This window comes from Shewanella sp. MMG014, assembly GCF_018100775.1.
Classification (GTDB): domain Bacteria; phylum Pseudomonadota; class Gammaproteobacteria; order Enterobacterales; family Shewanellaceae; genus Shewanella; species Shewanella japonica.
Window position 1 is genome coordinate 1 of sequence record NZ_JAGJDZ010000005.1, and the last position, 57,671, is coordinate 57,671.

The 57,671-nt window shown below is 41.5% G+C and carries 49 protein-coding genes (1 of these 49 running past the window's edge); 13 read left to right on the forward strand and 36 right to left on the reverse strand.

The window, feature by feature from the left end; translation table 11 throughout:
• Window positions 1–252: 252 nt before the first annotated feature.
• Both secA and J8L86_RS09235 read right to left on the reverse strand, forming a co-directional pair.
• Complete coding sequence (gene secA / locus J8L86_RS09230; protein ID WP_065110082.1) at window positions 253–2,973, reverse strand: preprotein translocase subunit SecA; 2,721 nt, start codon at window positions 2,971–2,973, stop codon at window positions 253–255.
• A gap of 58 nt (window positions 2,974–3,031) precedes the next feature.
• On the reverse strand, window positions 3,032–3,931 hold the full coding sequence (locus J8L86_RS09235; RefSeq protein ID WP_211029988.1) for a M23 family metallopeptidase: 900 nt from the start codon (window positions 3,929–3,931) through the stop codon (window positions 3,032–3,034).
• Window positions 3,932–3,958: 27 nt separating this feature from the next.
• On the opposite strand from J8L86_RS09235, the gene J8L86_RS09240 reads away from it, so the two are divergent.
• Complete coding sequence (locus tag J8L86_RS09240) at window positions 3,959–4,411, forward strand: DciA family protein (protein WP_055025294.1); 453 nt, start codon at window positions 3,959–3,961, stop codon at window positions 4,409–4,411.
• A 4-nt stretch (window positions 4,412–4,415) separates the two neighbouring features.
• Here J8L86_RS09240 and lpxC read toward each other — a convergent pair whose 3' ends face one another.
• The 15 genes from lpxC to mraZ all read right to left on the reverse strand — a co-directional run bounded on the left by lpxC (window position 4,416) and on the right by mraZ (window position 21,525).
• The gene (lpxC, locus tag J8L86_RS09245; protein ID WP_055025201.1) at window positions 4,416–5,336 is read right to left on the reverse strand and encodes a UDP-3-O-acyl-N-acetylglucosamine deacetylase; all 921 of its coding nucleotides are present in this window, start codon (window positions 5,334–5,336) and stop codon (window positions 4,416–4,418) included.
• Window positions 5,337–5,542: 206 nt separating this feature from the next.
• Window positions 5,543–6,724 (reverse strand): cell division protein FtsZ, encoded by a 1,182-nt coding sequence (gene ftsZ / locus J8L86_RS09250; RefSeq protein WP_055025202.1) that lies wholly within the window; start codon window positions 6,722–6,724, stop codon window positions 5,543–5,545.
• 26 nt (window positions 6,725–6,750) lie between these two features.
• Window positions 6,751–7,986: a cell division protein FtsA gene (ftsA, locus tag J8L86_RS09255; protein WP_055025203.1), complete on the reverse strand. Its 1,236-nt coding sequence runs from the start codon at window positions 7,984–7,986 to the stop codon at window positions 6,751–6,753.
• A complete protein-coding gene (locus tag J8L86_RS09260; RefSeq protein WP_055025295.1) occupies window positions 7,987–8,715 on the reverse strand; it encodes a cell division protein FtsQ/DivIB in 729 nt (242 codons plus the stop codon). It abuts the gene before it with no gap.
• Window positions 8,716–8,866: 151 nt separating this feature from the next.
• Complete coding sequence (murC, locus tag J8L86_RS09265) at window positions 8,867–10,330, reverse strand: UDP-N-acetylmuramate--L-alanine ligase (RefSeq protein WP_065110083.1); 1,464 nt, start codon at window positions 10,328–10,330, stop codon at window positions 8,867–8,869.
• Between the two features lies 1 nt (window position 10,331).
• Window positions 10,332–11,420 (reverse strand): undecaprenyldiphospho-muramoylpentapeptide beta-N-acetylglucosaminyltransferase, encoded by a 1,089-nt coding sequence (gene murG / locus J8L86_RS09270; RefSeq protein WP_055025296.1) that lies wholly within the window; start codon window positions 11,418–11,420, stop codon window positions 10,332–10,334.
• A gap of 8 nt (window positions 11,421–11,428) precedes the next feature.
• Entirely contained in the window at window positions 11,429–12,643 is a 1,215-nt protein-coding gene (ftsW, locus tag J8L86_RS09275) for a cell division protein FtsW (RefSeq protein ID WP_055025205.1), read from the reverse strand.
• Complete coding sequence (gene murD / locus J8L86_RS09280; RefSeq protein WP_119968218.1) at window positions 12,630–13,955, reverse strand: UDP-N-acetylmuramoyl-L-alanine--D-glutamate ligase; 1,326 nt, start codon at window positions 13,953–13,955, stop codon at window positions 12,630–12,632. The genes ftsW and murD overlap by 14 nt, the downstream gene beginning before the upstream one ends.
• Before the next feature lie 6 nt (window positions 13,956–13,961).
• Window positions 13,962–15,044 (reverse strand): phospho-N-acetylmuramoyl-pentapeptide-transferase, encoded by a 1,083-nt coding sequence (gene mraY / locus J8L86_RS09285; protein ID WP_055025207.1) that lies wholly within the window; start codon window positions 15,042–15,044, stop codon window positions 13,962–13,964.
• Complete coding sequence (gene murF, locus J8L86_RS09290) at window positions 15,045–16,418, reverse strand: UDP-N-acetylmuramoyl-tripeptide--D-alanyl-D-alanine ligase (protein WP_065110085.1); 1,374 nt, start codon at window positions 16,416–16,418, stop codon at window positions 15,045–15,047.
• Window positions 16,415–17,992 carry a UDP-N-acetylmuramoyl-L-alanyl-D-glutamate--2,6-diaminopimelate ligase gene (murE, locus tag J8L86_RS09295; RefSeq protein WP_211030268.1) on the reverse strand — a complete coding sequence of 526 codons (1,578 nt, stop codon included), beginning with the start codon at window positions 17,990–17,992 and terminating at the stop codon, window positions 16,415–16,417. The genes murF and murE overlap by 4 nt, the downstream gene beginning before the upstream one ends.
• Window positions 17,989–19,725 carry a penicillin-binding transpeptidase domain-containing protein gene (locus tag J8L86_RS09300; protein ID WP_055025210.1) on the reverse strand — a complete coding sequence of 579 codons (1,737 nt, stop codon included), beginning with the start codon at window positions 19,723–19,725 and terminating at the stop codon, window positions 17,989–17,991. The genes murE and J8L86_RS09300 overlap by 4 nt, the downstream gene beginning before the upstream one ends.
• 27 nt (window positions 19,726–19,752) lie before the next feature.
• Window positions 19,753–20,067 (reverse strand): cell division protein FtsL, encoded by a 315-nt coding sequence (gene ftsL, locus J8L86_RS09305; RefSeq protein WP_055025211.1) that lies wholly within the window; start codon window positions 20,065–20,067, stop codon window positions 19,753–19,755.
• Window positions 20,068–20,101: 34 nt separating this feature from the next.
• Window positions 20,102–21,043 (reverse strand): 16S rRNA (cytosine(1402)-N(4))-methyltransferase RsmH, encoded by a 942-nt coding sequence (rsmH, locus tag J8L86_RS09310; RefSeq protein WP_055025212.1) that lies wholly within the window; start codon window positions 21,041–21,043, stop codon window positions 20,102–20,104.
• Between the two features lie 23 nt (window positions 21,044–21,066).
• The gene (gene mraZ, locus J8L86_RS09315) at window positions 21,067–21,525 is read right to left on the reverse strand and encodes a division/cell wall cluster transcriptional repressor MraZ (protein WP_055025297.1); all 459 of its coding nucleotides are present in this window, start codon (window positions 21,523–21,525) and stop codon (window positions 21,067–21,069) included.
• A 583-nt stretch (window positions 21,526–22,108) separates the two neighbouring features.
• On the opposite strand from mraZ, the gene J8L86_RS09320 reads away from it, so the two are divergent.
• The gene (locus J8L86_RS09320; protein ID WP_055025213.1) at window positions 22,109–22,351 is read left to right on the forward strand and encodes a hypothetical protein; all 243 of its coding nucleotides are present in this window, start codon (window positions 22,109–22,111) and stop codon (window positions 22,349–22,351) included.
• Between the two features lie 9 nt (window positions 22,352–22,360).
• On the opposite strand, the gene glpK is transcribed toward J8L86_RS09320, so the two are convergent.
• From glpK to recQ, 7 genes are all read right to left on the reverse strand, one after another.
• Entirely contained in the window at window positions 22,361–23,839 is a 1,479-nt protein-coding gene (gene glpK, locus J8L86_RS09325; protein WP_211029991.1) for a glycerol kinase GlpK, read from the reverse strand.
• A gap of 219 nt (window positions 23,840–24,058) precedes the next feature.
• Window positions 24,059–25,417: an outer membrane protein transport protein gene (locus J8L86_RS09330; RefSeq protein ID WP_211029993.1), complete on the reverse strand. Its 1,359-nt coding sequence runs from the start codon at window positions 25,415–25,417 to the stop codon at window positions 24,059–24,061.
• A 570-nt stretch (window positions 25,418–25,987) separates the two neighbouring features.
• The gene (leuD, locus tag J8L86_RS09335) at window positions 25,988–26,593 is read right to left on the reverse strand and encodes a 3-isopropylmalate dehydratase small subunit (RefSeq protein ID WP_211029995.1); all 606 of its coding nucleotides are present in this window, start codon (window positions 26,591–26,593) and stop codon (window positions 25,988–25,990) included.
• A 27-nt stretch (window positions 26,594–26,620) separates the two neighbouring features.
• Window positions 26,621–28,039: a 3-isopropylmalate dehydratase large subunit gene (gene leuC, locus J8L86_RS09340; RefSeq protein WP_065110090.1), complete on the reverse strand. Its 1,419-nt coding sequence runs from the start codon at window positions 28,037–28,039 to the stop codon at window positions 26,621–26,623.
• Window positions 28,039–29,133, reverse strand: a complete 1,095-nt coding sequence (gene leuB, locus J8L86_RS09345) for a 3-isopropylmalate dehydrogenase (protein WP_211029997.1) — start codon at window positions 29,131–29,133, stop codon at window positions 28,039–28,041. Before leuB ends, leuC begins: the two co-directional genes overlap by 1 nt.
• Window positions 29,130–30,698, reverse strand: a complete 1,569-nt coding sequence (gene leuA / locus J8L86_RS09350; RefSeq protein WP_055025219.1) for a 2-isopropylmalate synthase — start codon at window positions 30,696–30,698, stop codon at window positions 29,130–29,132. Before leuA ends, leuB begins: the two co-directional genes overlap by 4 nt.
• Before the next feature lie 892 nt (window positions 30,699–31,590).
• The gene (gene recQ, locus J8L86_RS09355; protein WP_082972455.1) at window positions 31,591–33,459 is read right to left on the reverse strand and encodes a DNA helicase RecQ; all 1,869 of its coding nucleotides are present in this window, start codon (window positions 33,457–33,459) and stop codon (window positions 31,591–31,593) included.
• Between the two features lie 190 nt (window positions 33,460–33,649).
• Here recQ and J8L86_RS09360 point away from each other — a divergent pair, with 190 nt between their 5' ends.
• Both J8L86_RS09360 and rarD read left to right on the forward strand, forming a co-directional pair.
• On the forward strand, window positions 33,650–34,114 hold the full coding sequence (locus J8L86_RS09360; protein WP_211029999.1) for a thioesterase family protein: 465 nt from the start codon (window positions 33,650–33,652) through the stop codon (window positions 34,112–34,114).
• A 170-nt stretch (window positions 34,115–34,284) separates the two neighbouring features.
• A complete protein-coding gene (gene rarD, locus J8L86_RS09365; protein WP_211030001.1) occupies window positions 34,285–35,181 on the forward strand; it encodes an EamA family transporter RarD in 897 nt (298 codons plus the stop codon).
• A 12-nt stretch (window positions 35,182–35,193) separates the two neighbouring features.
• Here rarD and J8L86_RS09370 read toward each other — a convergent pair whose 3' ends face one another.
• The 5 genes from J8L86_RS09370 to radC all read right to left on the reverse strand — a co-directional run bounded on the left by J8L86_RS09370 (window position 35,194) and on the right by radC (window position 38,903).
• Window positions 35,194–35,715: a PH domain-containing protein gene (locus tag J8L86_RS09370; protein WP_065110093.1), complete on the reverse strand. Its 522-nt coding sequence runs from the start codon at window positions 35,713–35,715 to the stop codon at window positions 35,194–35,196.
• A 190-nt stretch (window positions 35,716–35,905) separates the two neighbouring features.
• Window positions 35,906–37,231: an amino-acid N-acetyltransferase gene (gene argA / locus J8L86_RS09375; RefSeq protein WP_065110094.1), complete on the reverse strand. Its 1,326-nt coding sequence runs from the start codon at window positions 37,229–37,231 to the stop codon at window positions 35,906–35,908.
• A gap of 455 nt (window positions 37,232–37,686) precedes the next feature.
• The gene (gene rpmG / locus J8L86_RS09380) at window positions 37,687–37,860 is read right to left on the reverse strand and encodes a 50S ribosomal protein L33 (protein ID WP_055025224.1); all 174 of its coding nucleotides are present in this window, start codon (window positions 37,858–37,860) and stop codon (window positions 37,687–37,689) included.
• 6 nt (window positions 37,861–37,866) lie between these two features.
• A complete protein-coding gene (gene rpmB / locus J8L86_RS09385; RefSeq protein WP_055025225.1) occupies window positions 37,867–38,103 on the reverse strand; it encodes a 50S ribosomal protein L28 in 237 nt (78 codons plus the stop codon).
• Between the two features lie 122 nt (window positions 38,104–38,225).
• Window positions 38,226–38,903: a DNA repair protein RadC gene (radC, locus tag J8L86_RS09390; RefSeq protein WP_055025226.1), complete on the reverse strand. Its 678-nt coding sequence runs from the start codon at window positions 38,901–38,903 to the stop codon at window positions 38,226–38,228.
• A 174-nt stretch (window positions 38,904–39,077) separates the two neighbouring features.
• On the opposite strand from radC, the gene coaBC reads away from it, so the two are divergent.
• From coaBC to folE, 4 genes are all read left to right on the forward strand, one after another.
• A complete protein-coding gene (gene coaBC / locus J8L86_RS09395; protein ID WP_211030003.1) occupies window positions 39,078–40,271 on the forward strand; it encodes a bifunctional phosphopantothenoylcysteine decarboxylase/phosphopantothenate--cysteine ligase CoaBC in 1,194 nt (397 codons plus the stop codon).
• The gene (gene dut / locus J8L86_RS09400; protein ID WP_055025228.1) at window positions 40,268–40,726 is read left to right on the forward strand and encodes a dUTP diphosphatase; all 459 of its coding nucleotides are present in this window, start codon (window positions 40,268–40,270) and stop codon (window positions 40,724–40,726) included. The genes coaBC and dut overlap by 4 nt, the downstream gene beginning before the upstream one ends.
• Window positions 40,727–40,760: 34 nt before the next feature.
• Complete coding sequence (slmA, locus tag J8L86_RS09405; RefSeq protein ID WP_055025229.1) at window positions 40,761–41,354, forward strand: nucleoid occlusion factor SlmA; 594 nt, start codon at window positions 40,761–40,763, stop codon at window positions 41,352–41,354.
• Window positions 41,355–41,629: 275 nt separating this feature from the next.
• Window positions 41,630–42,283, forward strand: a complete 654-nt coding sequence (gene folE, locus J8L86_RS09410) for a GTP cyclohydrolase I FolE (RefSeq protein ID WP_055025231.1) — start codon at window positions 41,630–41,632, stop codon at window positions 42,281–42,283.
• An 85-nt stretch (window positions 42,284–42,368) separates the two neighbouring features.
• On the opposite strand, the gene pyrE is transcribed toward folE, so the two are convergent.
• The gene (pyrE, locus tag J8L86_RS09415; protein ID WP_211030005.1) at window positions 42,369–43,010 is read right to left on the reverse strand and encodes an orotate phosphoribosyltransferase; all 642 of its coding nucleotides are present in this window, start codon (window positions 43,008–43,010) and stop codon (window positions 42,369–42,371) included.
• A gap of 106 nt (window positions 43,011–43,116) precedes the next feature.
• On the reverse strand, window positions 43,117–43,830 hold the full coding sequence (gene rph / locus J8L86_RS09420; protein ID WP_055025233.1) for a ribonuclease PH: 714 nt from the start codon (window positions 43,828–43,830) through the stop codon (window positions 43,117–43,119).
• Between the two features lie 225 nt (window positions 43,831–44,055).
• Between rph and J8L86_RS09425 the strand changes: the two genes are divergently transcribed.
• Entirely contained in the window at window positions 44,056–45,078 is a 1,023-nt protein-coding gene (locus tag J8L86_RS09425; RefSeq protein WP_211030007.1) for a 2-dehydropantoate 2-reductase, read from the forward strand.
• Between the two features lie 87 nt (window positions 45,079–45,165).
• Here the strand turns inward: J8L86_RS09425 and lgt are convergent, their stop codons facing one another.
• Entirely contained in the window at window positions 45,166–45,948 is a 783-nt protein-coding gene (gene lgt / locus J8L86_RS09430; RefSeq protein ID WP_211030009.1) for a prolipoprotein diacylglyceryl transferase, read from the reverse strand.
• A 305-nt stretch (window positions 45,949–46,253) separates the two neighbouring features.
• Between lgt and J8L86_RS09435 the strand changes: the two genes are divergently transcribed.
• The gene (locus tag J8L86_RS09435; protein WP_211030011.1) at window positions 46,254–47,117 is read left to right on the forward strand and encodes a YicC/YloC family endoribonuclease; all 864 of its coding nucleotides are present in this window, start codon (window positions 46,254–46,256) and stop codon (window positions 47,115–47,117) included.
• Between the two features lie 142 nt (window positions 47,118–47,259).
• Here the strand turns inward: J8L86_RS09435 and J8L86_RS09440 are convergent, their stop codons facing one another.
• The 4 genes from J8L86_RS09440 to J8L86_RS09455 all read right to left on the reverse strand — a co-directional run bounded on the left by J8L86_RS09440 (window position 47,260) and on the right by J8L86_RS09455 (window position 54,210).
• On the reverse strand, window positions 47,260–47,571 hold the full coding sequence (locus J8L86_RS09440; protein WP_211030013.1) for a hypothetical protein: 312 nt from the start codon (window positions 47,569–47,571) through the stop codon (window positions 47,260–47,262).
• Window positions 47,572–47,579: 8 nt separating this feature from the next.
• A complete protein-coding gene (locus J8L86_RS09445) occupies window positions 47,580–48,269 on the reverse strand; it encodes a hypothetical protein (RefSeq protein WP_211030015.1) in 690 nt (229 codons plus the stop codon).
• A 24-nt stretch (window positions 48,270–48,293) separates the two neighbouring features.
• Window positions 48,294–50,873 (reverse strand): hypothetical protein, encoded by a 2,580-nt coding sequence (locus J8L86_RS09450; RefSeq protein WP_211030017.1) that lies wholly within the window; start codon window positions 50,871–50,873, stop codon window positions 48,294–48,296.
• A 67-nt stretch (window positions 50,874–50,940) separates the two neighbouring features.
• Window positions 50,941–54,210, reverse strand: coding sequence for a hypothetical protein (locus tag J8L86_RS09455; protein ID WP_211030019.1), 3,270 nt, complete (start codon window positions 54,208–54,210; stop codon window positions 50,941–50,943).
• A gap of 199 nt (window positions 54,211–54,409) precedes the next feature.
• On the opposite strand from J8L86_RS09455, the gene dndB reads away from it, so the two are divergent.
• The 3 genes in view from dndB to dndD are tightly spaced (at most 4 nt apart) and all read left to right on the forward strand, a layout consistent with a single transcriptional unit that may run on beyond the window.
• Entirely contained in the window at window positions 54,410–55,492 is a 1,083-nt protein-coding gene (dndB, locus tag J8L86_RS09460; RefSeq protein WP_211030021.1) for a DNA sulfur modification protein DndB, read from the forward strand.
• Between the two features lies 1 nt (window position 55,493).
• Entirely contained in the window at window positions 55,494–57,077 is a 1,584-nt protein-coding gene (gene dndC / locus J8L86_RS09465; RefSeq protein ID WP_211030022.1) for a DNA phosphorothioation system sulfurtransferase DndC, read from the forward strand.
• A 4-nt stretch (window positions 57,078–57,081) separates the two neighbouring features.
• Window positions 57,082–57,671, forward strand: partial view of a DNA sulfur modification protein DndD gene (gene dndD / locus J8L86_RS09470; RefSeq protein WP_211030024.1) — the 5' end (the start) only. The gene runs 1,390 nt beyond the window's last position; only the first 590 of its 1,980 coding nucleotides appear in the window; it begins with the start codon at window positions 57,082–57,084; its stop codon lies off the right edge, out of view.

Consider the following 57,671-nt stretch of genomic DNA (forward strand, 5'->3'; position numbering starts at 1 on the left):
CTACACCATGCTATTGCGTGGTTTGCCGTGTCAGTGGATGCGCATTATAGGGAGATTATGAAACCGTGCAAGGGCTTTTTGCAAAAAAATATGATTTTTTTGCATGTTTTTCATTAGCCACAAGCTACACACTATTTACCCCCATAGTTATCCACAAATACAAGAAGAATGGTGTTTTTTCAGCCTAAAATCAGGATATAAAAAAAGCAGCTATTAATAGCTGCTTTTTAGTTCTATATAAAGAAAGCGTGTTTAGCTTAATTTACCGTGACATTGTTTGTACTTCTTACCAGAACCACAAGGGCAAGGATCATTGCGACCAACTTTCTCACCATCACGGATTACCGTTCTTGGCATCGCCGCTTCTGCTTCACTGTTGTCAGTTAACGCTTCTGAAGCAGCGTGTTGATAATCACGTTGGATCTTAGCTTCTTCTTCACGGCGACGCTGTTCCATTTCATCAACATCAGACTGTGCTTGTACCTGAACTTTTGAAAGGACACTAATCACATCTTGTTTGAGTGACTCAAGCATTTGCTGGAACAATTCAAACGATTCACGTTTATATTCTTGCTTAGGGTTCTTTTGAGCATAACCACGTAAGTGGATACCTTGACGTAAATGATCCATTGCCGCTAAATGCTCTTTCCACAAACCATCAAGAGTTTGCAGCATTACCGCTTTTTCAAATTGACGAAGCACTTGTGAGCCAACCATTTCTTCTTTGGCTTTGTATGCATCGCTCCAACTGTTGACGATACGCTCACGTAAAGTTTCTTCATGAAGATCATCTTCAGTATCTAACCAGTGTTGGATTGTCAGTTTTAAACCATATTCTTGTTCTAATCGTTGCTCTAAGCCTGGAACATCCCAAAGCTCTTCAACAGATTGTTGCGGAATATATTGATCAATCACACTGCTTACTACATCTTGTTCGATATTTGAAATCGTATCTTCGATACTTTCTGCATCCATTAACTCATTACGTTGTGAGTAAACGACTTGACGTTGGTCATTAGCAACATCGTCATATTCAAGTAATTGCTTACGAATATCGAAGTTACGTGCTTCTACTTTGCGTTGTGCATTTTCAATAGCACGTGATACCCAAGGATGTTCGATGGCTTCGCCTTCTTCCATACCTAGTTTTTTCATCATGCCCGTTACTTTATCTGATGCAAAGATACGCATTAAGCTATCTTCCATTGATAAGTAGAAGCGTGAAGAACCTGCATCACCTTGACGACCAGCACGACCACGTAATTGGTTATCAATACGACGAGATTCGTGACGTTCTGTACCTAAGATGTGTAAACCGCCAGCAGCGATTACTGCATCATGACGAACTTGCCATTCAGCTTTAATTTTAGCAATTTGATCATCTGTAGGGTTCTTTAATGCATCAACTTGAACCTTCCAGTTACCACCTAAGACGATATCGGTACCACGACCTGCCATATTAGTAGCAATAGTTACCGTGCCTGAACTACCCGCATCTGCAACAATCTGTGCTTCTTTTTCATGAAACTTCGCATTCAATACTGAGTGCGGGATCTTAGCTTGCTTTAATAGCGTTGCTAATAATTCAGATTGCTCAATTGATACTGTACCAACTAGTACTGGCTGACCACGCTCACGACAACCTTTAATGTCATCAATAATTGCGTTGTACTTTTCAGCAGCTGTTAAGTACACCAAGTCAGCCATATCATTACGAATCATTGGCTTGTTCGTCGGAACGACAACCGTATCTAGCCCGTAGATATGTTGGAATTCAAATGCTTCAGTATCAGCTGTACCTGTCATACCGGCTAACTTCTCGTATTGACGGAAGTAATTTTGGAATGTGATAGATGCTAATGTCTGGTTTTCATTCTGAATATTAACACCTTCTTTAGCTTCTACAGCTTGGTGTAAACCTTCAGACCAACGACGTCCTGGCATTGTACGACCAGTATGTTCATCAACAATAACAACTTCGCCGTCTTTAACAATGTAATCGACATCACGCTCGAACAAAGTGTGTGCACGAAGCGCTGCGTTTACATGATGCAGCAACGAGATGTTAGCTGCTGAATAAAGTGAATCACCTTCAGCCAATACACCCAGCTCGATAAGTAAAGTTTCTACTTTCTCTTGACCACGTTCTGTAAAGTGAACTTGCTTAGCCTTTTCATCAATACTGAAATCACCTTCACCAATTTCATCTTCAGTATCTTCTTTTTCTTGAACGATAAGATTAGGAATAAGTGTATTAACTTTTATGTACAACTCAGAGCTATTTTCAGCTGCGCCTGAAATAATCAATGGCGTACGAGCTTCATCAATTAAGATTGAGTCGACTTCATCAATTAGGGCGTAATGTAATGGACGCTGAACACGTTCTTGAGGCGAAAATGCCATGTTGTCACGAAGGTAATCAAAACCAAACTCGTTGTTAGTACCGTAAGTAATATCTGAGTTATACGCTTCTTTTTTCTCGACTTGACCTAAACCTGCCACGTTAATGCCAACAGTTAAACCTAAGAATTCAAATAAAGGTCGGTTATTTTCTGCATCACGTGCTGCTAGGTAATCATTCACGGTAATAACGTGAACACCTTTACCTGTAATGCCATTTAAATAAGCAGGCAAGGTCGCGGTTAATGTTTTACCTTCACCTGTTCTCATTTCAGCAATACGGTTACTATCTAGCACCATACCACCTAATAACTGCACATCGAAGTGACGCATTTCGAATACACGTTTAGAGGCTTCACGCACTGTTGCGAATGCTTCAGCCATAATTGCGTCTAACGTTTCGCCATTTTCAATACGCTGACGGAACTCGTCCGTTTTTGCTTTTAATTCTTCATCAGTCAGCTTTTCATATTCAGCTTCTAATGCATTAATTTTAGTTACAACTTTACCAAGGCCTTTCAAGGTACGGTCGTTACGACTGCCGAATACTTTTGTCAGTAATTTGCCTAACATCTTAATCACTTATCTCTTGTAGGTTGAGCTCAATTGAGCGACTTAACCGAAAATGTTATTAACTAGCCTTGCGATAAACGAACTTTCTAGGATCGATTTGTTGTCCGTTTCGCAATACTTCGTAATGCACGTGGGGACCGGTTGAACGGCCTGTGCTACCCATACTGGCAATTTTATCGCCTTTGGCAACGACGTCACCTACGTTTACTGACATAGATTTATTGTGTCCATAGCGGGTTCGAAGACCATTTCCATGATCAATTTCGACAAGCCCACCATAACCAAGCATATTTCCTGACCATGTCACCACGCCTGCAGCAGTCGCGATAACATCGCCTCCTTCTTTACCCGCAAAATCAATGCCTTTATGCATTGTTCTACGACCATTAAAAGGGTCATTTCGTAAACCGTAGGGCGAAGATAACCAACCTTTGACAATTGGTCGCCCTGATATATAACGTTCTTTATCTATATGGAGATTAGTTGACACAGTTTCAAGTAGTGCTAACTGAACATTATTATTATCAATTCTGGATGCCAGCTGCGACATATCGTCTAGCAGTTGGTTTAATTCAACACCTGCACCGATTTCACTTAACCCACCAACACCAACGTCAGCAGTAAAATCAAATTGATCTTCAAGTAAATTATTTTCGGCGACTTGCTGGCCTAATGCCTCTAAACGAGTCACATTAGCTTGCATGCGTGCGACGTGAGCAACTAATGTACTTAGTTGAGTTTCAGTCGCTTTTTTGAGGTCTAGAACTTGTTGTTTTTGCTGTTCACGCAACTTTTGATTTTCATCAACTTTCGTCTGCTGTACAGCAAAGCGATCAGCATTTTGCTGGTAAAGACCAGTTCCTGCTGCCACTAATAGGATAGGTAGAAGCAACCAACGTTTGCTAGGATGCCAACGTGTTACTCCATTTCGACCTTGAATAAAAACTGTTACACTCATAGCCTAACTCAGCCATCTTATTATCATATGAAAAAGCCCCCTCAAGATCTCAGTAGATTACTACATCAATCGGGAACATTACCGGAACTAGCTGAAAAAGCAGAGCTATTAAACCAGCTAAATACTTACGTAAAGCAGAGTTTAAATGGTCCTGTTAGTGAGCAGCTAAAAGTCGCTAATCTTCGTCAGGGTGTTCTTGTTATTGAAACTACTTCGGCTGCATGGGCTGCTAGAATAAATTTCCAAAAGACCAAACTACTGCAACAACTTCAGGAAGAGACGCTTCCAATGCTTACCGCAATAGAGGTTAAAGTCAACCCAGGGTTAGCAATAACACCAAGTAAAGCACCAACTAATTACGCAAAAATCAGCCCTGTCGCTGCAGAGCATCTGCAAACATTGGCTGATCACGTTGAAGGGTCTCTTGGTGAAAAACTAAAACGGCTGGCTGCATTAGCCAGCCGTAATAGGCAATCTTAACTCTTTACGCTAAAGATACAGCGCCCGGCACCATAAAGCTAAGTGGTACATCAACTTCATTTTCAAAGCTGACTAACTCCCAAGCTTCTTGTTGTGCCAGTAATGCTCTTACCAATTGATTGTTTAGAGCATGACCAGTTTTATACGCACAGAACTCACCAACAATGGCATGTCCTGCTACATATAAGTCACCGAACGCATCAAGAATCTTATGCTTAACAAATTCGTCTTCATATCGCAGACCATCAGGGTTAAGAACACGATACTCATCAAGCACTACAGCATTTTCCATGCTGCCACCTAACGCTAAATTGTTAGCTCTTAGGTATTCAATATCTTGCATAAAGCCAAACGTTCTTGCTCGGCTAATATCTTTAACAAACGCAGATGTTGAAAAATCCATCACCATGTGTTGCTGACTACGCGAAATTTCTGGGTGATTGAAGTCAATTTTGAAATCAACTCTAAAACCTTTAAATGGTTTTAATTCAGCCCATTTATCTCCATCTTCAACACGAATGGTTTGATTGATCTTAATGTATTTTTTAGCGGCTGCTTGTTCTTTAATACCTGCACTTTGCAGTAAAAAAACAAACGGGCTTGCACTGCCATCCATAATCGGGATTTCAGGAGCATCAACTTCGATAACAGCGTTATCTATGCCAAGGCCTGCAAGCGCTGCGAATAAATGTTCAATAGTCGAAATGCGAACACCTTCGTCATTAACCAATGCCGTACACATTGTTGTTTCACGAACAAGATTTGCCTTAGCAGGAATTTCCACTGCAGGCGTTAAATCTGTACGTCTTAGTACGATACCAGTGTTAACAGGTGCGGGCATAATGCACAGAGTTACCTTGTTGCCGGAATGCAATCCGACACCAGTACTCTTCACCATTTTTTGAACAGTTCTTTGAAAAATCATTCAGTTACCCGTTTTAATCACTTATTAATAAACATTATTGCACTGCTTTTACTGAGTTTACCCAGTAAGCTGAGGCGATATACTACCATAAAATTGTCTTTTCACAAAAAAGACTCCTTTACTGTGTTTTTCTACGCCTCTACTTACACAAGTAACATTTTATCAACATCTTAGCGTTTTTAGATTTTCAGTTTTACTTTCAACAATTAATCAGCTTGCTTACGTAAAAATGCTGGAATATCTAAGTAATCACCGTCAGCACGCGTTGCAGGTTGCGCCGCAGGTTGCTGTGCTGGAACCGCATTTCCAGTAGGCGCTACATAGCTAGCGGCTGGTACTGGCTCTTCTGCTGGTTCAACTTTAGGCTCAATAACCGGTGCAGGCTCTGGACGAGCAACAGGCTTAGTCACTAATTGAATATCAGGCTTTTTCTCTGCGCCGATTCCTGTAGCAACAACTGTTACACGTAACTCTTCGCTCATTTCTGGATCAATAACTGCACCAACAACCACTGTCGCATTATCAGAAGCGTATGCTTTTACGTGGTTACCCACAGTCTCAAGCTCTTCAATACTGATATCCATACCGGCTGTAATGTTGACCAATACGCCACGGGCGCCAGCTAGATCAATATCTTCTAGTAAAGGACTTGCAACAGCAGCTTCTGCAGCTTCTTCTGCACGATCATCACCAGTGGCAACACCTGTGCCCATCATGGCATTACCCATTTCTGACATCACGGTTTTCACATCGGCGAAATCCACGTTAATTAGACCAGGACGCGTAATTAGTTCAGCAATACCTTGCACTGCGCCTAATAAAACATTGTTTGCCGCAGCGAAAGCGTCTAGCAATGACGTTCCACGGCCCAAGACTTTCAACAATTTCTCATTCGGAATTGTGATCAATGAGTCAACATGTTTTGCAAGCTCCGCAATGCCTTGATCAGCAAACGTCATGCGCTTTTTGCCTTCAAACGGAAACGGCTTGGTAACTACCGCTACTGTTAAAATGCCTTCTTCGCGAGCGATTTCTGCAACGACTGGTGCAGCACCAGTACCCGTTCCGCCACCCATACCTGCAGCAATGAAGACCATGTCAGAGCCTTTAATCGCAGCGCGGATGTTTTCTTTATCTTCAACTGCAGCTTGGCGACCCACATCAGGGTTCGCTCCAGCACCTAATCCTTTAGTGACATCACGTCCTAATTGAATTGTTGAGCCAGCGCCTGATTTGCGTAATGCCTGAGCATCCGTATTCGTTACAATAAACTCAACACCTTCGATGCTGTGTTTAACCATATGTTCGACAGCGTTTCCGCCGCCACCACCGACGCCGATGACCTTAATCACCGCCTCGTCATTATGAGTGTCCATGATCTCAAACATTGTCTGATCTCCGTTTGCCTGCGTTATTAAAATTCACCCTTAAACCAGCTTTTGACCCGATTCAAAAGACTGGTAACCCCTTGACGCTCAGGACGTTCGAACTGACGTTCGATAACGCGTCTGGCGCCATAATGAAGCAAACCTATTCCTGTTGAGTAAATAGGTTGATCAACATATTCATTTAAGCCTTTCACTGGTAGCGGTGACGCTACCCTAACTGGCATGCCGAAAGTTGCTTCAGCAATATCAACAGCACCTGTAATAGAAGCTGTTCCGCCCGTTAATACAATCCCTGCAGCAATTTGATCTTCTAAACCGCTGTCAGTTAATTCTTTTAATACCAATTCAAATAATTCTTGGTATCTTGGTTCTACGACTTCAGCCAACGTATGACGAGACATACTGCGTGAAGGACGACCACCCACTGATGGAACTTCAATACTGTCTTCACGGCTCACCATTGAACTTCGTGCACTAGCAAATTGCACTTTAATTTGCTCGGCATGAGTTAATGGCGTTCTAAAAATTTTCGCAATATCACTCGTTACTTGGTTACCGGCTACAGAAATCACAGCACAATGTCGTAATGCACCATTGGTATAAACCGCGATATCAGTCGTTCCGCCACCAATATCGACAATACATACACCCAAATCTTTTTCGTCATTAGTTAAAACAGAATCAGCGGAAGCAATACCTGAAAAAACTAAGTCATCTACTGTTAAGCCGCAACGCTCAACACTCTTGGTGATGTTCTTTGCCATGTCGTTTGCACAAGTCACAATATGGGCTTTTGCTTCCATGCGCATACCTGACATGCCAATTGGGCTCTTAATACCATCTTGCACATCGATAGAATATTCTTGCGGTAACACATGTAAGATCCTTCTCTCTGTTGGGATCTTAACTGAGCGAGCGGTGTGAATCACATTGTCCACATCTTCTTGCGTTACTTCTTCATCATTAATTGACACCATGCCATTTTCATTTTGGCAGGCGATGTGCTTGCCTGAAATGCTTAAATAGACTGATGATACTTGGCAGTCAGCCATTAGTTCAGCTTGGTCAAGTGCACGTTGAACACTTTTTACAATAGAGTCCAAATCATTCACACCACCTTTATCCATGCCACGTGAAGGATGGTTACCTAAACCGACCACACTTATCTCACCATCGGGTAGCACTTCACCAATGATCACTGCGACTTTAGACGTGCCAATGTCTAAGCCTACGATAAGATTTCTTTCCTGATTCTTGGTCATTTAGTGTCGACTCTCTGTGTTAGTATCGTCCCAGCCAACGGCAACACCCGTGTCATAGCGTAAATCAATGGTTGCTATTGGCTTGTCATTTTTTGTTATTTCAGGATAAACATTTATAAATCTTTGTATTCTCGACATCTTATCTTCTCGACCTAATTCAAGAAGGATGCCGTTATCCAATGTCGCATGCCATGCATGCCGTGGGCTTAAACTTAAACTCGCAAGCTTAAAACCATTAATACTCAATAAATCAGCCAATTGCTGATAACTCGTTAACACTTCAGAAGACATGTCTTCTGGGCCAGAAAGCATTGGTAATGCTGCGATACTTTCATGTGATTGCGCAATAAACACATCACCATGAACATTAAGCCAATCATCACCATTCCAGTGTGCTACGGCCTGTTGCTCTTGTAATGTCACCTTCAATTTTGCCGGCCATTCACGTCTCACTGACGCATGATGTACCCAAGGTAATGCTTCTAGCGCTAGCTGCACTTCAACCACATCAGCACTAAAAAAACTGCGCTGCATTAATGCTTGTAATGCAGCTTGAATCTCTGCATCTGTGGTATAAATTCGCTCACCTTTAATCGCTACAGCATCAATAGGCAATGCATCTGCATCGTTCAATAATACATTCAGCTTTAAGCCAGCCCACACGATAGTCAGCAGCACTGTCAGTAAAAACAGTAATCCGGTATATAAGTACCAATTGACTTGACTCAAATGGCCTTTTAATTGGCGAGCTTTATCACTCCACGCCACGATTACTGTAACTCCCAACTGTATCTGGTCACTTTCATTTGGCAATTCACCATTATATCTAGCATGCTGACTGTATTAAAGCTTCTATTTACAAACAGTTATCGTTCAATAATCAATCAACACTTTCTTTGTTCGACTCATCAAAACCTAAATTAGATGATGCAAGCATTTTGGATAGTGCACCAATATTACCAGCGCCTTGAGTCAGCAATAAGTCGCCCTCTTGTAAAACGTCAGGCAATACATCAGCAAGTAACTCAGGCGATGCGACAAATATTGGATCAACTTGCCCACGCAATCTGATTGAGCGACATAATGCTCTGCCGTCTGCTCCAGGGATGGCACTTTCACCCGCTGCGTATACATCAAGTAACAGCAAGCCATCAACTTGAGATAATACTTCAACGAAATCTTCGTACAAATCACGGGTACGACTATATCGATGTGGCTGATATGCCATCACTAAGCGCTTATCAGGCCAACCAGCTCTAGCCGCCTTGATCGTTGCAAGTACCTCACTTGGGTGATGACCATAATCATCAACCAACATCACCTTACCGTTTGCTGTATCAAACTCACCTAAATGCTGAAAGCGTCTTCCGATCCCTTCAAATTCTGCAAGTGCTGCAACAATAGCTTCGTCATCGATATCATCTTCAGTAGCAACTGCAATCGCTGCCAGTGCATTCAACACATTGTGCTCGCCAGGAAGGTTTAACACTATAGCTAAATCTTCACGACCCGTTCGGCGTACGTTAAATTGCGACTGATGGCCAACTTGCTTGAAATCCAATGCTTGTACATCAGCAATATCACTAAAACCATATGTCACGACTTGTCTACCGACTCTTGGCATGATTTCTTGAATGACTTCATCATCAATACACATCACAGCAACACCATAGAACGGCAAGTTATGTAAAAAGTCGACAAAGGTCGTCTTTAGCTTCTCAAAATCACCACCATAAGTGTCCATATGATCAGCTTCAATGTTTGTAATAACACTGACCATAGGCTGTAAATGCAAAAAGCTTGCATCACTTTCATCGGCTTCTGCTATCAAATAACGACTTGTCCCTAAACGTGCATTGGTTCCTGCACTATTGAGCAATCCACCAATAACAAATGTTGGATCACGTTCAGCTTGACCGTAAACACTGGCAATCAAGCTTGTCGTCGTTGTTTTACCATGGGTGCCAGCAATTGCAACGCCATGACGGTAACGCATTAATTCAGCCAACATCTCAGCACGACGGACAATCGGAATACGGCGCTCTTTTGCTGCAATGATTTCAGGGTTTTGCTTATCAATTGCCGTTGAAACGACCACAACATCAACATCTGTAACGCTTGCAGCCTGATGGCCAATGATGATTTTTGCCCCTAAACTTTCTAGCCTTTCAGTCACACTATTAACAGCAATATCTGAGCCGCTGATCTGATAGCCTTCATTTACTAATACTTCAGCTATCCCACCCATGCCTGCACCACCTATTCCGACAAAGTGGATTTTCTTAATCCGTCTCATCTCAGGGATCATGCTACGTAATTGGGCGTACTTTTCTGTTTTTGTCATTTCAATCCTTTCGTGCTAATTCAGCACAAATACCTGCAACACGTTGGGTGGCATCTAAAACAGCAACGCTTCTTGCTTGCTGAGCCATCTCTAATACAACATGCCTTTTTTCAGCGAAAAGAGTTAACTTCTCAGCTAAATTATCTGCGTTTACTATGGTTTGCGGCAATAAAATTGCCGCACCAGCCTCTACTAATACTGAAGCATTGATAGTTTGATGATCGTCTACAGCATGAGGGTAAGGCACTAAAATACTTGCCCGTCCTACAGCGGCTAATTCAGATACTGTTAATGCACCTGAACGACAAACAACAACATCTGCCCAGCGATATGCGGCTTCCATGTCATCGATAAATTCTGCCACATTGACATTGGCTGCTTGGCCTTTGTCCTGATAGTGACTATTAACAGTAGGTTGGTTTCCTTTACCTACTTGATGCCACACGGTAATTGAATGCTGTTGACTTAATTGCCCAACCACATCCGGCATGACATCGTTAAATATTTTTGCGCCTAAACTGCCACCAACAACTAACACCTTTAAGGCTTCGTCATCACATACTTTCTCTTTTTGACCGAGCTCTATTAACTCTTGTCTAATTGGATTACCAACGACTTCTGCATTGGTTGCCGGTAAAAAGGTATTCGGAAATGCACAAAGTACCTTGTTAGCAATGCGAGATAACAACTTATTAGTCATGCCCGGAATTGCATTTTGCTCATGTAATACTAAAGGCACGCCTGCCAATTTTGCCGCCACACCACCTGGGCCACTGGCAAAACCACCCATGCCTAAAATCACGTCTGGCTGATATTCATTAATGAACGCTTTAGCCTGTAATATTGAACGTATAATTTTAAATGGTGCAGCCAATTTTCTTACTATTCCATTTCCTCGCACACCTTTGATATCAATAAACTCAATATCGAATCCATGTTGAGGAACCAGCCTTGCTTCCATTCTGTCAGCCGTACCTAACCAGCGTACTTGCCAACCTTTTTTGGCTAATTCTTTTGCAACTGCTAACGCCGGGAATACATGTCCGCCCGTGCCGCCAGCCATCACCAATAATTTAGGTGCATCAGTCATATTAGGGCTCACTTTTTTACTCTCCCTTGCACCGCTTGCGTTAAACTTAACCGCCGTTCATGATCAATTCGTATCAGTAACATTACCGCTGCCGTCATGACCCATAAACTACTACCGCCATAACTAATAAAGGGCAGCGTCAGACCTTTAGTGGGCAACATACCAATACTGGCCCCCACATTGACCACTGTCTGAAAACAAATCCATATACCTATGCCATATGCTAAATAACTCTCGAATGGGCGCTGAATACTCAAACACAAATTACCTAATCGGATCGCTCTAAACGATACAAAAAACAGCACAGTTAATACGCAAACAATACCAACAAAACCAAGTTCTTCACCAATAACAGCAAAGATAAAATCTGTATGTGCCTCAGGTAAATACGACAGTTTTTGAATACTGTTACCCAAACCTTGCCCAAAAATATCACCACGACCATAAGCCATCAGTGACTGAGTTAGCTGGTAACCACTCCCAAAGGGATCTTCCCATGGGTCTAAAAATGACGTCACCCGTCGCATTCGATAAGGCTCAAATACCACTAAAAAAACAAACATGGCGATACCGAGAAATATCAGTACCAAAAAGTCCATGATTCGTGCTCCTGCCAAAAATAACAGGCTGACAGTACAGACGAAAAGTACGACGACAGTACCTAAATCTGGTTGAGCAAGAATCAAAAAAGCAAACAGTAAAAAGACAAAAATAGGTTTATAGAACCCCTTACTGTTTTCTCTTAACTCACCATGACGGCGAACTAAATACCCCGCCATGTAAATAATAAAAACAAACTTGGCTATCTCAGCGACCTGTATTCTCACTGGCCCAATCGCTAACCAGCGGGTAGCCCCATTTACAGTGGTTCCCACCACTAATACCGCTACCAGTAATAGCAACACCAACAACACTAAATATGCGCTGTAACGCTCCCAAAACTTCAGCTCAATATTGAGTACGGCATAAGCGATCACACCACATCCCATTAAATACGCTACGTGGCGATATATAAAATGAAACGGGTTCTCTGTCAGTTTCTGCGCTTCAGGCATAGACGCTGACATCACCATCACAAAGCCAAATGTAATTAACCCTGCAACAGCTAAAAATAAACTACGGTCATAAAGCTGATCACTGGGTGTAGTTTCAGACAGAATGTTTGCCCAAGGCCTTTTTAGGACTTGTTGGAATAAGCTAAGTTGTTGCTCACCCCTCGCCATCTTCAATCTGCTCCACTAATTGTTTAAAGTGATCACCTCTATCCATGAAGTTCTTGTACATATCAGTACTTGCACAAGCTGGCGAAAGTAGCACGATATCACCAGAAAAAGTGATCTCAACAGCTTTCGCGACGGCCTCTTCCAAGTTATTCACTTCAATACTGTCAGCTTTTAACTGCGCAATTTTGCTTCCGTCTTTGCCAAAGGTAATCACTTGAGTAACATTGGTCAGTGATTTTTCAAGCTCTTTAAAATCTGCACCTTTGCCTTCACCGCCAGCAATTAAAATGAGGTCGCCCAAGTGATCGCTTAGTCCGTTTAAGGCTGCAACCGTAGCACCAACATTGGTGGCTTTTGAGTCATTAATGTAAGTGACACCTTGTTTCAACCCGACTAATTCACAACGGTGCGCAAGCCCACTGAAATGTGAGGCAATCTCGATCATCACATTCTTATCAATACCGCAGGCATCAGCCAATGCCATCGCCGCCAGTAAATTTGCCTGATTGTGGCTACCAATTAAGCTCACCTCATGCAAATTCATAATCTCACTTTCACCATGCAAGATTTTGCCGTCAGCTAAGCCCCATTCGTCACCTTCAGGTACACTTAAACCAAACGTATTTTGGTTTGTTGGCTCATCTGGGTACGTTAACTCATCATCACGATTAAACATCACGAAGCGGCTTTGCTGATATAAGCGCAGCTTAGCGGCGCGATATGAATGAATATCGTGATATCTGTCCATATGATCTTCACTGATATTCAAACAAGTCGCTGCAATGCATTGCAAGCTATGGGTTGTTTCTAGCTGAAAGCTTGATAGCTCTAGTACAAAGAACTCAGCATCTGTAGCCAGTAAATCCAAAACAGGAATACCAATATTGCCACCAACTGCGACTTTTTTACCTGCAGCATTGAGCATGTCATACACTAAGGTAGTCACTGTTGTTTTACCGTTTGAACCAGTAATAGCGACAACACAAGGCGGTCTATCTGCTATTGCTTGAGCGAATAGCTCAACATCACCTATAACCTCAATTCCCATATCCATAGCAGCACGGATTTCAGGCGTGTCGATAGGAATACCCGGACTCACAATAATTTGCTTAGCTTGCACTAAGTATCGGCAAACAAAGCCACCGGTTAATAACTCAACATCAGGAAACTCCTGCGCTAACGTATCTTGACCTGGTGGTGTACGCCTACTATCCATCACCAATGGTGTAATGCCTTGAGACATCAAATAACGAACCACAGATAACCCTGTCGCCCCAAGTCCCAAAACAATATGTGAATAGCTTGATTGCATTGCTAACTACCTTAACTTAAGGGTTGCCAGTCCTAGCATGACTAGGAACAATGAAATAATCCAAAAGCGAACGATCACTCTTGGCTCTGGCCAACCTTTTAATTCGTAATGATGGTGAATTGGCGCCATTCTGAATATACGTTGTCCGCGCAATTTGTATGAACCAACTTGTAAAATCACCGACACAGTTTCCATCACGAAAACACCGCCCATGATCACCAATAACACTTCTTGTCGCACTAAGACCGCAATAGCACCTAAGCCTGCGCCTAGCGCTAACGAGCCAACGTCGCCCATAAAAACTTGTGCAGGGTATGTGTTAAACCATAAAAAACCTAAACCTGCTCCAACAATGGCCGTACATACAATCACCAGCTCACCCGCATCGGGTAAATGTGGAATATGTAAATAATTAGCAAATTGCGCGTGGCCAGATAAGTAAGCAATCAGTGCAAAAGCGCCTGCTACCATCACTGTTGGCATGATTGCTAAACCATCAAGTCCATCTGTTAAGTTAACGGCATTACTCGCCCCAACAATCGTGAAGTACACCAACACGATATAAAGCAGACCAAGTTGCGGCATTACATCTTTAAAAAACGGGACAACTAATTGCGTTTCACCAGGAATTGATGCCGAGCTATACAAATAAAACGCGACTACCAAGGCTGCGATAGATTGCGAAGCATATTTCCAACGTGCAATAAGACCTTTGGAATCCTTTTTAACTACTTTTAAATAGTCATCAAGAAAGCCAATACCGCCAAATGTTCCAAGTACAAATAACATGACAATGACGTATCGATTCGATAGGTCACCCCAAAGTAAAACACTGACAAAAATACCAGCAAGTATCAGTAAACCACCCATTGTAGGTGTTCCACGCTTACTAAAATGTGATTCAGGGCCATCATTTCTGACAACTTGACCAATTTGCATCAACTGCAATCGCTCAATCAGTTTCGGACCAAACCATAAACTAAAGATAAGACCTGTCATCAGGCCAAGAATGGCTCTAAAAGTCACATATGAAAAAACATTAAACCCACTGTAAAACTGGGTTAAATACTCAGCTAAATAAGCCAGCATCTAAACAAACTCCCCACGCCTATTGGCTTCTAACAACTCTTCGACTACAGTTTCCATCGCTGCACTTCGAGAACCTTTTACTAAAATGGTTACCTCACCAGGTAACTGATTTATTTTTTCAATTAACGCTTTTGCTAAGGATTTATTATCCTCATAATGCTCGCTTCCAAACGCTTTACTTGTTGATTCAGTCAGTTGACCACAACAAAACAAGGCATCGATGTCAGCTTTTTTGGCCTGTTTACCAACTTCCGCATGCAAAAGGGCGCTATTGTCACCTAATTCACCTAAATCTCCCAGCACTAAACACTGAAAACCTCGAGTTTGTTTAAGCCAATTCATTGCGGCATCGACAGAAGTTGGGTTAGCGTTATAACTATCATCAACTAATAATACTCTGCCTAAGTTATGCGGCACCATTCTCCCTTTCACTGGTGACAACAGGCTGAGCCCTGTCACAATGTCAGAAACGGGGATGTTAAGCGCAATACAAATAGCGGTAGCAGCTAAAGCATTACTGACTTGGTGCAAGCCTGCTAATGGAAGATGTACAAGGTGTGATTTTCCAAGGTACTCTAAGCTAAATTGATAACATCCGCTGTTATCAGCGACGATATCTAACGCCTTAATATCAGCTTCATTCTCTGCTGATATCGAAAACTTAAGTTGCGTAAATTCGGCAGTTTTATCCATCATAAATGGTGAGAATTGATCGTCAGCATTTATGATTGCTACGCCATCTTTTTGCAAATGATTGAAGATTTCAGACTTGGCCTTAGCAACACCTTCAATCGAGCCAAAACCTTCAAGGTGAGCACGGCCAACATTATTGACTAACGCCACCTGAGGCGTCACTAAAGATGAAGTATAATTAATTTCACCCAGATGATTTGCCCCTAACTCAAACACACCAAATTCATGTTGATGCTCTAATCTGAGTAAGGTTAACGGCACACCAATTTCATTATTAAAATTTCCCGCAGTGTAAAGCACGTTATGGTGCTGCGATAAAATCGTCGCAACCATTTCTTTCACAGTCGTTTTACCATTTGACCCAGTTAATGCTACCGCAATTGGCGACACTTGTTGACGAACATACGCACCGATAGCGCCCATTGCCTTTTGCGTGTTACTCACAATTAATTGAGGTACATTAACAGCAAGTTCATGCTCGACTAATAACGCTTGCGCACCATTTTCAATCGCGGTTGGCGCAAATTGATGCCCATCAAAACGCAGGCCTTTTAATGCAACAAATAAACTGCTTTCAGCCATTTTACGGCTATCGCTTGTGACATCATTAATTTCTATGTCAGCGCCGACTAACGTGGCATTTAACTCACGTGCTAAGTCGGATAATTGAATAGGGATCATAGGCGCCCCTTTTGTTCGCTAACACTGGTCATAGTGTCACAGCCCGTTAATTGCATAGCTAGCGCACGCTCATCATAATCAATTCTTTTACCCGACACTTCTTGATAAGTCTCATGCCCCTTACCTGCTAGCAAAACAAGGTCACCTGCTTTCGCTAATTTAGCGACTTTCTTAATGGCTGTGATCCTGTCAATTTCTGTCAAAGCAAGCTCGGGCTTATTTAGACCAGCGACAACATCATTGATAATGGTCATAGGGTCTTCACTACGCGCATTATCACTTGTCACCATGACCTTATCTGCGTAATGCTCAGCCGCTTGAGCCATTAATGGTCGCTTACCTTTATCTCTATCACCACCGCAACCAAAAACACACCACAAAGTACCATGACAATGGATTCTTAATGCTTTTAACGCTTGCTCAATAGCATCTGGTGTATGAGCGTAATCAACGACCAAAGTTGGACCATCTTGCTGATTAAAGCGCTCCATACGACCCGCTACTGGGGTGAGCAATGGCACAAGCCCCAATAACTCATTCATTGAGTCACGATTAGGGCTAGATTGCTGTAAGAAAAGCGCGCTTATTGCTGCAACAAGATTTGATAAGTTAAAATCACCAAGCAGTGGCGATGTTAACTTGGCTTTAATTAATTCTGATTGCTGATCATTGACATTTGAAGGGTAATAAAAGTCGCAACTAACACCTGCATCATTAAACTGCATATTATCCGTATAAAACCGCGCTAATTGCTGCGTTTCAATATCTTGTGAAGTCACAGGTGCTTTTGTACTAAAGCCAAACATAGTTTGGGAATCGAATTCAGCATACCATTGCGATCCAACGGCATCGTCTAAGTTGAGTAAACCATGCTTAACACATGGAAATGTGAATAAACGCTTTTTGGCTGCGCCGTACGCATCCATGTCACCATGATAATCTAAATGGTCACGGCTAAGATTAGTAAACACTGCCGTATCAAAAGGAACGGCCTCCACTCGGCCTTGTACCAGCCCATGACTAGATACTTCAATGGCACACGCTGACACATTTTGCTGCTGAAAAGCACTAATTTGCTCAATTATCGTTATCGCATCAGCCGTGGTATTACCGCTATCAACTAACTGTCCCCACACACCGTTGCCTAGTGTCCCCATCACCGCAGCTTTTTGCTGTTTGAGGGTAACAAGCTGAGCAATTAGCTGACTAACTGATGTTTTACCATTTGTTCCAGTTACGCCAATAATTGACATTGCTTGCCCTTGAACCGGGTAAAGCTGTGCTGCGACTGCCGATAACTGACGACTTAACTGAAAAAAGTAGACTAATACTGCACCAGTATCATGAAGTTCAACTTTGCCATGTTCATCCGGATTATCGGTATGAATAAGCGCACCTATCGCACCAGAGTCTATGGATTTATCAATAAATTGACGTCCATCAACTTGATAGCCTGGTAATGCAACAAACAAACTGCCTGGGTTAATGTGACGACTATCTAATGTCATCGAGGCCACGATCTCACGACCGGCATAATGAAACCAAGGAGCAAGCAAATCACTAAGAAGCATTATTCAGCCCTCCTAGCAATGGCAGCTAATTCCACTTTTTCTTTCTCATTCAATGGCTCTACGTTGAGCATCTGTAATGCTCCAGACATGATTTTTGCAAATGCTGGGCCTGCAACATCACCACCATGGTAACGATCGCCTTTTGGCTCGTTAACCACGATAGATATCGCTAAGCGAGGGTTATGAACTGGCGCGACACCAGCAAATAGCGACACATAATCATCACCATAACCACCAGCAATTGATTTACGACTGGTTCCTGTTTTACCTGCAATTGGATAACCATCAATATGCGCCTGGGTCGCAGTGCCACCCTTTTCAGTCACACCCAGCATCATTTCCATGACATCTTTGGCTGTTTGCTCAGAAATAACCTGCTCACCACGAGGGGCTTGCTTGAGTTTTAATACCGAAACAGGATAAAGCACACCGCCGCTTCCTAGGGTGGCATACATTCGTGCCAACTGTAGTGGCGTAGCGGTTAAGCCGTAACCATATGAAAGAGTGGCTCTTTCAAAATCAGACCAGCGGCGACGATCATGAATCAATCCGGCACTTTCACCCGCCAGATTAATGCCAGAATAATTACCTAACCCCATTGACTGGTATGTACCCAATAACTCTTGCACTGGCATAGATAGCGATACCTTACTGATACCTACGTTACTGGATTTCACTAAGATTTTATCTAAAGTCATGTCGCCATAATTAATCGGGTCACGTACCTGACGACCACCCACTCGCATCCAGCCCGGTGAGGTTTTAATTAAATCATTACGTTCAATTGTGCCAGCCTCTAATGCTGCAGCAACCACAAACGGTTTTACTGTTGAACCAGGCTCAAACGTATCGGTTAATGCACGGTTACGCATTCGATACGATTGTAGGTTTTCTCTAGAATTAGGATTGTAAGAAGGTGTATTCACCATCGCTAACACTTCACCAGTATGAACATCAAGCACCACCACTGAACCTGACGTTGCTTGGTTAATTTCTGTTGTGCGTTTTAATTCACGGTAAGCAAGTTGCTGAATTCGCTGGTCAATACTCAACACTAAATCATTTGAGCTTTCACCCTCTTCAACAATATCTAGACGTTGGACGACTTTACCATCTCGAGATTTACGTACTTTTTGTTTAGATGGCGTGCCTGTAAGCCAGCTATCGTAAGCATTTTCAATACCTTCAATGCCGACATCATCAATATTCGTCAGGCCAACTAACTGCGCTGCAGTTTCACCAGCAGGATAGTAACGACGAGATTCGGATTTTAAATAAATACCAGCAATTTTTAGCTGCTTAATATATTCAGCAACTGCAGGAGTCACTTGACGTTTTAAATAGATAAAGCGGCGTTTAGGATCTCGCTGCACTTTGCCTACAATGCTTTCAACAGGTAAATGCAATACATCTGCAAGGGCTTGCCAGCGGCGCATGTCTTTAAATGCTTCTTTGTCGTGCGACACTTTAGGGTCGGCCCACACTGCACGCACAGGCACACTCACCGCAAGCATTTCGCCGTTACGGTCAGTGATTAAGCCACGTTGTACTTGGTTACTGCTGGTACGAAGGGTTCGCATATCACTTTCGTGACGCAATTTATCTGGTTCAATAATCTGAATGTAAGCCGCTCGAGCAATCAAGGCCGTAAATAAAAGCAAAACAAAGCCTACCACTACGAATAATCGCCATGGAATTAACTCTGGATTTAACTTACGTTTTGCTTGTCTGCTCATTTTACTGACTCAATCATTCCTTTTCTGTTATTGCAGCCTGATAACCACTTCTTCTTTAGGTAAGGGTCGAACCATTTTTAAATCTTTAGTAGCAATACGAGTAACACGGCTATGCTCAGACTTAGATTGCTCTTCGAGTAACAAATTGCGCCACTCGATATCTAAACGATCCCGCTCTTGTAAAAGCTGATCTAACTGCGAGGTCAACTTACGCGTGGCATGGCTGGTATAAACCACCCCTACCGCATTGGCTAACACCACCATCGACAATAATAAAATCCACTTATGTCGCCAGATATCGGCAATCACAATGCGTGATAATTTTATTGATGATTGTCCCAAATTAACCTCTTTATGATGTCGCTGTGCTCAATAACTAATAATCAAGACGTTGAGCAACGCGTAACACCGAGCTTCGTGCTCGTGGATTCTGCTCAATTTCAACATCCGACGGCTTCATGGCTTTACCAATCGCTTTTAGCTTTCTCGATTTATTTATTTCCGCTTCTGTTATCGGTAGCCCGTGTGGCACGCTTTCACCTTGGCTATTTTTACGAATAAAACGTTTTACCATTCTGTCTTCTAAAGAATGGAAACTGATCACCGATAAGCGGCCTTCTGGCGCTAATACTGAAACTGCGCCTTCTAACGCTTGCTCAATTTGCTCAAGCTCACTATTGATATAAATACGAATAGCTTGGAAAACACGTGTCGCTGGATGCTTATTACGCTCTTTATTTTTAGTAATTCGAGCAATTAGATCGGCTAAATCTTTTGTGCGTAAAAAAGGCGTTTCTTCACGGTCAGCAGCAATACATCGGGCAATATGACGCGCATTTTTCTCTTCGCCGTAGGTTTTAAAAACCCAAGCCATGTCCTCAATTTCTGCTTTGGCGATCCACTCAGCAGCCGTTTGACCTTGGCTGTTATCCATTCGCATATCTAGTGGACCATCGCGTAAAAAACTAAAACCACGTTCAGCATCATCTAACTGAGGCGATGACACGCCTAAGTCCAATAACACACCGTCAATTTTGCCTTTAAGCCCGAGCTCAGTAACGTAGTCAGCCAATTGGCCAAAACCTCCGTGAACAATCTGAAAGCGAGGATCATCAGCAAATTGCTTAGCCGCTTCAATAGCTTGGGGATCACGATCGATCGCAATTAGACGTCCATTGTCACCAAGTTGACTTAATACATGCCTAGAATGACCACCACGCCCAAAGGTGCCATCGATATAGATGCCATCTTCATGGATATTTAAACCATCAACGGTTTCTTTTAGTAGTACAGATAAATGGGCAAATTCTTGGCTCATTAGACTCTTCTTAATTGGGTTATTTATAATGAAAAATTAGCTAATCTTTCATGGTTTGCGAGATCTTCAGCTTGAATCAACTCATGGCTTTCATCCATCTGTTGTTGCCAAGCAGCTTCATCCCATAATTCAAATTTATTGAGTAGACCCACCAACATCGTTTTCTTTTGTAAGCTGGCATATTGTCTTAATGCAGGTGGAACAAGCGCACGTCCATTGCCATCCAACTCACATTCGTGAGCGTGACCGAGTAATCTACGTTTCATAGAGCGTTCGACTTTATCTGTGTCAGACAATTGTAATAACTTGGCTTCAATCAATTCCCACTCATGGATCGGATAGATCAGTAAACAGTGTGATTGAATATCAACCGTGATAACCACAATGCCTTCGTGCTCGGCGCGCAAGGATTCTCGGTATCGCATTGGAATAGCGATCCGTCCTTTTGCATCCATATTTATTGCACTGGCACCCCGAAACACGGTCATCAAATCCTATAATTTGTTATTAAATTTCCCACAAATATCCACAATTCCCCACAACCCTTAAGTTTAGGGACACAACACAAGTATTGTCAAGGGATGACAACATTAATTAAATCCAGTTCTGAAGCGGGTTCGCAGCAAATTTTAATTAATGATAAGCGAGTGGATAAAAGTGGTTTTTAGATGGGTAAATGAACGAAACCATAGACATAACAGCGTTCATCTCAGTAAAGAATGTGGGGAATTTGATCCAAATTGTGACCATTTTCATATAAAAATAACAAATAGGGTCGATCTTACAGGCAAAATAAAAATAAAAATCCACCGAAAACATGATGTCGATAACTGACTGGCAGTAATGATTGCCGTTAACCAGCGCATTTTGTTGTATTGAATGATATATAAAACAGAGCAGCATATGTGAGTCAAAAATGACCATTGCGTATAAGCAAAAGGGAAAATACCAAGAAAGATGAAACAAAGTTATACTTAAATTGTCTAAATACTAACCAAAGATTGCCGATATAGTATATGAATCGACTTAGATCCATCATTTATCGACAACCATGAGGAGGCCATCATGAGCTTAGACACCATATATGCCATAACAGCAACACCACCAAAGCAAGTGGGTAGTTTTAAACGAGATGTCAAAAAGGTAAGCAACAGTAATGCCTTAGATGCTGATAGTCATGAAGCGCCGCAATCGCAATTGCCACCAAACACATCAACCCCAAATGCAGCTATATCACGTCCTAATACAAACCAAGCTCAACCCGCAGATACTAAATCACCTGCAAGACATATCGATATAGAAGTGTAAACTTCACCATTACACTGTTTGTTGGACAGCTTTTTTCCAACCTGAATATAAACGATTGCGTACATCGGCTTCCATCGATGCAAAGAACGTTTTATCGGCAGCTGCGATATTATTAAGTTCAGCAGTTGATTGCCAAAAACCAACAGCAAGCCCAGCCAAAAATGCAGCCCCCATCGCCGTAGTTTCTGTAACCTGAGGTCGAATCACATCCACATCACTAATATCAGCTTGAAACTGCATTAAGAAATCGTTTGCAACTGCACCGCCATCGACGCGAACTTGAGTCAACGGGACTCCCGAATCTTGGCTCATTGCTGCAAGTAAATCTTGGCTTTGATAGGCTATCGCTTCTAATGCTGCACGGATAATATGACTGCGGTTGACGCCACGAGTCAGACCGACAATCGCGCCACGAGCATCAGGTTCCCAATAAGGTGCTCCTAAACCAACAAATGCAGGTACCAAATACACTCCATTGGTATCTTCCACTTTATTAGCAAAATATTCCGTGTCTTGTGCATCCTGAATCAAGCCCATTTCATCACGAAGCCATTGAATCACAGCACCGCCCATAAACACTGAGCCTTCTAATGCATAATTTACCGATAAGTCTCCACCAATTGCTACAGTGGTTAATAAGCCATGAGTTGATGATACGGCTTTCTGGCCTGTATTCATTAATAAGAAACAGCCTGTGCCATAAGTATTTTTGGCCATTCCTGGCTCAAAACAAAGCTGACCAAATAACGCAGATTGCTGATCTCCCGCCATGCCAGCAACGGCAATCTCACCACCAGCAATCGTGGTTGTGCCATAAACAGCACAAGAAGGTTTCACTTCTGGCAGCATTGCACTTGGAATATCAAACGCTTTTAACAGTTTTTCGTCCCATTGCTGCTGATGGATATTAAACAACATCGTCCGTGACGCATTAGTCGGCTCGGTTACATGCACTTTACCTTGAGTCAACTTCCACACTAGCCAAGTATCTATTGTGCCAAACAACAAATTGCCCGCTTGGGCTTCTTCACGCGCACCTTCAACATTATCCAAAATCCACTTAATTTTACTGGCAGAAAAATAAGGGTCGAGTACTAAACCTGTGGCAGACTTAATATCCTCCTCTAACCCATCCGCTTTAAACTGCTGACATATAGCTTGACTACGACGGCATTGCCAAACAATGGCATTGTATATTGGCTTACCAGTGCGTTTATCCCACACCACTGTTGTTTCACGTTGATTTGTGATGCCAATTGATGCCACTTCATCAGCGCTAATACTCGCCCTTGCTAAGACTTCGATTAATGACGAACTTTGCGACGACCAAATCTCCATCGGATCGTGTTCTACCCACCCAGCTTGAGGATATATCTGAGAAAACTCTCTTTGCGCCACAGCAACCATATTGGCATTGTGATCGAATACAATCGCCCTAGAACTTGTCGTACCTTGATCGAGCGCAATAACATATTTCTTAGAAGTCATTATCTACCTATAGATTGTCAGCAGTGTTATTTTAAAAAGTGTTCTGCACGCTTGCGCTATATAACACTGTAAAAATTATCTTTACTAAGTTAAGACGGATAATCACCGATCTCAAGTCCGTTACACTCACAATGAGAATAATTGTGCTGTAAGCTATATTTAGCCTACAAAAAAGCCCCGCGAGTGCGAGGCTTTTTCAATGTAATCTACAGTTTCAAATTACATTTTATAGCTTAATTGAATACCAGCTAACCAAACATCAGCTTCAACATCACCGCTATAATTAACTGATGCTAAACCCAGTAGGTCTTGAGTTTCGTCAATTGGCGCGTCCCCCACACCTTTGATGTAGGTCAAAGCAAAATCAACCGTTAAGTTTTTCGTTGCTTGATATCCTGCACCAGCACTGAACCATAAACGATCTGAATCTGGGATTGTTGTTGAACGGTATTCGTCTTGCGCAGCACCTTGATCTAGCGCCATACCGCCACGAACTAACCACTTGTCGTTAAGTTGGTATGTTGTACCGACAGCAAAACGCCAGTTATCTTTGAAGTTCTCTTCTTTAACTAAATCAGACTCCAATGGTAAACCCGTTGTTGAGTCAATTGGCTTAGTTTCGCCAGGGAAGTATGCTACTAACTCATCAAAAACACTCCACTGAGTCCAGTTTACACTTGCATGCATTGCCCAGTTTTCAGTTAATTGGTGATGTGAAGCTAATTCAGCAAATGCTGGTAACTCAATCGGTAAGTAGCCTTCAATGTGCACATCTTGACCGCCATCGTACAATAAGCCAGATGCAAAGCCATCTAACTCAAGTTCAACGCCACTGTGATAAGCAAAGCCTAAACGATGCGCTTCATTGATCTGCCAGCTTGTGCCTAATTGCCAACCTAAGGCAATATCGTCACCTTCCATATACTTAAGGCTCGCACCTGCATCAGGAAGTTGAGGGGCCAGAGCAGGAACGGCTTGTTTCACGCCATCAATCCAACCCGGCATAGATGCGCCAACATGGCCTTCACCATACACCACACGTAATCCGGCACCGACACTGAATGCTTCATTAACTTTATAAGCAATATTCGGGTTAAACTCGACAGTTGTAATCCCAGTTTCATTACCAAATAAAGACGCTGGATGGGTTGCATCAAGCTCTGTCGCTAAACCGTAATTTGAGTTAACCGCTAAACCCCAAGTCCAGTTGTCATTCAACTGATTAGAGTAATAAAAGTTAGGCACAACCGCACTATCAGCAAAATCAGTAGCATCCGCTGCAATAATGACAGGATCAGGACCTAATATTGGAGAAGAAATACTAACGTCACCTACAACATCAACATTTGGCATGATGTAAATCGCACCTGCTGAAAGTTGACGACCTTCAAGGTAAGTTAACATTGCAGGGTTTCTTGCTTGAGCCGAAGCATTATCAGCCATTGCCGCTTCACCAGCAAAAGCACGGCCTAAACCCGTTGATGAGTATTCCGCTAACTGAAAACCAGCTGCATTCACTTGAGTCGTTGCCCCGAAAAGCATGGCACTTACTGCCACAGTCAATAGTGTCTTTTTCATTATTAGTCTCTGTTTGTAGCAAATCTAATGTTTGCTTAATCTCTTACATCATTAGAGCAATTGCTCAATTTGAAATCGCGGCAAGTTTACTGATGCAGAATAAATTTACAAGCCAAAGCCTTAAAACAGAGTAAATAACTACAAAACCAGTAACAGAAAACATCTTTGGTGACACAGCTCACACCAAAAACACCCTCTCAGAGACGTTTTTTAAAAAATACTCGCTAAGAGCCAATAGAAAAATATCAAACAGAATAATAAAAACTTAAATATCAAGCAGATAACAAAAATATATTACTGGACGCAAGTGTTCCCAAAAAAGCAGTGAGTTTCACTACCTTTGTGTAAAACAATGAAAGATAAAAAGATAAAACCTTAAAAATCAAACTATTAAGCCAATATAATTTATATCAACCAATAAAAAAGCCCTTACTTATCATAGTAAGGGCTTTAGCTAATATAAACTTGGTACAAGTGTAAGCCTAAATGTTAATTTTAAGCCCAATAGCAACAATTTGATTAAATCTGTTTAAAATTACGTCGCTAATCGCAGATATATTGTCATGGCGATTAACCACGCCAAGCAGGTATATTCGCCTCATAGTCCGTAATTGCCTGTGCATACTCTAAGGTTAAGCCAATTGCATCCAAGCCGTTTAATAGCTTATGTCTAGCTGATTCAGCAATCGAAAAATCGAAAACACTCCCAGTTGGTGAGGTCACCGTTAACGACACTAAATCAACGGTAATATTCGCACCTTCACTGGCCTCAACCTCTGCCATCAATTGATTGACTTGTTCGTGAGTTAACTTAACTGGCAATAAACCATTATTGATCGAGTTGCCATAAAAAATGTCAGCAAAAGTGGGGGCAATGACCACACGCAAACCAAAATCGGCTAACGCCCATGGTGCGTGTTCACGACTTGAACCACAGCCAAAATTTTCTTGAGCTAATAAAATCGACGCACCTTTATAACGAGGTAAATTTAATGAAAAATCTGGATTATCTTGCTCACCCGCTTCATCTAAATAACGCCAATCATGGAATAAATGTACCCCAAAGCCATCCCTTGTCACTTTTGATAAGAATTGCTTAGGAATTATTTGGTCAGTGTCGATATTCGCACTATCAATCGCAACCGCTAGACCAGTATGTTGAGTAAAAGCTTGCATCTGTTTCTCTCTTCTAGTGGTAATGGATTAATAAGGCTTACGGATATCAACAAAATGACCAGCGATAGCAGCTGCAGCTGCCATTGCAGGGCTCACCAAATGTGTTCGACTGCCACGGCCTTGGCGACCTTCAAAATTACGATTACTGGTCGATGCGCAGCGATCGCCAGCTTCTAATCGATCATCATTCATTGCTAAACACATAGAGCAACCCGGTAAGCGCCACTCAAAACCAGCATCGAGGAAGACTTTATCTAACCCTTCTGCTTCTGCCTGTAATTTAACTTGTCCAGAACCTGGAACCACAATCGCAGTGACGCCATCAGCGACTTTACGGTTTTTAGCATGGTGCGCAGCTGCACGTAAGTCTTCGATACGAGAGTTAGTACACGAACCAATAAAGACTTTATTAATCGGAATATCAACCATTTTGGTACCAGAAGTTAGGCCAATATATTCAAGGGCTTTTTCCATGCTACTACGCACTGTCGCATTTGGCTCGCTCGCTGGATTTGGCACTTCTGCATCAATCGGAACCACTTGACCTGGATTTGTTCCCCAAGTTAATTGTGGTGCAATATCGGCAGCGTCTAAAATCACTTCTGCATCAAAGCTTGCATCTGGATCGGTTTTTAATGCAGTCCAATCCGCAACGGCTTGCTGCCAGTCATCGCCTTTAGGAGAAAACTCGCGCCCTTCAAGATAGTCGAAAGTGGTTTGATCGGGCGCAACCATGCCTGCTTTAGCGCCCATTTCAATGGCCATGTTACACAATGTCATGCGACCTTCCATTGATAGCGCTTCGATAGCGTCACCACAGAACTCAACGACATAACCAGTACCGCCATCCATGCCTAAGCGACCAATGATGGCTAACACAATATCTTTTGCTGTAATGCCTTCAGCGACATGACCACGTACTTCCACTTTCATGGTTTTCGCTTTCAGCTGACGCATAGTTTGGGTTGCTAACACATGCTCAACTTCTGAGGTACCAATACCAAATGCCAATGCACCAAATGCCCCATGTGTCGCCGTATGCGAGTCGCCACAAACAATGACAGTACCAGGAAGTGTAATGCCTAATTCTGGCCCCATTACATGAACAATACCTTGGTTAGGATGGTGAATATCATAAAGCTTAACGCCAAATTCTTTACAGTTTTGCGCTAATGTCTCCACTTGAATACGTGCCATTGGACTCATCGCATCTAAGCTCGCGCTCAATGTCGAGATATTATGATCCATGGTTGCAAAGGTTTTTTCAGGTGCGCGGAGTTTACGCCCTGCGGTTTTTAAACCACTGAAGGCCTGCGGTGATGTCACCTCGTGAACCAAATGGCGATCCACATAGATAATCGGCGCCTCAGCTTCTGGCGATGCCAGTACATGGGCATCCCACACTTTTTCATACAGAGTCTGAGCACCACTTGCTTGAGTTGCCATTACACACCTTCCTTAACAGCATTAGCGATAAAATCGCCCATTTCTGACGTTGTTTTAGCATTTTGGCGTTCATCAGCACTTAATAACTCGCCCGTTAAATAACCTTCAGACAAGGCTTTACTTACCGCACGCTCTATCGCACTGGCAGCGTCTTCAAGCTTTAAACTATGACGCAGCAATAAGGCAGCTGATAAAATTTGTGCCACTGGATTGGCAATACCTTGGCCGGCAATATCTGGTGCACTGCCACCAGCAGGTTCATACATACCAAAACCACTGCTATTTAAACTCGCAGATGACAATAGCCCCATCGAGCCAGTCAACATGGCAATTTCGTCAGAAATAATATCGCCAAATAAGTTTGAACATAACATGACGTCAAATTCATTCGGACGACGTAACAATTGCATTGTCGCGTTATCAATATAGATATGCTCCAGCTCTACATCTGGGAAATCTTTAGCGACACCTTCAACAACTTCTCGCCATAATACTGAACAAGCCAGAACGTTAGCCTTATCGACTGATGTCACTTTTTTGCTTCTGCCTTGAGCAGCTTCAAAAGCAATGCGAGCTATGCGCTCAATCTCGCGGCGGCTATAGCGCATCGTATCAAACGCTTCTTCATCAGCGCCTTCACCTTGGCGCCCTTTTGGCTTACCAAAGTAAATACCACCCGTTAACTCACGGACGCATAACACATCAAAACCACGTGATGAGATATCACTGCGCAGCGGTGACATATGTTCAAGTCCTGTATGCAACTTGGCAGGACGTAAATTACAGAACAAATCAAAATGACCACGAAGCGGTAACAACGCGCCACGTTCAGGTTGATCATTAGGGGCTAGATGTTCCCATTTAGGGCCACCAACACTACCAAACAATACGGCATCTGCAGCTTCACAACCTTTCAAAGTTGATTCTGGTAACGGGCAACCATGGTTATCAATGGCAATACCACCAACATCGTACTCAGCATATTCAATATTTAGTGCAAATCTGGCTTCAACTTCTTTTAGCACTTTGCGTGCTTCAGCCATTACTTCAGGACCAATACCATCCCCTGCTAATACTGCTACTTGATAACTCATACTCCACCTAACTCCCTATCTTTATGAATCTGTTGTTTAAAATCAGCTACTTTATCTGCACGATAAATTAAGTTCATCACATGAACGAGCGCCTGTGCTGAGGATTCAACCACGTCTGTTGCTAACCCTAGACCATGGAAAGTTTGCTGATTGTATTCTGCGGTAATATCAACTTGGCCTAAGGCATTCTGACCTTCACCTTTCGCACCTAATTTGTAGTTAGTAATATTGATGGTGCGGTCTGTTGCTCTTGCAATGGCATTGTACGCAGCATCAACAGGACCATTACCGGTCGCCGCTTCTGTCATCTCTTTACCATCCACCGTAATACGCACTGTGGCAGTTGCCACGCCTTCTGTAGAGTCTGAATGCACCATTAAATGTTGTAATGCGTAATGATCATCATCTTGAGATTGAGCTTCCATAAACACTAAGGCTTCTAGGTCATAATCAAATACTTGACCTTTCTTATCCGCTAAATTCAAAAATTGCTCGTAAAGGCTATCCATATCGTAATCGGAAGCTTGGTAACCCATTTCTTCCATACGGTGCTTAATGACATGGCGGCCTGAGCGTGATGTCATATTTAAATTATTACGATTCAAACCAATGCTTTCTGGTGTCATGATCTCGTAAGTGTTTTTCGCTTTTAACATGCCATCTTGGTGAATGCCTGATGAATGAGAAAACGCATTGGTGCCCACTACAGCTTTGTTCGCTTGAATAGGCATATTACATAGCTGGCTCACCAATGAAGAGGTGCGATGGATCTCTTTTGCATTAATATTGCTTTCAAGCCCTAATAAACCTTTACGCGTCGATAGGATCATGGCGATTTCTTCTAATGAACAATTACCCGCTCGTTCGCCAATACCGTTTACAGTACATTCAATTTGACGAGCGCCATGCTCAACAGCAGTAATAGAGTTAGCCACAGACAAACCTAAATCGTCATGACAATGCACTGAGATCACCGCTTGATCGATATTAGGTACACGATTAAATAGCGTTTGAATGATGCCGCCGAACTCGCTTGGCACGGTATAGCCCACGGTATCAGGAATATTAATGGTGCGAGCACCCGCTTTAATGGCTTGTTCAACCATACGGCATAGGTTATCAATAGGTGTTCGACCCGCATCTTCACACGAAAACTCAACATCATCTGTAAAACGGCGAGCATATTTAACAGCCCCAACAGCCATATCAAGCACGTCATCAAATGAACGTTTTAATTTGCTTTCAACGTGAATAGTCGATGTAGAAATAAAAGTATGAATACGGAACTGTTCAGCAACAGATAACGCTTGAGCTGCTGCATCAATGTCTTTTTCAAGAGCACGAGATAATGCACAAACACGGCTGTTTTTAATTGTTCTAGCAATGGTCTGCACTGATTCAAAATCACCTGGCGATGACACAGGAAAACCCACTTCCATAACATCAACACCCAAGCGCTCAAGCGCCAGAGCAATTTGCAGCTTTTCTTTAACCGTTAAACTTGCTGCTAACGCCTGCTCACCATCTCTCAATGTGGTATCAAATATTATGACTCTATTGGACATCAGTTTTCTCCATCGAACTTTGTTGTTCAGGTAAAAGTTTGTTCGGTTATCTAACAAATAACTGCGACGCCATTAAAAGTGTTTAGCAAGTCATTCGTCTATTTGTTTGTTCTAAAAATCAATTGGGTACAGAAACAAAAAACCCCGCGGCTGTTAGCGCGGGGTTTGTGAATGCAAGTAAACTTATTTAGCAAGTAACACAAAGGACTCCGCGCAAATTTTGCGTAAGAGAAGAAAGAGACCTAGGAGAATGTTACCACTATAAATATTCATTAAAGTTAACTAATTATTCTTAAATTAAAATGTTCTATACTGACTTTTTAACGTGACAAGCCTGCTGTGTCAACCCTATTTTATTCATCTTTTGTTCAATTATCCCTTTAAGCTAAATCAGACTCGACGGTCAATCTTCTCTAAAACAGTGTAGCGATAAAGAAAAACCCAGCGTAAACCTTGATATACGCTGATTCTAGGATTTATTTTCAAAAATAATTTGCATCAAACGACTAAGTATCATCACCAATAAAAAAGTGCATAATTTTTTTGAAGTGATTAAGCCATTTTCGTTATATCAGCCATGCGAATCAATACGCAGCCAGTAAACATTGAATATGGAACTAGCATAGTAACTGAATGAAATAGATCGTTCGTGATTAAAAACACTTGTTAGTCATGTTTGCGCGATAACCTAATCAAAGCGCTTGCACACAAAGGAAGGTCATAACGAGAATGATGAAATCAAGCTAGTGAAATATAAGAGAGCTAAAATTAACGACAAACGAGAATTGAAGAAGTGAGGAGGTGAAGAACCATAACGCTTTCATTACCTAGCTTTAAAACGGCTCGCTAACATCCTTGATGATAACGCAATAAGCCTTGTACCAACGATTAACTAGCTTTCGATTAAGTATTGGCTTATTTCATCCAAAAAGGCATTACCAAATCGGCTTAACTTACGCTCACCAACACCATTCACCGCTAACATTTCTCCGGCGCTCGTGGGTACCATTGCCGCCATTTCTGCTAATGTTGCGTCATTGAATACTAAATATGGCGGAACGTCATGCTCTTCGGCCAGCTCTCTTCGTAGTAATTTCAGGCGTGCGAAGAGCTTTCTGTCGTATTGCTGCGGCGCACGAGAGGCGCTACTGCGACGTTTAGTGGTCACTAATTGAATACGAGGCTCTGCAAGTTGCAATGTCACCTCGCCTTTTAACACGGCTCTTGCTGATTCGTTGAGCTTAACAGATGAACCACGGGTAATATCTTGTGAAGCCAGACCAAGGTGAATGAGTTGACGTGTAACCGACAACCAATACTCATGGCTTTGCTCCTTGCCGATTCCCCAAGTGGATAACTTATTATGGCCACGATCCATCACATTGGCCGCTTTTGAGCCACGTAACACGTCAATGACCTGATTCACCCCAAAATGCTGGTTTAGTCTAAAGATACAAGACAAAACTTTTTTAGCATCTTCACTGCCATCATACTTTTTAGGCGGGTCAATACAGACATCGCAGTTACCACAAGGCTTATCAGCACTTTCATCAAAGTAATGCAGTAATACCTGACGGCGGCATGTTTGCGCTTCAGCAAACGCCGCCATGGTATTCATTTTATGGAACTCCACATCTTGTTGCGGACCTGGCTCAGATTGCTCAATTAAATGCTTCACGCGCCCAATATCAGCAGGGTCAAATAACATATAAGCTTCAGCATCTAAGCCATCTCGTCCTGCTCGGCCTGTTTCTTGGTAGTAAGACTCCACGCTTTTCGGAATATCGTAATGCACAACAAAGCGGACATTGGATTTATTAATCCCCATACCAAAGGCAACAGTTGCCACTACGATATCAATTTTATCTTTTAAAAATTTATCTTGAATATCAACACGTTCTTCTTGTGTCATACCCGCATGGTACGCAGCAGCGCTGAAGCCCTGCAGCTTTAGGCGATCAGCAACCTCATCAACACGGCGTCGACTACTGCAGTAGATAATGCCATTACTGCCTTTTTGCAGTTGTAAAAACTGCTTTAGCTGGTTAGCCGCATTGAGCTTTTCGACCACAGTGTAACGGATATTAGGTCGGTCAAAGCTAGATAATAAGCAAAATGGCGTGATATGAAGCCGCTGGCAAATACTCTCACGAGTTGCTTGATCAGCTGTAGCTGTTAACGCCATCAGTGGAATGTATGGAAATATCTGTTTTAGCTGACCAAGGGCGGCATATTCAGGTCTAAAATCATGGCCCCATTGACTGATGCAATGCGCTTCATCAATGGCAAACAGAGATACCTGTAATTCATGTAATCGTTCAATAAAGTCAGGACGAAGTAAGCGCTCTGGCGATACATATAGCAGCTTAATTTCACCTTGATGTAAACGACGTAGTATTGCCACCGTTTCTTCACGAGGTAAGGATGAGTTCAAATAAGCTGCCGCAACACCAGATTGAGTTAAGCTGTCCACTTGATCTTTCATCAAAGAAATCAAAGGTGACACCACTACTGTCAACCCTGGCAGTAATAAAGCTGGCAGCTGATAACACATACTTTTACCGCCACCTGTGGGCATGATAACTAATGTGTCTTGGCCGTTTAACGTTTGCTCAATAATCTCACGCTGACCTTCTCTGAAGTCACGATAACCAAATATCTGTTGTAAATGGTAGCCGAGTGCGTCCTGCTCCAATGTTGGAGTGGGAACTGAAATCTGCTGCGGCTGTGCTTCTACTGAACCTGAGATATGATTGTCCATCTTTTGAGCTGAAGATAAGAAGCGCCATTTTAAAGCACTGCTGTGCATATGTCTCGAATCAATGCGCAATAGTTAACCTCAACTGCTCAAATATGCACCATTGATTTTATAAAGCTAATTAAGTTAGATTAAATACTCTATCTCATCATGTTCATGTATTTCAGCATGACTTGCTAACTAAAGGCCAACTATGACCACGGACGTTCAACGTAAAGTATTACAACAAGTGGCTGATATTTTTGATAAGCATGTTCCTTTTCATAATCTACTCGGATTAGAAATCAAGCGTTACGATATCAACGGTGTTGAAGTGGTGATTAAGATGAAACCCGAACTCATTGGCAATATTCATCAACACATATTACATGGTGGAGTGACTGCCACACTGCTCGATGTTGTCGGTGGATTAACCTGTTTTGCAGGCTTAGTTTCAAGCCGAGAAGATTGGACCATTGAAGCGTTAGAACAACGGCTCACTACGCTCGGTACAATTGATATGCGCGTCGATTACCTTCGCCCTGGCCGAGGAGAAATATTTACCGCTACAGGATGTGTGATCCGTTCAGGTAATCGTGTTTCAGTGTGCCGAATGGAGCTGCATAATGAACAAGGTACTCATATCGCATTTGGCACGGGAACTTATATGGTTGGCTGATATGATGGTTGAGTAGCCAGATGCGAATAATTCAATTGAACATCAATGTCTATTTGGCAACTGTAAAGTTTTTGTATATTCAATATACGTAAAATGATTTCGCGAATTACTTGAGAGATTACCGTAAGCCACCTACAATCGCCTTCTTTATCGCTTCATACTGGATTCCCATGCAAGATCTTGAACATCGTAAAGGCGTAGCCCTTGCCATTTGTGCCTACTGTCTATGGGGAATTGCACCGCTTTATTTCAAGTTACTGAGTGACGTTTCTGCGCTGGAAACTTTAGCGCACCGTGTCGTGTGGTCATTTATTTTCATTATCATTTTAATGCAGTTTTTGGGCGGTTTCTCTCGCTTAACGACCTTGCTGAAAAAGCCCAAACAGCTATTGGTGTTAGCACTCACCTCGGTGCTCATTGCTGCTAATTGGTTAATATTTATTTGGGCCATTAATAACGATCAAATGCTTGATGCCAGCTTAGGCTACTTCATTAATCCATTATTTAATGTGCTATTGGGAATGGTCTTTTTATCTGAGCGGTTACGCAAATTGCAGTGGGCTGCAGTGGCGCTAGCCAGTATTGGCGTTTTGATTCAGCTCATTTCATTCGGCTCAATACCTTTAGTATCCCTGGCATTAGCAGCTTCTTTTGGCTTTTATGGTTTACTGCGTAAAAAGGTCAATATCGACGCTAAAACAGGCTTATTAGTTGAAACCGCTATTTTGCTCCCTATCGCACTCGGCTATTTAGCGCTCACGTTAGACACAGCCAGCGCGAATATGCTGACTAATGATATGACAATGAACCTCACACTGATTGCAGCAGGTATTGTCACTACAGTGCCATTATTGTGCTTTGCTGGTGCAGCCATGCGCATTCCGCTATCGATGTTGGGATTCTTTCAGTATATCGGTCCCAGTATCATGTTTATTTTGGCAATATTTTTATACAAGGAACCATTCGATATTGAAAAGGGCATCACCTTTGGGTTTATTTGGAGTGCTTTAGTGGTCTTTACTACCGATATGGCACTACAACGACGCCGTCGTTTAAAGCAAAGCTAACAGCCAATTGACTTAATCCTGCCAAGCAGTCATTTTTGTCATTGCTGCTTGCGGGTTTTCTAACGATAACAACAACGAATACCCCTTTTCAGTGGGTAACAACAAGACATTCTCGTTTGTAGTCACTGATACTAACGCCTTATCGCCGTTTTGCAGCGTAAACCATCCTAATGAGTAACCTGACAAGCCAAGACCATTCGTTCGTCTTGTAGGCATATATTGCGGCGCCTCAATAAGATTAATCACTCTGGCTTGCTGCCAAACTAATTCATCTTGCTGAAATACTTGTCCGTAGAGTGGAATAGTCAGTGTCACCTGATGACTTTTCTCGACCGATAACCCCGCATGTTGCGTTTGATACAAGGTAATAGAAAACAAACCAAACACCGCAATAATTATCCCTAAGCTTGCGTAAACGGCCATGCTTGGCATCTTTTTCAGTTTTAAAAGTAACGTGAGCAGCAATAAGCCCATCATAACGCCGATGAAATTAGCTAAACCATTCGCTGTTAGCCCTGCCAGTTCTATATTCATTGATTTTCTATACCTAAAATTCGTTTTTATTAAGCGCCCGACTTAATAGAGCATGTGATTGGAATAATGCAATATTTTGCGAGCATAACAAAAATGCCACCCCATGGCTTAACATGTTGTGGCATTTCAGTAAGTATCAAACAATCACGTATTCAACATTAATGTTCAAATCTAGTGTTATAAATATACCTTATAAATCTAGAGCCAATATTTTTGATTTACGTTGAAAATTATATAGCTGCTTTTTGACATTCGGCAGCGCATCAACCTCAACAATATTAAAGCCATGCTCTAAAAACCAATGAATACTGCGAGTCGTTAAGGCAAATAGCCGTGAATAGCCTCTGACTCTGGCTTGACCAATAATGTTATTCAATAGCACGCTACCTCTGTCGGCATCACGGTAATCGGGATGCACGACTAAACAAGCAAACTCACCGGCATTATCTTCTTCAAATGGATACAGTGCTGCACAACCAATCACCAGACTGTCACGCTCAATCAGCATAAACTGTTCGATTTCCATTTCCAGTTGCTCACGAGAGCGTCTAACCAGTATCCCTTGCTCTTCTAGTGGTCTAATTAAATCTAAGATACCACCGATATCGCCAATGTTTGCCCGACGTAATCGTTCGGCACTTTCGGTCACAATCTGGGTACCAATACCTTCACGAGAGAATAACTCTTGCAACAAGGTGCCATCTTCAAGGTAACTCACTAAATGACAACGTGGCACGCCATTACGACACGCATCAATACTGGCTTTTAAGAAGGCCATAGTACCAACACAGGCTTCGCCAGCTTGATTCATGTCATCCCAAATAGCTTGTGCACCATTTGGCATCAGCTCGGCAATCACCTCGCCTGACTCATCTAAAATCCCGTGAGTATTACTAAAGCCAATGATCTTATCTGCCTTTAACTTTATCGCCACTTGGGTGGCAACCTCTTCAGCCGTTAAATTAAAACACTCACCAGTCACTGACACCGCCATAGGGCCCATGAGCACAATACAATTATTGTTTAATTGACGCTCTAACCCTTGGGTATCAATACGGCGCACTTTACCGGTCAGACAAAAATCAACGCCATCATCAATACCTAATGGCTGTGCAATAACAAAATTGCCGCTCACTAAGTTGATTTGCGCATTTTGCATCGGTGTATTACCCAAGCTCATCGATAAGCGCGCGGTAATATCAAATTGCACAGCACCGGCAACTTGCTTAATTACTTTAAGCGAGTCTTCGTCGGTTATACGCACACCATTGTGATACGTAGGCTCGATGTTCGCATCATGCAATGCCGCGTCAATTTGAGGGCGGGCACCATAAACTAGCACGACTTTAATCCCTAAAGAGTGCAACAAGGCGACATCATTGAGAATGCCTCTAAATTGATTATGTAACAGTGCTTCGCCACCAAGCATCACAACGAAGGTTTTGCCACGATGCACATTGACATATGGCGCTGAGTGACGGAATCCATCAACAAGTTCTGTGGTTCTTAAAGGCACATTAACCCCTAACAAATAAACTTAACGGTATTCAGTGTCTATTCCAAATAGAACACCAATATAATTAATCAATATTATTGCATTTAAATTCACTTTGAAAGACTTTTATTGGGATATTTAGCGCTTTTTAGTATTTAACTATTCAAAAAAAGTCTCAAAAGCGGTATCACGTTAGTATTCGATAAAATATCAGCTAGCCAATCACTTAATTAAAGCGACCCTTTTGCCATGGTTTGTTAAATAGTTGGCCAATATACAGGTAAGCACTCAGTCATACGCAGCCTAATCAGCCAAGATGACAAGTTTAATACTCACACTAAATAATCAGCACAAAGCACTGTAAAGATATATTGCTACTTAAAAATGGATAAGAGAGTTGGAATGACATAGGTGGGGCTGAAAAAAGGCCAAAAAAAAGCCCCTAAAAAGGGGCTTTTAAAAGGAGGAAAAATCAATTACTTGATTTTAGCTTCTTTGTAGATAACGTGCTGACGAATAACTGGATCAAATTTTTTGATTTCCATTTTTTCAGGCATGTTACGCTTATTTTTTTCAGTAGTGTAGAAGTGACCAGTTTTAGCACTAGATACTAATTTGATCTTCTCACGATTACCTTTAGATTTAGCCATTTTCTATTATACCTTCTCGCCGCGGGCACGAAGTTCTTTAACTACAACTTCAATACCTTTTTTATCGATGATACGGATACCTTTAGTAGATACACGTAGTTGCACGAAGCGTTTTTCTTCTTCTAACCAAAAACGGTGGTTTTGTAGGTTAGGTAAAAAACGACGACGAGTCGAATTTTTAGCGTGCGAACGGTTGTTACCAACCATCGGCTTCTTGCCAGTTACTTGGCATACTCTTGACATGTCAATCTTCTCCAAAAACAATTTTAAAACGCTCGAGCATTTATGTGCCTCGTGTGGCCGTCGCCCGAGGCACAAAGAGGGCGCATTTTATACACGATAACAAAACTAAGATCAAGTGTTGTTTAAAATATCCACCCACGTTCAGCAAAGGATATTATCTGCTGATCACCTACAACCATATGATCTAATAGAGAAACATCGATAGTAGAGAGGGCTTTTTTTAATCTGTCAGTAATTTGCCGATCTGCCTGACTTGGCTCTGCAATGCCAGACGGGTGATTATGACACACTATGACTGCCGCAGCCTTTTTCTCCAGCACCAACGCCACCACTTCACGTGGATATACTGATGCCGAATTAATCGTTCCGCGGAATAATTCTACAAACTGAATCACTCTATGTTGGCTATCCAACAATAATAATGCGAACACTTCATAGGATCGGTCTGCTAATTGTCTCATTAAATAGTCCCGAGTTAAATCAGGATTTATTAAAATTTGTCCTCGATGCATATTTTCTTGAAAAATTCGCTTCGAAATCTCCGATGCAGCCTGCATTTGAGCAAATTTTACCGGCCCAACACCCGCTAATTGACACACTTGAGACTGTGATGCTGAAAATAAAGCCCGTAATCCGCCAAATTCTGTGATCATTCCTCGAGCCAAATCCACTGCATTATGGCCTGCTAACCCATTTCGCAATAATACAGCCAATAATTCTGCATCTGATAAGTGCCCTGCCCCATGATGAAGTAACTTATCTCGTGGGCCTTCTCCTTCTGGCCAATCTTTTATTGCCATAAACACTCCCTTGTTTATTGCTTAAATCAAATTCAGTCAATATTTCTGTTAGCTAACGCATCACTGCCAACATAACCATAGAGTATGGACGAAAATTTTAATTTCGGATCGTCACCATTTAGGTTGATTGTGATATTGTAGCGCCAATGAACTGGATAGCAGGATTGAGTAAACATGCTGACAAATAAAAAAGTCCTTTTGGGTATCGGTGGTGGCATAGCCGCGTATAAAAGTGCTGACTTAATTCGTCGCCTCAAAGAACGTGGCGCAGATGTTCGTGTGGTCATGAGCCAAAGCGCCATGGAATTTATCACCCCGTTAACCATTCAAGCTTTATCAGGTCACCCTGTTGCTTCTGACTTACTGGATCCCGCAGCTGAAGCTGCAATGGGGCATATTGAATTAGCTCGTTGGGCTGATGTAGTCATCGTAGCGCCAGCAACAGCAAACCTGATTGCCCGCATTAATGCTGGCATGGCAGATGAATTGCTAACGACCACTTGTTTAGCCACAGAAGCGCCAGTGATAGTGTGTCCAGCCATGAACCAGCAAATGTATCGTAATCAAGCCACTCAAGAAAACCTTGCCAATATTGCTCGCAAAGGCATCACAGTATGGGGGCCAGCGAGTGGCGACCAAGCCTGTGGCGAAGTGGGTCCTGGTCGGATGATGGAGCCGTTAGCCATTGCTGAGCAGCTCATCAATTTCTTTGGCCCTAAACCATTAGCTGGAGTCAAACTACTCCTTACAGCAGGCCCAACTCGAGAAGCGATTGACCCAGTGCGTTATATTTCTAACCATAGTTCAGGCAAAATGGGCTTCGCATTGGCCACAGCGGCGACACAGATGGGCGCTGAAGTCACCTTAGTGTCCGGGCCAGTCAATTTAGCGACCCCAAGTCATGTCAACCGTATTGATGTTGAATCAGCCCAAAACATGCTTGATGCTGTTATGGAGCATGTTGATGGTCAGGATATCTTTATAGGCTGTGCTGCTGTCGCAGATTACCGCATTGCTGAAGTAGCAGAATCAAAAATCAAAAAATCAGCTGAGAATATGCAGCTTGAGATGACCCGTAATCCAGACATTCTTGCCAATGTAGCCGCATTAAAAAATCGTCCTTTCACTGTAGGTTTTGCTGCTGAGACCGATAACGTAGAAGAATACGCCCGTGGCAAGCTTGAGCGAAAAAAGTTGGACTTAATTGCCGCAAACGACGTATCAATCGCTGGGCTTGGTTTTAATGCTGACGCCAATGCATTACATGTTTTTTGGCAGGACGGTAGTCAACAGCTGCCAGCAACCGATAAACTGACCCTAGCAAAACAATTACTTACTTTAATAGCAACAAAAATAAAAACATCATGAAGACACCTGTAGAATTAAAGTTACTCGACTCCCGCATAGGCAGCGAGTTTCCACTACCAAACTATGCCACACCAGGCAGTGCTGGTATGGACTTGCGCGCCATGATCGATACCACCATGGTCATTGAGCCAGGTAAAACAGTGTTAATCCCCACAGGGATTGCAGTACACGTTGCCGATCCAAGTCTTGCGGCAGTGATTTTGCCTCGCTCAGGTTTGGGGCATAAACACGGCATTGTGTTAGGTAACTTAGTCGGCTTAATTGACTCTGATTACCAAGGACCATTAATGGTGTCTTGCTGGAATCGTAGCGATGAGCCTTTTACATTAGAAATAGGTGATCGTTTAGCACAACTGGTGTTTGTTCCTGTTGTTCAAGCACAATTTACCTTAGTCGATGAGTTTGATACCTCAGATCGTGGTGAAGGCGGATTTGGTCACTCAGGTACCAAATAACCTTTACAAGTAGTCACAAGCCTAGGAATAACAAATGGCGGCTAGCCCAAAAATAAATCGTCGTGAGCACATTTTACAGTGTCTCGCGCACATGCTGGAAACCAGCCCTGGCCAACGTATTACCACTGCTAAATTGGCAGCTGAAGTTGGTGTTTCTGAAGCGGCGCTTTATCGCCACTTCCCAAGTAAAGCAAGAATGTTTGAAGGCTTAATTGAGTTTATTGAAGACGCAATTCTGTCTCGTTTAAACCTGATTATGGATGAAGAGAAAGACACCATGAAACGCTGTGAACTCGTCTTACAGCTATTACTGGTCTTCTCTGAGCGTAACCCAGGTATTTCACGGGTACTCAATGGCGACGCATTACTGGGCGAGAACGAGCGTCTACGCAGCCGCATCAGTGGTTTATTTGCCAAAATTGAAACCCAAATTAAGCAAATACTGCGTGAAAAAACCTTACGTGAAGGCCATGGCTTTAATTTAGATGAAGCCATTTTAGCTAACTTATTATTAGCTATCGCCGAAGGCAGAATCGCCCAATTTGTTCGTAGTGAATTTAAACAAAAACCTACCGAGCACTTTGATGAGCAATGGCAATTTGTTCAGCAGCAGTTGTTACGCAGCTAAATCAGCCTTCAAAGTAGAATAATGTAAACGCACTTCGGTGCGTTTTTTATTGGCTTTTATTCATTACAAAATCATAAGCCAGTAAAAAATAAGTCATATTTGCTCTAGCTCGTGCTATACCCGACTAAAAAGGTCGGCTTTTTTTATGTCAGTAATATTAATTTGCTTCAAATCACGTTATTATCCCCCTCCCTCGTGATACGGCATTTGCAGCAGTATCACGGTTAATAACATACACTCAGTAGTACGCATTACCCCTGTGGTTGGAGGATAAGATGGCATTAAGTGAAGCTGCAATAAAGGTCAAAACAGCACTGACTGAGCAAGGGTTAGAAACCCCGATGCTGCCGCAAACTCATACTCCAGAAGCGCGTAAAGAAAAAATTGAGCATCACATGAAAGAAGTGTTAACGCTAATGGCGTTAGACTTATCAGATGACAGCTTAATGGATACGCCTCGCCGCATTGCTAAAATGTATGTTGATGAGATTTTCTCAGGGCTTGATTATGAGAACTTCCCTAAAATCACTGTCATCGACAATAAGATGGGCGTTGATGAAATGGTTCGGGTGCAAGACATAAGCCTTACCAGCACTTGTGAGCATCACTTAGTGACCATTGATGGCTATGCCACTGTCGCCTATTTGCCTCGCACTAAAATTATCGGTTTATCAAAAATAAACCGCATCGTGCGCTTTTTTGCCCAGCGCCCACAAGTACAAGAAAGACTGACCCAGCAAGTCTTAGTTGCACTGCAAACGCTGCTCGAAACTAAAGATGTGGCCGTTAAAATGGATGCAGTACATTACTGCGTTAAATCTCGCGGCGTGATGGACTCCACCAGTTCAACAACCACCACGGCATTAGGCGGGATTTTTAAATCAAACCCAGCAACCCGTGCTGAGTTTTTACACCAGTCTAAGTGTTAGTTAGCAATCATTAACCCTGCTCACAGCAAAACAAATACAAAAAAGCCAGACATCAAGTCTGGCTTTTGTTTTTAACGAAGATGGATTAAATACCGTATTGCTCACGGTAAGCGCTCACTGACGCTAACTCTTTTTCCATTCCTGGTTTTTCAGATAAGTAATTAATTAAATCACCTAGCTTAATAATAGATACGATAGCGCAGCCAAAGTCACGTTCAACTTCTTGAATCGCTGATAACTCACCCTTGCCTTTTTCTTGTCTATCAAGTGCGATTAACACACCTGCTAAGCTTGCATCGTGGGCTGCGATGATTTCCATCGACTCACGAATAGCTGTACCCGCTGTGATCACGTCATCCACTAACATCACTTTACCTGCAAGCTCGCTACCCACTAACGAGCCACCTTCACCATGATCTTTTTTCTCTTTACGGTTAAAGCAGTAAGGCGCATCTTTATCATGGTGATCGCAAAGCGCTACAACCGTCGTTGTCGCAATCGGGATACCTTTGTAAGCAGGACCAAACACTAAATCGTAGTCAATACCAGAATCAACCAATGCAGCAGCATAAAAACGACCTAAACGTGCTAAATCACGACCCGTATTAAATAAACCCGCATTAAAAAAGTAAGGGCTAGTACGGCCTGATTTTAAGGTGAACTCACCAAAGCGTAATACCTGACGCTCAAGAGCGAATTCAATAAACTCACGTTGATATGCTTTCACATTATCTCCTTAACACTGTTATCTATTTTTATTTAATGACGACTAAGCCTAAATAAAGCTTAAAAAAAGGGGCTCTTATTAACAGAGCCCCTTAATCAAATACGTTTTAGCTTAATGCTGCTTTTTGCGTATCGACAATTTCGCGAATGCCGTGCTTCGCAAGCTCAAGTAAGCTTAATAACTCTTCGTGGCTGAACGGCTCACCTTCGGCAGTGCCTTGGATTTCAATCATCTTGCCAGTTTCAGTCATCACAACGTTCATGTCAGTTTCAGCTGCGCTATCTTCGATATATTCTAAATCGCAGATTGGCTCACCTTTGTAAATGCCAACACTAACAGCTGCAATTAAAAACTTAAGCGGGTTAGTTTTTAAAATGCCTTTACCACGCGCCCAGTTTAATGCATCAACAAGTGCAACACATGCACCAGTAATTGCAGCGGTACGAGTACCACCGTCAGCTTGAATCACGTCACAATCGATAACAATCGTGTTTTCGCCTAACGCTTTCATATCAACAGCTGCACGTAATGAACGACCGATTAAGCGTTGGATTTCTTGAGTACGGCCTGATTGCTTGCCACGGGCAGCTTCACGTTGCATGCGGCTATGAGTTGAACGCGGTAACATACCGTATTCAGCGGTTACCCAACCTTGGCCTTGACCTTTAAGAAAGCGTGGTACGCCTTCTTCAAAGCTTGCGGTACACAAAACTTTAGTGTCACCAAATTCAACCAACACCGAACCTTCAGCGTGAGCTGTAAATTGACGAGTAATCGTAACTGGACGAGATTGTGCAGGTGTTCTGTCGCTTGGACGCATATGAATTTCCTATTGTGTGGAATCGATGACAAATTCTGTATCTAATTGCTACCTAGAAAAAGCAAAATCGATTTCTAGACAGTGTGCATCTATTTTCATGCACATTTGGCTGCACATTATAGTGACTTGTTTGCACGGATGCCACGCTAAACAAAACCCTAATTGGATTTTTATTAACAAAAAGGCACACTGGGTTAGGATTCTGCGTAAAGGTTAAGGGAAATAATGAAAATTGCCATATTTGGAGCTGGCTCTACAGGCTGCTACCTAGCAGGCGAATTACTGATGGCAAAGCTGGATGTCAGCCTCATTTGCCGCGAGCGAATTAAGCGCAGCATTATTGAAAACCAAGGTATCACCAGTTACCAGGGTTTGCATCAAAAAGTGATGCCCACGGCGTTAATTACCGACCTAGATACAAATCGAGATACTGACCCAAATAGCCCCTTGCAAGATGCAGTTAACCCAACGCCCGTATTTGACGTTATTTTTGTCACCTTAAAATGCCACCAGCTAGCATCCGTTACCGAACAATTGCGACAAATAAGCCACCGCCAAAGCAGCATTATTTTTATGCAAAATGGCTTAGGCAGTCTCGAGCAAGTATTGCCGCAATTAACACATCGTCACGTCAGCCAAGGCATTACCCCGTTTAACGTACTGCAACAGGCCAATGCCACGTTTCATAAAGGCACCGAAGGCCAATTTACCTTTGCCCGTTCTCAACACACTACAGCCATACAACAAGCGATGCATGAGATCCAGCAAAGCGAATGCACTCTCGTTGATGACATGGCACCTGTTATTCATGGCAAGTTGCTGCTTAACCTTAATAATGCGCTCAACGCCATTACTGATGTGCCCATAAAAGAACAGCTCGGTCAACGCCGCACCCGCAAATTACTCAGCCTTGCAATGAAAGAGTGGTTAACCGTGTGCCAGCAAGCCAAGCTGCCGTTAGCGCAATTTACTAAAGTAAAACCCGCATGGTTGCCATTAATACTCTCATTGCCCGATTGGCTGTTTAACCTCGTTGCTAAGCAAATGCTAGACATAGACCCCAAAGCCCGCTCATCGATGTGGGAAGACATTCAAGCCAAACGCCAAACTGAAATCGACTACCTTAATGGCGCAGTGGTAAAGCTTGGTCAACAAGTGAATGTCAGTACACCGGTAAATGCCGCCATTACCGCAGGCATTAAAAAACTTGAGCAAGGTGAAACTGTCGATATTCAAACGTTCCGTTAATCACCTGCATAAAAAAGGCCGCGACTTTATTAAGTCACAGCCTATTATTAATCAATTTTGATAAAACAGTTTTAACACATCATTGGCTTACTTTTGTTTTCTCACAAACGGTAAAATAAGCAATGCAACGCCAACAATTAAAAACGGTACACTCAATAACTGCCCTGCACTCATGGTCCATTCAGTGGCATAAGCTGCTTGCTTCACTTTCACCATTTCGATGGCCCAACGCGCACTGAACACACTGCACAAGAACAAGCCAAAAATCACACCGTGCTTTTCTTTGAGGTTAGTAAACTTGTACACCGCATATAGCGTAATAAAGATAACTAAATAACTAATCGCTTCGTATAGCTGCGCAGGGTGACGCGGCAGCATATCCACTCGCTCAAAAATAATGCCCCAAGGTTTAGTGGTCGGTAAGCCTAATATTTCTGAATTGGCAAAATTGGCCATACGCACAAAAAAGCCAAATATTGCAGTCGCAATAGCCAGTCTGTCTAACAAAAACAAAAACGGCATATCGGTTTTACGCTTGTAATAATACAGCGCTAAAATCGCCCCAAGCCCGCCGCCATGGCTGGCTAATCCACCTTCCCAAATGGCTAATATTTTCATCGGGTTGGCAAAGTAGTAACTCGGATCGTAAAAAAAACAGTGCGCTAAACGTGCGCCAACAATTATGCCGAACACGCAATACATCAGTAGGTTATCGAGCGACTCGACATCTAAACCTTCTTTTTTATACATGCGCTTCATCACCTGAAACCCACTCGCAATGGCCAAGGCAAACAACGCACCATACCAATGTACTTTAAGACCCATAAAAGAAATTAACACGGGGTCGAGATTCCACACAAAATGGTCCAATTGACTACTCCAAAATAATAAAACAGCTAAACCTATCAGGCACAAGCAGCAGATGTAGGCTTACTATAAACAATTCAATCGTGTAATTCGATGCTCATTGCCAACAACACGCTAATTACCAGTAACAAGCAGCCATAATAAATCCATTCGCTCGCACATATGTAGCCAATATGACCTAAAAAGTCGGCGTAAGTTGCATATTAATGTAAAACCCGCCCCATAAGCTTTTGTATACTTTGACCTTCACTGCTAGCAGACTATAATCGACACAATACAATTGCCGCTAACTTAATTAGGGTTCAAACATGATCCAAAGTATGACCGCCTACGCTCGCATTGAGCACAAAGCCGAATGGGGCACTGCCTCTTGGGAACTCCGCTCAGTCAACCAACGTTACTTGGAAACCTACCTACGTTTACCAGAACAAATGCGTAGCCTTGAACCCGTATTACGTGACCGCCTACGTAAACGTTTAAACCGCGGCAAAGTAGAAGTAAACCTACGTTACGAATTATCAGAGTCTGGCAGCAGTGAAATGCGCCTAAACCAAGACTTAGCCAAACAACTGCTGAACGCTGCAGATTGGTTAAAGAAAGAATCAAGCCACGGTGAGCTTAACTTAGCAGACATACTACGCTGGCCTGGTGTGATGTCGGGCGCAGAGCAAGACATGGGCGATATCAACAAAGACCTACTGGTTGCGTTTGATGGCGCAGTGGCACAATTTATCGAAGCCCGTGGTCGTGAAGGTGAAGCTATCAACACTATGCTGCAAACTCGCCTAGACCAAATTGTTGAGCAAGTGGCAATCGTGCGTGAACACATGCCAGCCGTGATGCAATGGCAACGTGACAAGCTAACCAACCGTTTAGCAGAAATCACCGGCGAACTTGATCCTGCCCGTATGGAACAAGAAATGGTATTACTTGCACAAAAAATGGATGTTGCAGAAGAAATGGATCGCCTTGACGCACACGTTGCTGAAACGCGCTTAATCCTTAAAAAAGGTGGCGCACAAGGCCGCCGTTTAGATTTCATGATGCAAGAGTTTAACCGCGAATCTAACACCCTAGCGTCTAAATCAATCAGCGCAGAAGTCACTGCCGCAGCGGTAGAGCTTAAAGTATTGATTGAACAAATGAGAGAGCAAATTCAAAACGTTGAGTAATTAGATTTACTTTTGTTCAAATACACAAAGCCCAGCTAATGCTGGGCTTTGTGATTTTAAAATCGGATAAGCTATGAACCATATCCTTTAATTAATAATTTCTGCTTCACTTATATAAACTGCCAAATACTATCCATTTCTACTAACGGTTTAGTCTTCTTTTTCTAGAGATCACAGCAAGTATCTGAGGCGAAATAGTGGCCTTCTTTTTGAACTCGTCAAGCAAGTCATAAGTAGCAGGGCTAACTCTTGTAAAATAAAATCCACTACTAGGTTTATCTGTCCTATTTGAGTTTTCACATAATATTTCAATTTTTACTCTGACTCCTTCAGAGGTACTCACCTCTGCCTCTGTCATCAACTTAAGCAACAAAATGGTTTTATGGATTTCATCAGCTTTTGCAGGTCTTCCAAGATGTTGTAGTGCGATCTTGGCAGCATCGGAAATTATCATATTCGTCTCTACTTATTTGGAATAAATCCATTCACTTTATCACCAAAAAAATGAAAATCTTCGACGATATCTTTATGCCTTGAGACCACTTCTTGTTCAATAATTTCTAGTAATCTAATATGAGCATCATTCTCTGATAAATGGTCAGATTTATAACGAGCATAGGCTAAATTAGCTTGGTATCCAGCAGTTCTATACCGAGACCAGGCTCTTGTATAACCATTTAGGCGATTCAAAAGATAACATAGTATTGATACCCCAAGCCCCAAACCAACAAGGGGCAGCAACACCCCCTCAAAGCCCATCCCAACATAATCCACTAGAAAAGGAGTAAGCATAATAACAACTGAAATTAGTTTTATTAAGATTCTGATTTTTATTTTATCAAGGGTTAAACCAACACCATCATAAAATAGGTTAATGATGATTAAGGGTATGGGAATTAAAAACAAAAACCAAGATATGTAGTTTTCACTGCTATTACGTAAATCGAAAAAATAATTTATAACAGCTAAATGTAAAACAAGCGCACTCAATGCCCAAAATAATCCCTCAACAGCAAGTTTTCGGCAGGTTTGGCTTTTAGTTAGATACCATTTTTCGTAGCTTTTACAATAAGCATCGAATTCAAAATGTCGTTTCTCATAGTCAGTTTCATTTTGAAAATCAGCCCATTGCGGATGGCTATTATTACTCAATTTTTATTTTTCCTTAATTATCGGTTAATTATCAAAACGCCAAATTTTGCCGTTCTTAACAATTTGCTCAAGCTTAGCAATGGCTTCCATTGGAGCTAATCGCTTATCCAGCTCTATCAACACATGGGCATATTCATTGCGTAGATTAGTGGAGAATATGCCTGGGTCGTCAGAGCCTAGCACCACGGGTACTTCCATTCCCTCTTCATCACCAACACCTAACCAATTAAAAATGTGATGTTCAGAGTAGTTCTCGTAAAAGCTGATCCTGAGATTACTGGTCGGCAATGACTCTATAGCCATCTGTTTCTTTGAAATTTTTCGCAAAACAGACTTTTGTAAGATACGTAAAACATTTTTATCAATAACTTGCTCGATAGGACATGTATCGATATCGACTTCAATTAGCTTATTATATTTACGAATAAAGTTAACATCATGAATCCCATGGTATCTTTCTAACAAATTAAAGGCTCTTGGCTTGCTACGTTTCAGTTCTTTGATTATTTCAATTTCGGCAACGATTTCTGTTCTGATGCTATGTTGACATTTTGATTTAAGATCGAAGACCAAAATGGGGTCTAAATATCTTAATTTCCAGGATTCATGCAAGTCTTCGGGTGTAATGTATTCAAAAGAAAATAGCTGTTTAGGCTGTTCGGTATTATCTAGTTTTGGCTCAACACAATAAATTTTATTTGTCAGAGTCCTAATACCACTCTGGAGTAAATTCAATACCTTACCAGAACAGTCTGCCTTTTTTAGAATATGATAAGCAAATACAAGGTCGTCAAGTCGCTCGCCTTGCTTCATTACTACGCGTTTCCCTAATCGATTGCGCCATAAGGCAGGATCAATGCCAACGGCAGTGCCATGACCAATACGATTACCATGGTTTAGGTCAAGAAAACGCAGCGCTTCATCTACCGTTCTGATCCCTGAAAGCAGATGTACGTAATCTTCACCGGCATGGTAAGTAAAGTTATGGTATCCATCTTGCCTTAAGCGCCTAAAGACAGGTGCAAAGACTTCAGGGCCTGCATCTAGTTCGTTAGCCGCAGCATCAAAACCTGTAAGATATTCTGATAAATCACTGTAGCGCAGCTGCAAAGCCATTAATGCACGCCGAGTTTTTTCGACTTCATTTCTAAGTTGGTAATGTCGACAACACCAGCCTAAGTTGTGCTGTTTTACTTCATCTTCAGACATGGTTGCTATTTTGTTAGCGCGTTTATCAGGCTGTTTAATAAAGTGAGCCACTAAACTTAACTTTAACTTCCCGGTGTAGTTTTTGTCTGTCTTTAACAATTCAACAAGACTCTTACTATTGGTTTTATCCTTTTCTTTATCTGACATACTGGTCCGATAGCGAGAATAGCCTTGTAATATGGAGGAAAGCCTTGCCTTATTGGCAGCCAATTTTTTACTCGGTGCAAAACGCCCTTCCAAGCGATCAATGTCTTCAGCACAATCATTAGCCACTTGAGAGAAGCGGGCTTCATAATCGCTTTCTACATCGGAGCGGATTTCGTTAACTGTAATCTTTTGGAATTGATCAAAGCCATAAAACTGAGTTTGCTGGACCACTAAACGCATTAGCTGACATTTTATTAGCAGATAGTAGTAAAAAAGATGAGCGAAGTTTTCATTTTTAGCACTTTCAAGATGAGAAAATAGTTTTATCAGTAATAATGATTCATTAACCAGTGGCGTCACTAACTTTGAATCAATATGGTGCGTAAAACCCTCAATATTTGAATCGCTGTCTATTCGAGCAAACTGTACTTTATTATCTTTATCTTTATCTTTATCAGAAAATGATGCGCTTTCAAATTCTGCTCGACTATTAATATCAGCAAGAGTCTGCTGATTCACTTCTTTATTATTAATAGCACAGTCAAGTAATACAGCACGCAACATTTTAGCTACACGTAGCCTTGTCAGTAACTCATTTTGGGTAAAATCGAGTTCCTCTAATCCATACAACTCTTTTACTATATTTTTATCGTCAGCACCTCTTATGGCTTGAGAAAACGCATGAGGTCTCTCTAAAGCTGTACGCCACAGTAGCTCTATTTCAGTTGTACCATTAAGGTGTATATGCAGATCATCAAGCTTATTTCTATTGATAACATCATCAAGCCGGTTATCTCTAATGCTAGGTAAGATGCTATGTCCTATCTCTCCATGCATATGTTTTTCAACATAATTTTTAAGATCAATTTTACTCACCAAGTTCGGGAGAAGATTTCGCTTATACATTGAAAAACTTAGAAAAAGTAGCGGTGGAACTTCTGTGATAATACCTTGCCACTCTTCAAAAAGAGCGTTATCCACATTTAGTTTTCTAGAATAGGTCGAATGAAGGTATTTACTGTTCACTCGCTCAAATATATTAATAAGGAGTTCACCAATACCATCACCTTCTCGCATCAATAGCCCTTGTCTATTTTTGATTAGATGATCAGGTCTAGTTGCGCCTCGACGACTCAATCCTTGATAAATTAACCGTCTAAAATCCTTTGATTCTAATAATGAACTGCGGCGATATAGCCGCAGCACCTCAAGATTCCTAAAAGCTTCACATATTAGTTCTTGTGGCAAACGCTTGCTCCAATAGACTATATTTACTAAGTGTAAGTAATTACGACAAAGCCGTTTTTGATCATTTTTAATCTTCTGGTACGATATCTGCGATTATAGGGTTCAGCTGGTCCAACTCTTTGGCTTTGGCTTCCTCTTCAGCTTTAGCTTCCTCTTCAGCTTTAGCTTCCTCTTCAGCTTTAGCTTCCTCTTCAGCTTTAGCTTCCTCTTCAGCTTGTTTATAATTTTTTATACTAGCTTCAACATCAAGTTTTTGGTAATTAGTCCCAGTTCCAGTTATAGGAACAGTATTAAGCAAAGGATTTAAGTTACTAAACTCAACATCAATATTTTCAATTTTACCGCGAACCTTTATGTCATCTAAATAAAGTGAGACTAAGCTTTCTTTATTTACAATAGCACTTTCTCCTTCTGAACTTGGGTTTATTTTACTTTGTTCACATATAGACAAATAGTAATGCGCATGAGCATCCAACCAATTCCAACCTTTAGGCACTCCAGAATAATTTTTGGGTTCTTTACGAAGAAATAAGCCAATCAAAGGGCACGAAATCAATATAGTAAACAAACTAATCTCTTTACTAAGATCACTTAACATAATTTCATTTATATGATTATTTTTTTTATTGTCCACTTTGAAATATTTAGCGTAGTTTTCAAAAAAATACTTCTCTGTTTTCGCAATTGACTTATTTGTTAAAGTTATATTATTTCTATTCCCATCTTCCATTAAAGCTGCGTGCAATAATGCTACTATTTGCCCGTGTAGCAAAGAGCCTAATGCTCTTTCAGCATCGACATCTCTCATTAAGCTATAAAAAACATCTGAAAAATTTGTCAATGATGCACTAGATATTGGTAATAATGGCCATTTATCCTTAACCACTTCTAACCATTTAATTAGTCGTTTTGCAAAACCAGAGTAGCTATCTTCTTTTGAAGAAAATGCTAATTCTTCAGCTTCTGACTCATCTTCAATTTCTTCTTCGCTTGAATCAGACCAGTCAGGCATACCTATTTTACTGTTATTAATAATTTCCGGTAAATGCGTACGAATAAGTTCATTCTCATCTGCTATATTTCTATTCAGCAATAGCACAATATTTGAAAAAAGAGTCATTATAGACATAAAGCCAGTATCCTGGCCCTTTACAACACCACTGGTTTTAATCAATGCCATATTGCACAAAAGGCCTAGATCATAATCTTTTGTTATAGTATCTAACCTATTATAAAGCAATCCACCAACTTTTTTTGTCGGTAATCCAATACTTTTATAAACCTCTGACATTGTTGAATGCCACTCACCTAATAATGGATGCTGGTAAAACTTATCTCCCAATATACTTTTATCTTCAGCTGCAAAGCTAAAATAAAAATCATCTTTTATATTGGCTCTTAATTCAGTGATATCTTTTGTTGCCTTTTTCTTATTTACTGATGATGCTGTTTTACTTCTCTTTATATTTTCTGCGACTTTAATCGCATCATATGCGTTTTTTAACACTGCGCTTTTATAAAACTTTGAAAGCATGACTTCTATATCTAAACCCACATCTTTATAAGGAACTCGATATAACCCGTTGGTCTCCGGCTTTCCTTTTCTAGTTTTAATTGAAGCTAAAACAGCCTTGTTAACAGTCTCAAAAACATCTACATAACTATCATTAATTGACATGTAGTTTAAAACGTTATCTATATTTATATGTGAATAACCAATATCTTTATAATCAAGTGCTATACACTTCGGCAAAGATGTAAGCAGCATCCATTCAAATGATTTACCTATGTTAAACTTCATATGATTATTAGCTATAGCTAAAAAAGCAATAATTCTATTGTTGATATTTTGGTTTGGTGAGGTTGGATATAACTTATTAAACCTTTCCCAGGTTTTTTGTTTTAACCCCCACTTCCAAAATAGTTGAATCAGTTTATTTATAGAAAATTGCGATATTTGCAAATCTGTAGCACTTATATCTATACTACTCATCGTAGAAGCAAACGAATCGACTATACGTACGCTAAACGCACTTAATTCTTTCCTTTCATTATTATCTTCTGATAAAACAGGAATAATATCACCATTTAAATCAACGGCAACGAGTAATTTTGTTGCATGCATAACTTGCATTAGCGTTCGTGCCGGTAAATTTAATATCGCAGAATAAAATGCCTGTTGTTCCACTTTTTTTGAAATACCAAAACCAATTTCGGCAACTTTATGAAGATAGCTTTCAATAGTTGGTTTAGGGTGATTTTCTTCGAAATGAAATTGAACTAGGATACCGACATCAGTCCGTTGTGTTAATTGTTTTTGTTGTAGAGCCCTTTGCTGAAGGGTTAACATATGAACTCGATTTTCAGGTTTCAAGACCTTCATAAGATACTGTTCTTCTAAATCACTGACCTTATTTATCAATGTGTCATCATCAAATGCCAGAACATCTTCAATCCGATGAAAAGAAACTGAAGGCCTATCATATTCAATTACGTTCTTACCTATTGATTCAAATTGCTTTGCACGTACCAGTGTTTGATACAACTCAATGTCACCTGAAATTAAAATAATTAATTTTATTGATGTGAGATATTTACGTACAGTTTCCAAAACAGGCCAACCACGTTCAAACTGCGTATCAATATCATCAAATGTAACGACAAAAGCACTTTTATCCACGACCTTTAATGCCTTCTCAATAAAGTCATTAAGCTTTTTTTCTAATGTTCTACCATCAGCAGCTTTGTTAAGGCCAGTTTCAAGAATATAAGATTTATCCTCCCATTCATCGCCATAATTAGTTGTAGCACCAATACCATCTATCTGACAAAGCCCACCAGCCAATTGTTTTAACGCCTTAGAAAAATCGTTTATATCTTTTTCTGAAGCACTTTTAGATGAAGCATTAACTTTTTCTCTAATTTGAGATATCAATATTATTAGTACATGTTCTTTTGATGAAATAAGAGTAGGATCTATGACAGGTAATACCGATAACTCATCAGGTACTTTAACTATATCGTCAGGTTCAGAGACATAGGTGCCCTTGGACGCTTTATGCATGCTGGTTAGGATATGACGTATCAGAGTTGATTTTCCGCTACCTCGTGAACCACATATCGTTATAGCGTTATGATATCTTTCATAAAATATCTCATCAGAATCACAAGCATTTTTTAATGTTTTTTGCTGCTTAATCTGTGCTGCAATGATCTTAAAAAGCTCACTTCGTGCTTCTTGTTGAAAAATTTGCTTATAGCTCAAATCAACTACATCAGTTGGATTGGCAAGATTTAAAATGATTTGATCTATTGGTGGATTGCTTTGGGTAGTCATAACAACTCGTCCCTGTCATTAATTTTATTCATTAAAGCATATATTTATTCACGCTAAAACAATAACTTATATAACTTGATCTCTTGTCAAACATTATGTTAAAACCAAAGTTAGCAAGCGTCCTTTATACGTTGATTTTAAATTTGGTACGTATATAATCACGTACCATCAGATTTGATTAACGTATTAAGTGGCGAACATGACCCAAGTCGACAGCAATTTCTTTTATTCATTCCCAGCAGTTCGAGGTCAACAGGCTGATAGACCTTTTTATATTGCGACCTGCCCACTGCGCATCATCCCGAAAATTTTTATATTTGATGAAGAGGAAGTCCCTGCAGAGTTACGCGCACAGCGCTCGATCAATAAAGCGCGTATTCCTGAAATAACACGCTACTTAGTCGATAACCCTACAGGATATGTTTTTTCGGCGTTAACGGCGTCAGTTGAAAAAAATGTTACCTTCTTACCCGCTGCTGAAGGCAGTGATTTAGGAACTTTACACGTACCAATGGAAGCACAAATTCTCATCAATGATGGACAACATAGACGCGCAGCAATAGAAGAGGCCATCAAAGAAAGGCCAGAACTTGGCCAAGATAATATTGCGGTGCTGTTTTTTGTCGATGAAGGTCTTACACGAAGCCAGCAAATGTTTGCTGACTTAAATAAACATGCCGTCAGACCTAGCCCGTCACTTAGCTCTTTATATGACTTTAGAGACTCATCTGCCGCAGTAGCTAGACACCTTGCATTAAACATCGCGCCTTTTGTGGCCTACACCGAGATGGAAAAATCCTCGGTAGCACTTAAAAGTGCCAAATTATTTACCTTAAGTAGTATTAAACAAGCGACTCAGATTTTACTCAATAAAGGTTCTAAAGCATCTTTTACCGATGATGATTTAGACTTAGCGAGTGAGTATTGGTCATTGGTTAATAACCATATTGCTGAATGGCAGATGGTACAGGCTAAGGACATATCACCGAGTCAGTTAAGGCAAGAGTTCATTAATGCACACGGTGTTGGCTTACAAGCTCTAGGAATGGTAGGTCAATCACTCTTACGTTTACATCCTGAAGATTGGCGTGAAAAAATAGAGCCTATCCGTAATATCGATTGGCGCAAGGCTAATCCAGTATGGGATAATAGAGCAATGCACCATGGTCGGTTATCAAAGACAACAACCAGTATTAAGCTAACAGCCAATATTATTCGTCAGGCCCTTTCTATCGCTTTGACTTCCCAAGAGCAACAACTTGAAGATGAGTTTGAAAAGTAATATGAATGATTTTTTCCAATATGAAGACATATCAGGTTATCTCGATTTTATTAATGACCAAATATTTGCTGGACGCCCGCTTAACGAGCAAGTTGCTGAACTTCAGTACTTATACCTTGAAGAAGAACAACCTTGGGTTGTAGCATTTAGTGGTGGTAAGGATTCTACCGCTATTTTGACGTTAATGTTTTTTGCTTTATTAGGTTTGTCGCCAGAACAGCGAAAGCATAAAGTTTATGTTGTATTTTGCGATACGTTAGCCGAAGTCCCTACTTATCTAAGTAAAACGCTTCGTACATTAAAAGCGGTACAAAGAACGGCTACTCTTCTCGATTTACCCATTGAAACTAAGATAATTAAGCCTAAAACTCAGGATACTTTTTGGGCTCGTTTGCTTGGACGTGGTTATCCTGCCCCTAATTTACGTTTAAATCGCTGGTGTACAGAAAAAATAAAATTAAACCCATTCAAACACTTTGCACAGATGCAGTTTACAGGTGATGAGAGTCCCATTGTTATGATTGGTTCTCGTTCAGCTGAAAGCGTAAACCGCCAAGCAATCATTGAAAAATATCATTCTGGTGAGAGTTACTTTGACGATACAGATCCTAGTTATCGTCGTTACGCCCCCATAAAAGATTGGGGTGTAAATGAAGTTTGGCATATTTTGGGGCAACGAATTGCTCCCGGTCAATATGAAGATATGGAACCTTGGGAAAGCCCATGGGGAACCAGTAATATTGGTTTAGTTGAACTGTATGACAGCACCAACTCGACTAGCGGCGAATGCCCTTTAGTTGAAACAGCCAGTTCACCCGGCTGCGGTAAATCACGTTTTGGCTGCTGGACATGCACCGTAGTGACAAAAGATAAAGCGATAGATGGTTTGATTGCTAACGGTGAAACTTGGTTAGAGCCTTTGGCTAAATTTCGTAACTTTTTGCACTCAACAACAGAGCCAAGTGTAAAGAAGCTTTACCGTCAAGATAGACGAAGAGATGGAAAAGTTAGTGTTAAGCACGGTTTACAAGAAGAAAAAGAGGTTGAGTTTATTCAAGGACCTTATTTTCTTCACTTAAGAAAAGAGTGGCTTGCTCACCTGCTTAATATGGAAAAAGATCTTAATTTAGCTGGCCATGAAGCAAGTCTTATCACCGAAGATGAGCTGCATGAAATACGTTATCAATGGCGAAATGACCCCTTAACACCTGATTGGGCTGATGAATTACCTGCTATTTATGCGTCTGTTTATGGGGAAAATAAGATTACTTTTCCTAAAGATGATGTCAGTAATTTTGGTGAACTTGAAGCGAGTATTATTGACCAATTGGCTTTACAGCATGATGCTTCTCCGGACTTAGTAAGAAAATTAATAGAATTAGAAGTGAGTTTGAGTGGCTTAGGTAAACGCCAAGGCTTATTTAAACGTATTGATAGAATACTGGCCCAGGATTGGGGATCTGTCGATCATGCCAAAAGCAAACGAGAAAATGAGAAAGCTATCCATTTCGCACTAACTCAGGATCTTACTGATATTGATGCTGAGCTTGACGGTATATCAGCCATGCTAAATAAAGAATTTTAAAATAATGATTATTAAATCTCTAACTCTAGAAAATTTTCGTGTTTTCTCTGGTCGACACGATATTAATTTAATGCCTAAAATAGATTCGCCAATCGTGCTTTTTGGTGGTTTAAATGGCGCCGGAAAAACGTCTATTCTAACGGCGATTCGTTATGTTTTGTTGGGGCGTATAGCATTTGAACAAGTGACCAGCCAAAAGTCCTACATTGAGCAGCTAACCAGTTTGATCCATCAATCCTCACTCGTTAAAGAAGATTTGGAAGCAAAGGTCGAAATTACTTTTGATTATGTGCGTGAAGGTAAAGCGATTGAATATTGCATTACTAGAACTTGGTCTGCTGGTTTACCTGACAAATTAGTCGTTAAAGAAAACAATTTAATACGTAATGAACTGAACTATGAACAGGCTCAGGCATTTTTACTAGAACTTGTGCCTCCTGGCGTAGCCAATTTGGTTTTCTTTGATGGTGAAAAAATTGCAGATCTAGCTGAAGACAATAATGGCTTTGCGTTAAAAGATGCCGTTAACAAGTTACTTGGGCTAAATACCGTTCAGCGATTACAGGAAGATTTACGGATTTACCTTAAGAAAGT

Bases quoted from the DNA above. Each gene is read 5' to 3' on its own strand.
- secA (WP_065110082.1), bottom strand. From the start codon at position 2,973: ATGTTAGGCAAATTACTGACAAAAGTATTCGGCAGTCGTAACGACCGT.
- J8L86_RS09235 (WP_211029988.1), bottom strand. From the start codon at position 3,931: ATGAGTGTAACAGTTTTTATTCAAGGTCGAAATGGAGTAACACGTTGG.
- J8L86_RS09240 (WP_055025294.1), top strand. From the start codon at position 3,959: ATGAAAAAGCCCCCTCAAGATCTCAGTAGATTACTACATCAATCGGGA.
- lpxC (WP_055025201.1), bottom strand. From the start codon at position 5,336: ATGATTTTTCAAAGAACTGTTCAAAAAATGGTGAAGAGTACTGGTGTC.
- ftsZ (WP_055025202.1), bottom strand. From the start codon at position 6,724: ATGTTTGAGATCATGGACACTCATAATGACGAGGCGGTGATTAAGGTC.
- ftsA (WP_055025203.1), bottom strand. From the start codon at position 7,986: ATGACCAAGAATCAGGAAAGAAATCTTATCGTAGGCTTAGACATTGGC.
- murC (WP_065110083.1), bottom strand. From the start codon at position 10,330: ATGACAAAAACAGAAAAGTACGCCCAATTACGTAGCATGATCCCTGAG.
- murG (WP_055025296.1), bottom strand. From the start codon at position 11,420: ATGACTGATGCACCTAAATTATTGGTGATGGCTGGCGGCACGGGCGGA.
- ftsW (WP_055025205.1), bottom strand. From the start codon at position 12,643: ATGGCGAGGGGTGAGCAACAACTTAGCTTATTCCAACAAGTCCTAAAA.
- murD (WP_119968218.1), bottom strand. From the start codon at position 13,955: ATGCAATCAAGCTATTCACATATTGTTTTGGGACTTGGGGCGACAGGG.
- mraY (WP_055025207.1), bottom strand. From the start codon at position 15,044: ATGCTGGCTTATTTAGCTGAGTATTTAACCCAGTTTTACAGTGGGTTT.
- murF (WP_065110085.1), bottom strand. From the start codon at position 16,418: ATGATCCCTATTCAATTATCCGACTTAGCACGTGAGTTAAATGCCACG.
- J8L86_RS09300 (WP_055025210.1), bottom strand. From the start codon at position 19,725: ATGAGCAGACAAGCAAAACGTAAGTTAAATCCAGAGTTAATTCCATGG.
- rsmH (WP_055025212.1), bottom strand. From the start codon at position 21,043: ATGAGCCAAGAATTTGCCCATTTATCTGTACTACTAAAAGAAACCGTT.
- J8L86_RS09320 (WP_055025213.1), top strand. From the start codon at position 22,109: ATGAGCTTAGACACCATATATGCCATAACAGCAACACCACCAAAGCAA.
- glpK (WP_211029991.1), bottom strand. From the start codon at position 23,839: ATGACTTCTAAGAAATATGTTATTGCGCTCGATCAAGGTACGACAAGT.
- J8L86_RS09330 (WP_211029993.1), bottom strand. From the start codon at position 25,417: ATGAAAAAGACACTATTGACTGTGGCAGTAAGTGCCATGCTTTTCGGG.
- leuD (WP_211029995.1), bottom strand. From the start codon at position 26,593: ATGCAAGCTTTTACTCAACATACTGGTCTAGCGGTTGCGATTGATAGT.
- leuC (WP_065110090.1), bottom strand. From the start codon at position 28,039: ATGGCAACTCAAGCAAGTGGTGCTCAGACTCTGTATGAAAAAGTGTGG.
- leuB (WP_211029997.1), bottom strand. From the start codon at position 29,133: ATGAGTTATCAAGTAGCAGTATTAGCAGGGGATGGTATTGGTCCTGAA.
- leuA (WP_055025219.1), bottom strand. From the start codon at position 30,698: ATGTCCAATAGAGTCATAATATTTGATACCACATTGAGAGATGGTGAG.
- recQ (WP_082972455.1), bottom strand. From the start codon at position 33,459: ATGGACAATCATATCTCAGGTTCAGTAGAAGCACAGCCGCAGCAGATT.
- J8L86_RS09360 (WP_211029999.1), top strand. From the start codon at position 33,650: ATGACCACGGACGTTCAACGTAAAGTATTACAACAAGTGGCTGATATT.
- rarD (WP_211030001.1), top strand. From the start codon at position 34,285: ATGCAAGATCTTGAACATCGTAAAGGCGTAGCCCTTGCCATTTGTGCC.
- J8L86_RS09370 (WP_065110093.1), bottom strand. From the start codon at position 35,715: ATGAATATAGAACTGGCAGGGCTAACAGCGAATGGTTTAGCTAATTTC.
- rpmG (WP_055025224.1), bottom strand. From the start codon at position 37,860: ATGGCTAAATCTAAAGGTAATCGTGAGAAGATCAAATTAGTATCTAGT.
- rpmB (WP_055025225.1), bottom strand. From the start codon at position 38,103: ATGTCAAGAGTATGCCAAGTAACTGGCAAGAAGCCGATGGTTGGTAAC.
- radC (WP_055025226.1), bottom strand. From the start codon at position 38,903: ATGGCAATAAAAGATTGGCCAGAAGGAGAAGGCCCACGAGATAAGTTA.
- coaBC (WP_211030003.1), top strand. From the start codon at position 39,078: ATGCTGACAAATAAAAAAGTCCTTTTGGGTATCGGTGGTGGCATAGCC.
- dut (WP_055025228.1), top strand. From the start codon at position 40,268: ATGAAGACACCTGTAGAATTAAAGTTACTCGACTCCCGCATAGGCAGC.
- slmA (WP_055025229.1), top strand. From the start codon at position 40,761: ATGGCGGCTAGCCCAAAAATAAATCGTCGTGAGCACATTTTACAGTGT.
- folE (WP_055025231.1), top strand. From the start codon at position 41,630: ATGGCATTAAGTGAAGCTGCAATAAAGGTCAAAACAGCACTGACTGAG.
- rph (WP_055025233.1), bottom strand. From the start codon at position 43,830: ATGCGTCCAAGCGACAGAACACCTGCACAATCTCGTCCAGTTACGATT.
- J8L86_RS09425 (WP_211030007.1), top strand. From the start codon at position 44,056: ATGAAAATTGCCATATTTGGAGCTGGCTCTACAGGCTGCTACCTAGCA.
- J8L86_RS09435 (WP_211030011.1), top strand. From the start codon at position 46,254: ATGATCCAAAGTATGACCGCCTACGCTCGCATTGAGCACAAAGCCGAA.
- J8L86_RS09440 (WP_211030013.1), bottom strand. From the start codon at position 47,571: ATGATAATTTCCGATGCTGCCAAGATCGCACTACAACATCTTGGAAGA.
- J8L86_RS09455 (WP_211030019.1), bottom strand. From the start codon at position 54,210: ATGACTACCCAAAGCAATCCACCAATAGATCAAATCATTTTAAATCTT.
- dndB (WP_211030021.1), top strand. From the start codon at position 54,410: ATGACCCAAGTCGACAGCAATTTCTTTTATTCATTCCCAGCAGTTCGA.
- dndC (WP_211030022.1), top strand. From the start codon at position 55,494: ATGAATGATTTTTTCCAATATGAAGACATATCAGGTTATCTCGATTTT.